We start from the raw sequence: 56,852 nt of genomic DNA, 5'->3' as shown, positions 1-56,852 counted from the left end.
GCCCTCGACCTGATAGGCGGCGGTGGCCGCACCCCACAGGAAGTCCTTCGGGAACACCACCTGGCCCGCCTTCGTGGCGGCCAGCGCGGACCGCCAGGTCGCGGCCGTCCCCCCCAGGGCGCCCACACCGGCCAGGGCGGCGGCGCCCTGCAAAAGGGTGCGACGATTCATCATGCTTTTAACACTCCGTTCCTTGGTAGCGCCTCATCCCCACGGAGGGCCCGCCGCGAACGCTCATCCCGCGGCAAGATCCGGTATCGGCTGTACGGCAAGGCCAGGGCGCGCGCCAGCAGTGTCGATCCAGCCGGACGAACCGGCCTGAAACGTCGCCAGCTTTGGTTTTAGTCATGCCCTTCCTCCCAGGACGACTTTTACCCCATCCCGGACAACGCTGTCACACGTCATGTGACCGCTACCGCGCCGGATTCTCATCCCCGCCCCCGCCTACCCGATAGGATCAAATTTCACACTTTTGTGATGGTGATTTATTGGAAGATGCATGGCACCGTTGTGAAAGACGTGCCTGCCCCGCACGGCGTGAAGGTTGTACACGCTCCGGGGCTTATGCATTAATCTCGCGTCTCGAATTTGGGGAAAGGCCGCACATGACCCGACCGGGTTCGCCTCACGTCGACTTATCCCTTTCGGGCGGGCCCTTTGTGGGTGGGAACGCCTCGTGACGGCCGCCGCGTCGACCACGGCGACCAAGCCGGCCAGGCGGGGGTGGGCCTTCCTGGCCCCGACGATCCTGCCCGGCTTTGGCACCGCCTTCGGCTTCACCCTGGCCTATCTCTGCCTGATCGTCCTGATCCCCCTGGGCCACATGGCCCTGCGGGCGGCCGATGTGGGTTGGGACCGGTTCTGGGCCATCACCCTGGCCCCCCGGGTGCTGCACGCCTTCTTTGTCAGCTTCGGCTGCGCGCTGGCGGCCGCCCTGATCAACGCCGTGTTCGGCCTGGTGGTGGCGTGGGTGCTGGTGCGGTATCGCTTTCCCGGCCGACGCCTCATCGACGCCATGGTCGACCTGCCCTTCGCCCTGCCCACCTCCGTCGCCGGCATCGCGCTGACGGCCATCTACGCCCCCAATGGCTGGATCGGGGCCCTGGCCAAGGCGGCCGGGTTCAAGATCGCCTTCACCCCCCTGGGCATCGTCATCGCCCTGGTGTTCGTGGGCATGCCCTTCATCGTGCGCACGGTGGAACCGGTGCTGCAGGATTTGGACGCCGAGGTGGAGGAGGCCGCCGCCTCGCTGGGCGCCACGCGCTGGCAGACCTTCACCAAGGTGCTGCTGCCCACCATCCTGCCGGCGCTGATCACCGGCGTGGCGTTGGCCTTCGCGCGCGGCGTGGGGGAGTATGGCTCCGTCATCTTCATCGCCGGCAACATCCCGGCGGTGTCCGAGATCGTGCCCCTGCTGATCGTCGCCCGGCTGGAGCAGTACGATTATGCCGGCGCCACCGTCATCGCCACGGCCATGATGGGAGTTTCCTTCCTCATGCTGCTGGGCATCAACTTCCTGCAGCGCTGGACCCGGTCGCGCCATGCCCGCTGAGCCGCATTCCCGCCGCCCCGCCGTGGGCGAAGGCCCGATGATGCGCCTGGCGCTCATCGGCCTCGCCATCCTGTTCCTGGCGGCCTTCCTGGCCCTGCCGCTGGTGGCGGTGTTCAGCCAGGCCCTGGCCAAGGGTGTCGGCGCCTTCCTCAAGGGTCTGGCCGATCCCGACGCCCTGTCGGCCGTCCGGCTGACCCTGACGGTGGCCGCCATCGCCGTGCCGCTGAACCTGGTGTTCGGCGTGGCCGCCAGCTGGGCCATCGCCAAATTCAATTTCCGGGGCAAGAGCCTGCTGCTGGCCCTGATCGACCTGCCCTTCTCCGTCTCGCCAGTCATTTCCGGCCTGGTCTACGTGCTGCTGTTCGGCCTGCACGGCAGCTTCGGTCCCTGGCTGCGCGACCACGGGGTGCAGATCATCTTCGCCGTGCCGGGCGTGGTCATGGCCACCGTCTTCGTCACCTTCCCCTTCGTGGCGCGCGAACTGATCCCTCTGATGCAGGAGCAGGGCGTGGAGGACGAGGAGGCCGCCATCGTGCTGGGAGCCAGCGGCTGGCAGACCTTCCGCCTGGTGACCCTGCCCAACATCCGCTGGGGCCTGCTGTACGGCGTGCTGCTGTGCAACGCCCGCGCGATGGGGGAGTTCGGGGCGGTGTCCGTCGTCTCCGGCCATATCCGGGGCAAGACCAACACCATGCCCCTGCATGTCGAGATTCTGTACAACGAATACAACTTCGTGGCCGCCTTCGCGGTGGCCTCGCTGCTGGCGCTGCTGGCGCTGGTGACCCTGGCGGCCAAGGCGGCCCTGGAATGGCGCTTCGCCGACCAGATCGCCGCCGCCAAACGGTGAGACCAGACCGGTGAGAGAAGCGGCGATAATGACGATCAAGCAAACGGGCGGCGCGCATGGCCATTGAAATCCGCAACGTGGAAAAGACCTTCGGCGCCTTCACCGCCTTGGGCGGCGTCAGCCTGGACGTGCGCTCGGGCGAGCTCTTAGCCCTGTTGGGCCCCAGCGGTTCCGGCAAGACCACCCTGCTGCGCATTATCGCCGGCCTGGACCATGCCGACGCCGGCGAGGTCAGCTTCGACGGGCAGGACACCCGCGACCGCGCGGCGCGGGACCGTAAGGTGGGCTTCGTCTTCCAGCACTACGCCCTGTTCCGGCACATGACCGTCTTCGACAACGTGGCCTTCGGCCTGCGCGTCAAGAAGAAGGCGGAGCGGCCGGCCGAGATGGACATCCGCCGCCGCGTGGACCAGCTGCTGACCATGGTGCAGCTGTCGCACCTGGCCACCCGCTACCCCAGTCAGCTGTCCGGCGGCCAGCGCCAGCGCGTGGCCCTGGCCCGGGCGCTGGCCATCGAACCCAAGGTGCTGCTGCTGGATGAGCCCTTCGGCGCACTGGACGCCAAGGTGCGCAAGGATCTGCGCAAGTGGCTGCGCCACCTGCACGACGACATGCACATCACCTCCATCTTCGTGACCCACGACCAGGAAGAGGCGCTGGAGCTGGCGGATCGCGTGGTGGTCATGAACCACGGCCAGATCATCCAGGTGGGCACCCCGGCGGAGGTGTACGACCACCCCGCCGACAGCTTCGTCTTCGACTTCCTGGGCGGGGTGAATCGCCTGAACGGCGTCATCGAGGCGGGCGTGGCGCGCCTGGACGGCAAGGCCGTGCGGGTGGATGGCGCCGTCGGCGCCGACGGCCCGGCCGTCATCTATGTCCGCCCCCACCAGGTGGAACTGGGCGTGGCCCCGGCCGAGGGCGTGCCGGAGGGCAAGTGGAGCGCCCGGGTCAGCAGCCTGCACGCCGCCGGTCCCGTGGCCCGGCTGGAACTGGATCTGGCCGGCCGCGCGCTGGAAGCACAGCTGTCCCGCGACCGGTTGAGCGATCTGGCGCTGGAGGTGGGCAGCTGGTGTACTGTGGACTTCCGTCACGCCCGGGTGTTTCCCGCTAAGAGCTAGGGGCTGGGGCGTGACGGCGTAACGGATATCAGGGCGTTGGGATCATGGACGGGCAGACGGTCGACCTTACGGCATTGATGCAGGACATCGGGCAGCGCGCGCGCGCCGCCAGCGCCCGGTTGGCCGTGACCACGCCGGAGCAGCGCGTGGCAGGCCTGCGCGCCGCTGCATTCGCCCTGCGCGCCGACGCCGCCACCATCCTGGACGCCAACGCGCGCGACATGGCGGCCGGCCAGGCCAAGGGCCTGACCCCCGCCCTGCTGGACCGCCTGCGCCTGGACGAAGGCCGGTTGGAGGCCATCGCCAAGGGCCTGGAGGACGTGGCCGACCTGCCCGACCCCCTGGGCGCCGTCATGGCCGACTGGACCCGGCCCAACGGCCTGCGCATCCAGCGGGTGCGGGTCCCCCTGGGCGTCATCGGCATCATCTATGAAAGCCGGCCCAACGTGACGGCGGATGCCGGCGGCCTGTGCGTGAAGTCCGGCAACGCCGCCATCCTGCGCGGCGGTTCGGAAAGTCTGCATTCGTCCAGCACCATCGTCACGGCCATGCGCCGGGGCCTGGTGGAAGGCGGCCTGCCCGCCGACGCCGTGCAGCTGGTGCCCACCACCGACCGCGCCGCCGTCGGCATCCTGCTGACCATGACCGATTTCGTCGACGTCATCATCCCCCGGGGCGGCAAGTCCCTGACGGCGCGGGTGGCGGCGGAATCGCGCGTGCCGGTGATCAAGCATCTGGACGGCATCTGCCACGTCTACCTGGACCGGGCGGCCGATCCGGCCAAGGGCCGCGCCATCGCCCTCAACGCCAAGATGCGCCGCACCGGCATCTGCGGCGCCATGGAGACGCTGCTGGTCCACCGCGACGTGGCGGCCGCCCAGCTGCCCGCCCTGATCGAGGATCTGGTCGGCGTCGGCTGCGAGGTGCGGGGCGATGCCACCGTGCAGGCCCTGGACGCCCGCGTGTTGCCGGCCGACGACGCCGACTGGGACACCGAATACCTGGACGCCATCCTGTCGGTGAAGGTGGTGGAAGGCGTGGATGAGGCCATCGCCCACATCGAGCGCCACGGCAGCCACCATACCGACAGCATCGTGACCGAGGATGCCGCCACGGCCGAGCGGTTCCTGGCCCGGGTCGACAGCGGCATCGTGCTGTGGAACGCCTCCACCCAGTTCGCCGATGGCGGGGAATTCGGCTTCGGCGCCGAGATCGGCATTTCCACCGGCAAGCTGCACGCCCGCGGCCCCGTGGGTGCCGAGCAGCTGACCAGCTACAAATACGTCGTGCGCGGCGACGGCCAGACGCGCCCGTAAGCGACCGGCCGGCGTTACCCCATGTCGACATCTCCCCACGGCCGCTATTGGATTCGACCGCGGCCGCTGACCGGGGCCAGTTGGGCCGGACGCCGTATCGGCATCCTGGGCGGGTCCTTCAACCCCGCCCACGCCGGCCACCGCCACGTCAGTCAATGGATGCTGCGCCGCCTGAACCTGGACCAGGTGTGGTGGCTGGTCAGCCCGCAGAACCCGCTGAAGCAGGCGCGGGGCATGGCCACGCTGGACGCGCGCCTGGACGCCGCGCGCGCCGCCGCCCGCGATCCGCGCATCCTGGTGACGGACCTGGAGACGCAGCTGGGCACCCGCTACACCGTGGACACGCTGGAGGCCCTGCGCCGCCGCTATCCACGCACCCGCTTCGTCTGGATCATGGGCGCCGACAACCTGCTGCAGATTCCGCGCTGGCGGGGATGGACGCGCATCCTGGGTCGCATGCCGGTTGCCGTGTTTCCGCGCCGCCCCTATTCCCTAAAGGCGCTTGTCGGCAAGGCCGCGCGGCGTTATCTCCGCAATCGGGTTCCTCCACGGGACGCGGGCGGGCTGCCGGCACGATCGGCACCGGCCTGGACCTTCCTGGACGGGCCGCTGCATCCCGCCTCCGCCACCGAAATCCGGCGGAAGGGGTGGTGGGCCGGCCGGTGACGGGAAAAGCGGACTGCAAGGACTAATCCCGTAGGCAAGCGCGCCCCGTGCGGCTTGCCCACGGACATCATCGGACTATCATCAGGGTGCGGGCCGGCCATGCCGGATCCTCAGCGCCCTTTTTTGCTTAGAGGTAACGATCATTTCCACCATCGCCCATTTCCCGACGCCGACCGCTGGGCGGACGGCGCCCCAGCCGCTTCCGGACATGGCGGCCCCCGACTTCCCCGAGCAGCTGCGCGACCTGATCGTCGCCAGTGTGGAGGATGACAAGGCCGAAGGCACCGTGGTGCTCGACCTCAAGGGCAAGTCCACCTTGGCCGACTACATCGTCATCACATCGGGCCGTTCCGCCCGCCAGGTGGATGCCATGGCCGGCCATCTGCTGTCCAAGCTGAAGGAAGTCGGCCTCATCGGTCTCGACGCCGAGGGCACGCCCCAGTGTGACTGGGTGCTGATCGACGCCGGCGACGTGCTGGTCCACCTGTTCCGTCCCGAGGTCCGCGCCTTCTACAACCTGGAAAAGATGTGGGGCGTGGAACTGCCGCCCGACTTCGCCGGGTTCGGCGCGCCGGCAGGCGACTTCCTGTCTGTCTGATCGTGATAGAACGGTAGCGGGATCGGGCCCATGCGCGTTTGGCTGATCGCCGTCGGCCGCAGCCGGCCGGGCCCCGCCCGCGACCTGTTCGAAGAGTATAAGGGCCGCATCACCTGGCCCTTCACCCTGCGCGAGGTCGAGTGCCGCAAGCGGGTGGAGGGGGATGAGCTGAAGCGGCTGGAGGCCCAGCTGCTGCTGGAGGCCATCCCCCCCGGCGCCACCCTGGTGGCCCTGGACGAACGCGGCAAGGCCCTGCCCAGCGAGACCTTCGCCCGCCAGGTCGGCATCTGGCGTGACGGCGGCGTGGCCGACCTGGCCTTCGTCATCGGCGGCGCCGACGGCCTGGCCGAAGAGGTGCGCCGCCGCGCCAGCCTGCTCATCGCCTTCGGCCCCATGACCTGGCCGCACATGATGGTGCGCGGCATGCTGGCCGAACAGCTCTACCGCGCCCAACAGATCCTGGCGGGGCATCCCTACCACCGGGTGTGAGGCCGGGTGTGAGGCGTGACGCGCTTGCGGTGCGTCAATGCGCGCGCCGTCCCCTTTGGCCATTCTTCCTCCAGCGTGTGCGACCGCCCGGTGAGGGCGACCGGAAATGGAGGGAACCATGGCCGTGCTGATCGCCTTTTACTCGCTGACCGGAACGACCCGCACCGTGGTGGCGGAGTTGGCCCGGCACCTGCAGGCCGACATCGAGGAAATCCGCTGCAAGCGTTACGGCGTCAGCTTCACGGGCTGGTGGCGGGCGGCGGCGGACAGCTGGCGCGGGCGGCTGCCCGGCATCGCCCCGGCGACCCATACGGCCCGCAACTATGACCTGGTGGTGCTGGCTGGGCCCATCTGGGCCTGGCATCCCTGCCCGCCCCTGCGCGCCTATGTGCGGCGCGAGCGGGCGGACCTGCCGGAAACCGCCCTGCTGCTGACCCACGGCGGGTCCGCGGGCCAGCAGTCGCTGGACGCGCTGCAGGCCTGGGTGGGAAAGCCGCCCAAGGCGCGCGTGACCATCACCGCCGCCGAGATGAAAAGCGGCACCTACGCCGAGACCGTGGCCCATTTCGCCCAGACCATCCGACCGCGGCCGCCCCTGGCCCCCGTACCGCCCGCCCATGTGCCCGAGGTCCTGCCGTGAGTGCCAAGACCCGCATAGTCGATCTGCTGGGCGAACGGGCGTTGGTGGTGCCGGCTCTGATCACCACGGCCCTGACCGCCAATGAGCAGGCGAAGTACCTGCTTTCCCTGCTGCAGATGGCGGCAGCCCAGGCGGAGAGTCCGCAAATCCCCGCCCCCACGCTGAAGGACGATCGCGAGGCCTGCGGCATCGACGAGCCCAGCCTGGACCGTACCATCGCCCTGACCGAAAACGACGGCGACGGCCATTACCATATTCCCGGGTCTGGCCGTATTCTGGCACGCCTGCAGGAAGCGCTGCGGGCCATGATCGCCCCGCTGGACAAGGCGGGGCAGCCGGCGGCGGCGGAATATGCGCACCGTCTGGACCGGCTGACGGCGACCTGGGCGAGCATCGGTAGCGACATGATGGAAGGGGCGGCCATCGCCGCCATGACCTCGGGCCGGCCGGCCACCGGGGATGGTCTGCATGTGCTGATCATGGACCTGCATCGGGACCTCAACCACCTGCAAGCAACCATCGCCTGTGAGGAGGTGGCAGGCGCCAAGGCTTACGGGCTCGGGGATGCGGACCGCGCCACCGTCGCCGCCTTCATGGCCGGACTGAACCGTACGGCGCCCCTGAAATTCGACCATCCGGGCCTGGACACGGTGGCCGTTCGCAACGGCAGCACCCTCCTGATTCAAAACGACATCGGCACCACCGAAGCCCACGTCCTGGTGGTCAAGGTGGTCGGCCGCTCGGTGACGGTCATCTATACCGACGTCCACCTGTCGCGCCTGCGCTTCCTGCAGACACTGAGCGGGGACAGCGGCCTGGCCTGGCAGGAGGTGCGGGCGCGCGAGGCAACGGCGCTGGAGAAAGAGGATCTGTTCTACACGACCCACGGCACCGCCACCTTGGAGAGCGACGAGGATCTGCACTCCGCGCTGAACCGGCTGGCATCGCACATCGTCTTCCTGATCGACTGGAACAAGGCCCGCAAGCGCCTGGGGTTGCTGGTCCCCAATGAGGTGGCGGTGGAGATCCTGACTTGGGCGGCGTCGCACGACTTCGGCCATCGCGCCTTCCTGTCTCTGGGCGGCGAGCGCCTGATCTACGACGCCCTGGAGCAGGCGGTAAAAACGCCCCTGCGCTATGGCGAACCCCTGCATGAGATGATGGGCGTCGATATCGCGCGGGGCTACCTGTGCTTCGTCCTGCAAACCACCGCCATCGGCTTGCTGCAGGGCCGATCGGACGCCCTGATCCGTGATCAGGTCCGGGCAGAGTTGTTCACCCATTTCCGCACCGCCGACCAACGGCTGCTGACCATCTGCGCCGACCACGCCGCCGCGGTATCACGCCTGGCCGAAGGCTTGAGGTCCATGCTTCGGGAGTCCCTTTCGGATAAACCCCTGACACCGGGCCAGAACGCCACCCGGGCCAAGCTCTGGGAGAGCCAGGCGGATGAATCGGTGAAAGCGCTGCGCGTCATGGCGCGCCGCCTCCCCGGGACGGAGGTGTTCTGCCGGGTGATCGAGGAGGCGGACGACGCGGCCGACCACCTGGAAGAAGCCGCCTTCCAGGCACGGCTGCTGTTCGAGGCCGTGCCGCCCGAGGCGCTTCCCAAACCCCTGCTGGATCTCGCCGACCTCATCGTGGCCTGCGCCCAGGCCTATCGCCGCGCTGTCGACCTTGCCCAGCATGTCCAGCGCGGCGCCGCCCAGGACACCGTGCAGCATTTCCTGGAGGCCTCCGACGGCATCGTGACGCTGGAACACCAGGCGGATGAACGCCACCGCGCCGTGGTCGCCCTGTTGATGGCGGTGCCGGACGACCCGCGCCGGCTGCAGCTGTTGAGCGGCCTGTCGCAGGGAATGGAGCAGGCGACCGACGCCCTGCAGCGGGCCGCGCTGATCCTGCGTGACCACATGCTGGCACACGTCACCTTCGCGTGAGCCTCCGGCGACACGCCTTTGCGGTGGATCAATGCGCCGGGTGAACGGTTGGGGCCGACTGGGCGGGTCACACCCTTTCCAGGACCGCCTTCATGGACGACCCCACCACCCTGCTCAGCCGCCTGGCGGTTTCCCTGGCGATCGGGCTGCTGGTGGGGCTGGAACGGGGGTGGCATAGCCGCAGCGGCCAGGAATACCAGCGGGCGGTGGGGCTGCGCACCTTCGCCTTGTCCGGCCTGCTGGGGGGCATCGCCGGCACGCTGACCTTGGCGCAGCAGCCCTACATCCTGGGCTTGGTGTTCCTGGGCTATGCCGCCGCCTTCACCGCCTTCCACTGGCTGGAGGCCAAGGCCGACACCGATCCCAACCCGGAGCGCGATCTCAGCATCACCTCAGTCGTGGCGGGATTGGTGACCTTCCTGCTGGGGGCGCTGGCCATCCTGGCCGACGTGCGCGTCGCCATCGCCGCCGGCGTGGCCGTGACCGGCCTGCTGGCCTTGCGCGATCCCTTGCACCGCTGGGTGGCGGCGCTGAGCGGGGACGAGGTGCGGGCCATCCTGACGCTGCTGGCCATGTCCTTCCTGCTGTTGCCCGTGTTGCCCAACCATGCCGTGGACCCCTGGGGAGCGCTGAACCCCCATTCCATCTGGCTGTTGGCGGTCATGGTCGCCGCCATCTCCTTCGGGGGTTATGTCGCCGTCCGTGGCCTGGGCGACCGGTTGGGGGTGTTGATGGCGGCGCTGGCCGGCGGCCTCGCCTCCTCCACCGCCACCACGCTGACACTGGCGCGGCTGGGGCGGATGCACCCCGCCTCTTCCCGGCTGCTGGGCGCCGGGGTGCTGCTGGCCGGGGCGGTGATGATGGCGCGGGTGAGTGTGCTGGCCATGGTGCTGAACCCGGACCTGCTGCGGCCGTTGGCACCCCCTTTGGCCGGTGCCGCACTGGTCCAGGTGGCCGGCGCCGCCGCCCTGATCGTGCGCAACCGGCATTACCATGTGCCCAAGCTGAACATCGCCAACCCGCTGGAGGTGGGCATGGCCCTGAAGATGGCCGCCTTCATTGCCGCCGTGGCGCTGGCCAGCCAGGTGCTGGCTCAGACGATAGGCGCCCCCGGGGTGCTGGTCATGGCCGCGCTGTCCGGCATGGCCGACGTGGACGCCGTCACCCTGTCCATGGCCCATCTGGGCGGGCACGGCCTGACCCTCAGGGTGGCGATGGAGGGCGTTCTGATCGTGACCGCCGTCAATACCGTGACCAAGGCAGCGATGGCGGCATGGGTGGGGGGTGGCCGCCTGGGCGTGGTCGTGGGCGGTGTCAGCGCCCTGGCCCTGGGCGCCGGGGCGTTGGCCGTGGGGTGGTAAAGAACGTGGGGTGGTAAAGAAAGGGCGGCCCCCAGCGGGGACCGTCCCTGCCTAAAGATCGCAAGCCGGCCGGCCTTACCAGGTGGTGGGCTTGGGATTGCGGTGGTTGAAGTCCTTCTGGTGCCAGTAGGGATAGATCGGGCCCTTCTGGCTGGCCTGTTCCAGGCGCGTCACCTGGTCCGGCGTCAGCGACCAGCCGACGGCGCCCAGGTTCTGCTTCAGCTGTTCCTCGTTGCGGGCACCGATGACCAGGTTGGCCACGCCAGGCCGGGCCAGCAGCCAGTTCAGCGCCACCTGCGGCACGGTCTTGCCCGTCTCCGCCGCCACGGCGTCCAGGGCATCGACCACGGTGTAGAGGTAGTCCTCATCCACTTTGGGCCCGCCGGCGGCGCCACCGCTGGCGATGCGGCCGGCCTGTGCCGGCTGGCCGCGCCGGATCTTGCCGGTCAGGCGGCCCCAGCCCAGGGGGCTCCACACCATCAGGCCCACGCCCTGGTCCAGGCCCAAGGGCATCAGCTCCCACTCGTACTCGCGGCCCACCAGGGAATAGTAGCCCTGGTAGGCGACATAACGGGCCAGGCCGTACTTCTCCGACGTCGCCAGCGCCTTCATCAAATGCCAACCGGAGAAGTTGGAGGCGCCGATATAGCCGATCTTGCCGGCGGTGATCAGGTCATCCAGGGCGCGCAGGGTCTCATCCACCGGGGCGATGGCGTCGAAGCCGTGCATGAAATAAAGGTCGATGTGATCGGTGCCCAGCCGCTTCAGGCTGGCCTCGCAGGCGCGGATCAGGTGATAGCGCGACGAGCCGACGTCATTGGGGCCATCCCCCATGGTGAAGGTGGCCTTGGTGGAGATCAGCACCTTGTCCCGCCGGCCCTTGACGGCCTGGCCCAGGATCTCCTCCGACGCGCCGCGGGAATAGACATCGGCGGTATCGAAGAAATTCACGCCCGCCTCCAGGCACAGATCCACCAGGCGCGTGGCCTCGGCCACGTCGGTGCTGCCCCAACGGTTGAAGAATTCACCCGCCCCGCCGAAGGTGCCGGTGCCGAAACTGAGGACCGGAACCTTCAGGCCCGATCGTCCAAGTTGCCGATATTCCATGGTGTTTTCCTCATGGGTCCATATGGCGCGCCGTAAACGGCCCCCTGCCTGGGACCGCCGGTGCCGGCAGTTGAGCGTATGAGGATGCGAGAGGGGAAGCGTTTTCGTAGGGGCGGGAGGTCCGCAACGACGCGGGACCGCTATCGATCCAACCGGGCCGGCCATTCACGAGCGGTATGGCGAACCGCCAGAATATCCACGCAGGTTTCCGCTATTTGGTAAGCGATGATGAAATCCGTGCCTGAAATGACCAACTCGCGCGTACCGTTGATGCGGCCCGGGCGCCCTTTTTGAGGATGAGAACCCAACCCTTGCGCCTGCGCACGGAGCGACTTGACCAGCTTGAGCGCGGCCGCCGAATTGAACTGGTTCAGGTAATCGTGGATATCCACCAGGTTTCGTGTCGCCGGCCTAGTCCACCGCACCTTCATCGATCAGCCGCCGCCTCGAATTTTTCAAACAAGGCATCCATCTCGGCATCCGTGACGAAGTCGCCAGCCGCCGCCGCCGCCAGTCCCGCTTGCACTTGGGTGGCCCACTGACGCTCTTCGGTGAGATAGCGCTCGATGGCCTCATTGACCACGAAATTGCGGGACCGGTTCTGCGCCTCGGCCAGCTTGTCCAACTCCGCCAGAATGGCGGGCTCGGTCCGAATGGAGAAGTTCTGGCTGGCCATGTCCACACCCTCAAGCCGTGACGATTACAGGTGATTACGTTGTAATCATGTGGACCTCAACGCCCTGCCGGTCAAGACCGCTCAAGCCTCCTCCTCGAACACCGGATACGTCCCGAAGTCGCGGATGGGGCGCAGCACCACGTTGCTGACGACGCGGGCGACACCCATCTCGGCATCGTCGATCCAGCTGTCGGTCAGTTCCTGGTAGGTCTCCAGATCGCGGCAGACCAGCTTGGCGATGTAGTCGTAGGGGCCGCTGACCTCGAAGCACTCGATGACCTCGGGCACCTCGCGCAGGCGGCGCTCGAAGGCGCTGGTGCGGGCACGGCCCTGTTTTTCCAGGGAGATTTGTGCCAGGACGAAGACGCAGGACTGGATGCGGCGCACGTCCACCTGGGCCTGGTAGCGGACGATGATGCCCTCGCGCTCCAGCCGGCGCACCCGTTCCAGGCAGGGACGGGCGGACAGGCCCACCCGCTCCGACAGGGCCTGGTTGGTGATGCGGCCATCGGCCTGCAGTTCCGTCAGGATCTTGATGTCGATGGCGTCGAGCTTGCGCGGCTTCAAGGCGGGGTCCGAAAAGGCCAAAGCGAGGACGCCAGCTTAAGCGCCCTCGCCTCCACCCCCAAAGGCTTTACTTGCCCAAGGGTTTTACTTTGAGGTGCGATCCAACTTCAGGATCAGGCAGAAGGCCGAACCGCCGGACAGGCCGAAGTCGCTGACCGGGGTTTCATGCACGCGGTAGCCGCGCTCCGTCAGCATGCCGCGCAGGGCGGGGCTGGCGGTGGCCAGCACGATATCACGGCCGAGGTTCACGGCGTTGACCGCCAGGGTGCAGGCGTCGGGCTCCGGCGCCACGATCAGGTTTTCCGCCCCGAAACGCTCCAGGATGCGGGCGTTGCCCTCGGCGGAGAAGGCGCCGGGGAAGTACAGCACCTCACCCCCCGTCAGCGGGCAGAGGCAGGTGTCCATGTGATAGAAGCGCGGGTCGACCAGCTCCAGCGCCTCGACCTCCATGCCGAACAGGTCGCGCACCACGGGGGCGGCCGCCTTGTCGGAACGTTGACCATAGCCCAGCCAGAAGGTCCGTCGCACGGGATCCCATACGCAGTCGCCCGCCCCCTCCAGCACCACGCCCTCCGGCATATCGTGCACCTCGGTCAGCAGGCCCCGGTCCTTCAGCGCGTCGAAGGTGCGGCGGAACACCGGCGTCTCCCCCTGCCGCTGGGGATGGCGGAAGGTGGCGACCAGCGCCTTGCCGTCCAGCACCACGGCGGCGTTGGCGGTGAACACCATGTCGGGCAGGCCGGCATGGGGCACCGCGAACTCCAACTCCACACCCAGGCCGCGCAGGGTTGCCACCAGCCGTTCCCAGCCGCTGGATGAGCGGGCGCCCAGCAAGGCCCCCTCCTGCTGCCAGCGATCGGGCCGCATCCACGGATTGATGGCGTAGCTCACCTCGAAATGCTCAGGGGCGCACATCAGGATGCGGCCGCCGGGAGGGGCGTCGGCCACGGCGGAAGCGGCAGCGGTCAGGCGGGTATCGGGCATGGATGGGATTCCCCGGGATGTTGTTGTCGGTTGATGTCAGGCCAAAATGGATGTCAGGCGAACGCCGACAGGGTCTCGGCCAGGCGATCCACCGCCCAGTCCAGATCCTCCGGCGCGATCATCAGCGGCGGCGCCAGGCGCACCACCGTGTCGTGGGTTTCCTTGGACAGGACGCCGCGGCGCATCCAGTCCTCCACCACCTGGCGGGCGGTGGCGCGGGCGGGGTCGATCTCCAGCCCTACCCACAAGCCCAGGCCGCGAATGTCGCGGATGAGCGGGCTGTTCAGGGCGCGCAGACGGTCCATCAGATGGGCGCCCAGTTCCGCGCTGCGCTGGACCAGCCCTTCCTCCTCGATCACCGCCAGGGCCTCCAGACCCACGGCGGCGGCCAGCGGGTTGCCGCCGAAGGTGGAGCCGTGGCTGCCGGGATCGAACACGTCGATGACGTCGCGGCGGGCGACGAAGGCGGAGACGGGCAGCACGCCGCCACCCAGCGCCTTGCCCAGGCACAGGCCATCCGGCTTGACGCCTTCATGCTGGTGGGCGAACCAGCGGCCAGTGCGGCCCAGGCCGGACTGGATTTCATCCAGGATCATCAGGATGCCCGCAAAGTCGCAGGCCTCGCGCACGCCCTTGAGGTAGCCGGCCGGCGGCAGGACGATACCGGCCTCCCCCTGGATGGGTTCCAGCAGCACGGCCGCCGTATTGGGCCCGATGGCCGCCGCCAGGGCGTCCAGGTCGCCGAAGGGCACGACGCGGAAGCCGGGGGTGTAGGGGCCGAAGCCCTCACGGTAGGCCTCCTCGGAGGAGAAGCTGATGATGGTGGTGGTGCGGCCGTGGAAATTGCCGCTGGCCACGATGACCTCCGCCTGGTTGGCGGGAATGCCGCGATGGCGATAGCCCCAGCGGCGGGCGGCCTTCACCGCCGTCTCCACCGCCTCCGCCCCGCTGTTCATGGGGCAGGCGCCGTCCAGGCCGGTCAGGGCGCACAGGCGCGCCAGGAAGGGTCCCAGCTTGTCGGTGTGGAAGGCGCGGGAGACCACCGCCACCTTGGACGCCTGCTCGGTCAGGGCCTTCAGGATGCGGGGGTGGCTGTGGCCGACGTTGACGGCGGAATAGGCGCTCATCATGTCCAGGTAGCGGCGGCCGGCGTCGTCATGGACCCAGGCGCCCTGGGCGCGGGTGATGACCACGGGCAGCGGCTTGTAGGTATGGGCACACCACCGGTCCTCCAGGGCGATGGCCCCCGGGGATGAGGCATTGGCGATGTCGCCGTTCAGCCGCTGGTCCATGATGTCCTCCACCTTATCCCGGTCTCGTTGCCTGGATGGTGGCATGGGCGCGGCAGCCGAAACGGTCGAAGTTCGCGAGTGGCGCGACAGAACCGGGCGGCGGGCGGTGCGCCCGGCACACCGTTTCTGTCCTGCCGCCTTTGCGCCTGTGGCATGGGAAAGGGGTGGGACGGGCGAACCGCCGGCGCCTATAACGGTTTATCAGGTCGGAAATTCGGATGCGCCGCTTGCCATCGCGCGCGGAAATCCCGATTTTCCCAATAGGTTCGCACCTCCTACCCCCACCAGGATCAGGGAACAGACAGCCATGGCCGCCACCGACAAGACCAGCAAAGCCCCTCGCCCCGTGGTGCTGTGCATCATGGACGGCTGGGGCTATCGGGAAGAGGTGGCGGACAACGCCGTCGCCCAGGGCAACACCCCCAACTACGACCGACTGTGGCAGGAGAGCCCGCACGGCCTGCTGTCCGCCAGCGAGGAGGATGTGGGCCTGCCCGCCGGCCAGATGGGCAATTCCGAGGTGGGGCACATGAACCTGGGCGCCGGCCGCGTGGTGTTCCAGGACCTGCCCATGATCGACCGCGCCATCGCCCAAGGCGAGTTCGAGACCAACGGGGCGCTGAGCGCGTTCAAGGCCGCCCTGAAGAAGTCCGGCGGCACCGCCCACATCCTGGGCCTGGCCTCCCCCGGCGGCGTGCACAGCCACCAGGACCACATGGTCGCCCTGGCCCGCACCCTGGCCCAGGCCGGCATCCCCGTGGCCCTGCACGCCTTCACCGATGGCCGCGACGTGCCGCCGCAGAGCGCCCTGGAGCAGTTGGCCGCCATCGAGGCCGGGCTGAAGGACGCCCCCGGCGCCCAAATCCCGCCTAGGATCGCCACGGTGGACGGCCGCTACTACGCCATGGACCGCGACAAGCGCTGGGACCGGGTGGAGAAGGCCTACCGCGCCCTGGTGTCGGCTGAAGGTGAGAAGGCCGCCAGCGCCGAGGCGGCGGTGAAGCAGAGCTATGACGCCGGCAAGCATGACGAGTTCATCCTGCCCACCGTCATCGGCGACTACGCGGGCATGAAGGACGGCGACGGCGTGCTGATGGCCAACTTCCGCGCCGACCGCGCCCGCGAGATCCTGTCCGCCCTGGTGGAGCCGGAGTTCAGCGGCTTCGATCGCGGCACGCCCGTGAAGTTCGCCGCCCAGCTGGGCATGGTGGAATACTCCTCCACCCTGGCGAAATACTTGCCGGCCATTTTCCCCCCCAAGGAAATCCGCCACACCCTGGGCGAGATCGTGTCACAGAAGGGCCTGAAGCAGCTGCGCATCGCCGAGACGGAGAAGTACCCGCACGTCACCTTCTTCTTCAACGGCGGCGAGGAAAAGGTCTACGAGGGGGAGGAGCGCATCCTGGTCCCCTCGCCCAAGGTAGCCACCTACGACCTGCAGCCCGAAATGTCGGCCGACGAGCTGACGGACAAGCTGGTGGCGGCGGTGGACAGCGGCGCCTTCGACCTGGTGGTGGTCAATTACGCCAATCCGGACATGGTCGGCCATTCCGGCATCCTGGCCGCAGCCGTGAAGGCGGTGGAGGCGGTGGACCGCAGCATCGGCCGGCTGGAGGCCGCGGTGAAGCGCCAGGGCGGCGCCCTTCTGATCACCGCCGACCATGGCAATTGCGAGCTGATGAAGGACCCGGAGACGGGTGGCCCGCACACCGCCCACACCCTGGATCTGGTGCCCGCCATCCTGGTGAACGCCCCGGCGGACGTGGTGCGGCTGGAGCGGGGCAAGCTGGCCGACGTGGCCCCCACCCTGCTGGAGCTGATGGGCCTGCCCCAGCCGGAGGAGATGACGGGCCATTCCCTGCTGGTCCGCGACGCGGCGCGCGCGGCGGCCGAGTAAGCCGACACCCGAGTGAGCGCAGCCCCCGGCGTGATCCCGCACAAGGCCCCGTTCCGACTGTTGCCCCTGGCGCTGGCCCTGCTGGCGCCGGGATCGGCGTGGGCTGAGCACGCCCCGCCGGTGGTGCTGACGCCCGTAGCGCAGACGACGGCCCCCCAAGGCGGCGCCGTCCCCCGGGACGCCCAGCGCCAACTGGATAAGGTGGAAAAGGACCTGAAGGCGGATCAGGCCCGCAAGGCCGCGCTGGACGCCAAGAACGACGCCCTGGAACGCGAGCTGGCCGACCTGCGCGCCAAGTCCGTGGCGGTGGCGGAGGACCAGCGCCGCCAGGATGACGCCCTGCGCGCGGTGGAGCAGTCGCTGGCCGGCCTGGCGGCCAACGAGCAGGAGCAGGTGGCCCGCATCGACGCCGACCGGGCCGCCCTGGCCGACCTGCTGGGCGCCCTGCAGCGCCTGTCCCGCCTGCCGCCGGAGGCCATGGTGGCCCGGCCGGAGGCGCCGGGCGAGATGGTGAAAAGCGCCCTGCTGCTGCGCGAGGCCATTCCCCAGCTGAAGAAACGGGCGGACGCCCTGGCCGTGCAGTTGCGCGACCTGGCCGCCCTGCGCCAGAAGCTGGCGGACAAGCGCGCCCAGGCCCTGGCGGCGAAGAAGGACCTGGAAAAGCGCGAGGGGGAGTTGCGCGACCTGGTGTCGCGCCGCGAGGCCCTGTCGCAGGCCAACGACGCCGAGCTGCAGGACGTGGCCGGCCACATGGCGGTGTTGACCGCCCAGGCCGGCGACCTGCGCGACTTGGTGGAAAAGCTGGAAGCGGAGCGCAAGGCCGCCGCCGAACGCGCCCGCCAGGCGGAGGCGCAGAAGCGCCAGCTGGCCGAGGAGGCGCGGCAGAAAAAGGCGCAGGAGCGGCTGGCCGCCATGGGCCGCACGCCCAAGGACGTGCCGGGCGGTACGGCGCTGGGTGGTATGACCCTGCCGGTGGCCGGCCCGGTGGCCCAGCGCTATGGCGAGCAGGACGCGGTGGGCACCACCAGCCGCGGTGTCCGCATCAGCGCCCGCGCCGGGTCACCGGTGGTGGCGCCGTATGAGGGGTCGGTGGTCTTCGCCGGACCCTTCAAGGGATATGGCCTTATCTTGATCGTCGAGCACCCCAATGGCTATCATAGCCTGATCGCGGGATTGGGTCGGATCGATACGCGGGTGGGACAACGTGTGTTGACCGGCGAGCCCATGGGCGCCATGGCCAGCGACGGAACCCCCACATTGTATTTCGAGTTGCGGCGGGGTGGTCAGCCGATCAATCCCCTGCGCGGCTTCGCGGGCACCGAGGGTAAAGGACAAGGGTGAGATGAAGAAACTGCTGACCTCCGTGGCCGTCGTGGCCCTGGTCTATCTGGCAAGCCCCCTGTCCCGGCCGCTGGACGCCAAGCCGCCGATCAAGGCGGAAACCTACAAGCAGCTGGAACTGTTCACCGAAGCGTTCGAGCGGGTGAAGTCCGACTATGTCGAGGAAGTGCCGGACGACCAGCTGGTCGAGGCCGCCATCAACGGCATGCTCGCCTCCCTCGACCCGCACTCGAACTTCATGAACAAGAAGAATTGGGAGGACATGCAGGTCCAGACCAAGGGCGAGTTCGGCGGCCTGGGCCTGGAGGTCACGGAAGAGAACGGCGTGGTCAAGGTGATCTCGCCCATCGATGACACCCCGGCCTCCCGCGCCGGCGTGCAGCCTGGCGACTACATCACCCACCTGAACGACGAAGCCATCGTGGGCCTGGGCCTGAACGAGGCGGTGGAGAAGATGCGCGGCGCCCCGGGCACCGACATCAAGGTGACCATCCACCGCAACAACGTGCCCCAGCCGCTGAATTTCACCCTGACCCGCGCGGTCATCAAGGTGCAGTCGGTGCGGTGGCGGGTCGAGGGCAATGTCGGCTACATCCGCCTGTCCGGCTTCACCGAGCAGACCCAGGTCGGCCTGGACAAGGCCCTGGCCGGCATCCAGAAGGAGCTGGGCGACAAGGTCGTGGGCTATGTGCTGGACCTGCGCAACAACCCCGGCGGCCTGTTGGACCAGGCCATCTCGGTCAGCGACACCTTCCTGGAGCGGGGCGAGATCGTCTCCACCCGCGGCCGCCGCCCTGACCAGGGCGAGCGCTACAACGCCAAGCCGGGCGACGCCATCCACGGCCTGCCCCTGGTGGTGCTGATCAACGGCGGTTCCGCCTCGGCCTCGGAAATCGTGGCCGGCGCACTGCAGGACCACAAGCGCGCCATCCTCATGGGCACGCAGAGCTTCGGCAAGGGCTCGGTTCAGACCCTCATGCCCATGCCGGGCGGCAACGCCATGAAGCTGACCACGGCGCGCTACTATACGCCCTCCGGCCGGTCCATCCAGCAGCTGGGCATCACCCCGGACATCGAGGTCCAGCAGGCCAAGGTGGAAGAGGTGGCCGCGCCCGCCGGCGTCATCCGCCGGCGCGAGGCCGACCTGCCGCATGCCCTGCGCAACACCGATCCGGGTGCCAAGCAGCCGGCCAAGCCGGACGACGCCAAGGACAAGACCTCGGAAAAGGCCCCGGACGCGAAAGCGCCCGACGGCAAGACCCCCGACAACAAGGGGGTTGGCGCCGACAAGGCCAAGGTCGATTCCAAGACCCAGGATCCGAAGGCAGGCACCAAGGGCCAGGACGCGCCCGGCACGCCGGTGCCGCCGGCCGCCACCGGCGATGCCACACCCCAGGATTACCAGCTGACCCGCGCCCTGGACCTGCTGCGTGGCCTGTCGCTGTTGCAGCAGTCCAAGGCCACGAACTGAGGACACCCTCGAGCGGATCGCGGAAAAGCGGAAGCGCTTTGCGGCGTGAATCCGCTCCTTGAACAAGCATTTAGGGCCGAGTGCGTTTCTGATTGAACGCACCCGGCACTAGCCAACCGACGGGGACCCCTTGGCCGCCCTACCCACCCGCCTGAAGGCCTTGGTCTCGCGCCCGAGCACGCCGCGCAAGACCAAGCCCGCCAAGGCGGCAAAGACAACAAAACGCAGGAAGGGCGGCGATGACGACGCCTTCGAGGCGCTGCTGGCCGGCGCGGACGAGGACGCGTCCGCCGACGTGCTGGCGGCGCGCCTGGGCGTGCCCAAGCGCGCCGGCCGTGCCGGGGCGGCCGCCATTGGACCGGCCGGGGACGACCCTGAAAAGCCCCGACGCCGGCTGAACCTGTTCGCCGTGGCCGTGGCCCTGACGGTGCTGGCGGTGGCGGGCACGGTCGCTTGGCTGGCCGCCACGGCGGAGGAGACGGCCGCCGCGCGGCGCAAAGCCACCATGCTGGCCGACATCCCCGTCACCCTGCCCCAGGGCGGCGCGCGGCCGGTGGAGGCCCCGCACCCGGCCGCCCCGGCGGAGGGCGCCGCCAAGCCCGCGGCCCCGCACGACCCCGACCCCATGGACGTGGCCGTCAAGCTGGCACCCAGCCGCAACGACGACCTGTTGGAAAAGACCCGCGCCGGCTATCTGCCGCGCATGCCGGCCAAGGGCCCCGCCCCCTGGCAGGCCTACAGCCGCCCCTTCCCCCAGGATGACAAGCGCCCGCGCATCGCCCTGGTGATGGCCGACCTGGGCTGGTCGCCCAGCGCCCTGGAAAAGGTGCTGGCCCGCATGCCGGCCGCCGTCACCCTGGCCTTCGCCGCTGGCGCCCCCAACCTGCAGAAGGCGGTGGACCAGGCGCGCGGTGACGGGCACGAGGTGCTGCTGCAGGTGCCGATGGAGCCGCAGGGCTTCCCCCAGAACGACCCCGGCCCCGGCACCCTGCTGACCAGCCTGCCGGATGAGAAGAACGTGGACCGGCTGGAAACGGCCATGGCCAGCGCCACCGGCTATGTCGGCCTGACCAACCTGACCGGCACCAAGTTCCTGGCCAGCCACGACAGCCTGCAGACGGTGCTGCGCCAGGTGCAGCGGCGCGGCCTGATCTATGTCGACAGCTGGCCCACCACCGCCAGCCAGGCCACCCGCATCGCCACCCAGCTGGGCCTGCCCCGGGCCGTGTCGGACGTGCAGGTGGACCGTGCGCCGTCCGACGCCGGCGTCGCCGCCCAACTGGCGGAACTGGAACGGCTGGCCAAGCTCAACGGCGTCGCCGTGGGCTATGCCCAGCCCTATCCCGTCACGCTGGAAGGCATCGCCCGCTGGGCCGTGGGACTGCGCGACCGGGGCATCGTCCTGGCGCCGGTCACGGCGGTGGTCAACCGCCAGGCGGATCGGTGAGCAGGGCAGGCAGATCCCGACGGCCATCAATGACGCGAACGATATCCACGCGTTCGACAGGCCCGTCGTTCGTGTCGGGATAAGTCTCGAAAAGAATCAGATACGCCCCTTCAACAAGCACGCGCGCGCTCGGGCGGATATCAGGGCGGCGCACCCCCATGCGAGGAAATGTCGCCAGCCGGCCGATGCGGACGCCAATGGCACGGAGAACCCGGGTTGCCGCCGCAGGATTGTCGATCGCAATCGATAACCAAATCTCTTCCAGGTCGCGTGCAACGGCAGGCGATTGGTAGATAGGGATCATTCGGCGTGGGTCTTGCCCAAACGCGCCTGAGCGGCGGCAATCGATCGCTCAATATCAAAGGGCTCCGCAGCGCCGCTGGCCTTGCCTTCATCCCAAAGCTGACGCAAACGTCGAACGTCCTGCTGCCGAAGTTCACGTTTGAATTGCCAATCGCGAACCGCTTCCCGGATGATTTCGCTGGTCGTCGCGTATTCGCCAGCTTCGACGGCCGTCCGCAGGGCGGCGACTTGTTCCACCGTGAGGGCGACGCTGACTTTCTGAACCTCGGCCATCGTGTACCTCCTACCCACAGGGCGCGGATTATCCTACTTGGTAGCAAGACTGTCTACCAAGGCTAAAGGATTCGGCTGCCATTCTCAGAGCACCTTCAAGGCGCCTTGACCTTCTGGCTAAAGATCATCCCACGCCTACCCCCTTATGGCCCATAGGCCTGCGAGATCGTGCACGGCATCCTGGTCGAACCCTCAACCGGCCCGATGGAGGAACCCGCATGCCCCCCAAACGCATCCTGATGATCGTCGGCGATTTCGCCGAGGACTATGAGACCATGGTGCCCTTCCAGGCCCTGTCCATGGTGGGCTACCAGGTCGACGCCGTGGCACCGGGCAAGCGGCCGGGCGACAAGATCGCCACCGCCATCCATGATTTCGAGGGCCACCAGACCTATACCGAGAAGCGCGGCCACGACTTCACGTTGAACGCCGATTTCGAGAGCGTGAAGGCCGACGATTACGTGGCCCTGGTCATCCCTGGCGGGCGCGCGCCGGAGTTCCTGCGCCTGGACAGCCGCGTGCTGGCCCTGGTGAAGACCTTCGCCGCCCAGGACAAGGCCATCGCCGCCGTCTGCCACGGCCCGCAGATCCTGGCCGCCGCCGGCGTGCTGTCCGGCCGCAAGGTCTCCGCCTATCCCGCCTGTCGGCCGGAGGTGACCCTGGCCGGCGGCGAGTACGCCGACATCCCGGTGGATGGCGCCGTCACCGACGGCAAGCTGGTGACCGCCCCCGCCTGGCCCGCCCACGCCGCCTGGCTGGCCCAATTGCTGAAGGTGCTGGGCGCCGAAATCAGGGTGTAGGAAAAGCAAAGCCCCCGCGCCGGGCTCACCGGGGCGGGGGCTTGACCTTCAGGACGGTGCTGGAACCGGCTTACAGCTTCACCAGCGCCTTGCCCAGGTTCTTGCCCTGCAGCAGGCCCAGGAAGGCCGGAACGGCGTTTTCCAGGCCCTCGGTCACGTCCTCGCGATAGCGCAGCTGGCCACTCTTCACCAGGGCGCCGACCTCTTCCAGGAAGGCGTCGTTGCGGTGCCAATGGTCGGAAACGATGAAGCCCTGCACATGCAGCCGGCGGGTCAGGATGGCCGACAGCAGGGCCGGCGTCCGGTCCGGGCCGGCCGGCAGGGCGGTGTCGTTCAGGTTGCCGATACGGCCGCACAGCGGCACGCGGGCGAAGGTGTTCAGCAGGTCGAACACGGCGTCGGCCACCCGGCCGCCGACATTGTCGAAATAGACGTCGACACCGTTGGGGCAGGCGGCGGCCAGCGCTTCCTTGAAATTCTCCGCCTTGTAATCGACGCAGGCGTCGAAGCCCAGCTCCTCCACCACGAAGGCGCACTTCTCCGGACCGCCGGCGATGCCGACGGCGCGGGCCCCCTTCAGCTTGGCCAGCTGGCCGACCACGGATCCCACGGCGCCGGCGGCGGCGGAGACCACCACTGTCTCACCCGCCTTGGGCTGGCCGATATCGTAGAGGCCGACATAGGCGGTCAGGCCCGGCATGCCCAGCACGCCCAGGGCCGTCGTCACCGGCAAGCCATCGGTGTCCAGCTTGTGCACCGACTTCGGCCCCGCGACGGCGTACTCCTGCCAGCCGGAATTGGACAGCACCAGATCACCCGCCTGGAAGCCGGGGACGTTGCTCTCCACCACCTCGGCGATGGTGCCACCCACCATCAGGCCACCCACCTCGATGGGCGGGGTGTAGGACTTGGCGGCGCTCATGCGGGCGCGCATGTAGGGGTCGAGGGAGAGCCACCGCGTCTTCAGCAGCATCTGGCCGGGGCCCGCCACGGGGATGGACGCTTGCTCCATCCCGAAGTTCTGTTCCGTCGGGAGCCCTTCGGGGCGCGAGGCCAGAACAATCCTGCGGTTCAGCGGCATGTCTTTCCTCTTTTTCCTTCAGAAGGGGCGTCACCCTCTGCCGGGTGGTCCCCGTTTATTCGCTTGGAACCGGGCCTGTCGTCCGGGGCGCAAACCTTAGCCCAGGGTCCGGCACCCCGTGAAATGCCGTTGGCGCAACCCCCAGCCCCACCACCGGGGCGGGGGGGTGCGCCACCTGCGGCTGTCTTTCCATGGGCGAATGCTGAAACCGGCTTTATCGCAGGCGCACAAAAAATCCCGGCCGCGACGGGGCGGACCGGGACTTTCTTTGGCATACGCCTGGGCTTTGAGTCGCCTCAAGCCGGATCAGGATCAGTCCGGCTTGCGGGTCAGGCCGGTGAGGGAAACCAACTGCTGCTGCAGCTCGTCCAGCCGCTTCTGCAGTTCGTCGAACTGGCCGCCGCCGCTGGCGGGCTGGGCCTTGGGCGCCTCGGCCGCTTCCGGCTTGCCGCCTTCAGCCCCGGCCAGGGGAGAGAACATGCGCATGGCCCGTTCGAACATGGCCATGTTCTGCTTGCCCACTTCCTCGAACGAGCCGAAGGGGAACATGCCGCCCAGCGTGCCCTGGAAGTAATCCCGCATCTTTTCGTGATTACGGGTGAAGGACTGCATGCTGTATTCCAGGTACTTCGGCACCATCCACTGCATGTTGTCGCCATAGAGGCTGATCAACTGCCGCAGGAAGCCGATGGGCAACAGGTTCTGCCCGCCCTTGGATTCCTCTTCCACGATGATCTGGGTCAGCACCGAGCGCGTGATGTCGTCACCCGTCTTGGCGTCGTAGACGACGAAGTCGGTGCCGTCCTTCACCATCTGGCACAGATGGTCCAGGGTCACGTAGGAGCTGGTAGCCGTATTGTAGAGACGCCGGTTGGCGTACTTCTTGATGGTGATCGGCGCGGGCTTGGGATCTTCTTTGTCGACCATAGGCGGCGTTTCCCGGCGATGTTTATCACCCGCACAACGGGTGCACTGCACATAGCTAATCCATGCAGTGCGGAACGTGCAAGCATCCTGCCAAGAACCAATGCGCGTATGTCGTTCCGCCACCGCTTTGCCAGGCGGCGGCAGGGGGTGTAGATTGAGGCCCATGCCCCGCGAAACCGACGCCCCACCGCCGCCGTCCGGCGCCCCGGAAGACGAGGCCGCCCCCACCCCCGGCGAGCCGCCGAGCGTGGAGTCGCTGGCCCGCCGCTACCTGGACTTGTGGCAGGACCAGTGGGCCGCCATGGCCGCCGACCCCGACATGACCGGCGCCTTCGCCCGCCTGGTGCGCGCGCTGGGCCAAGCCACCGCCTGGACGGCGGGAGGGGGCCAAACCGCCTGGCCGGGCGGCAATCCTTTCGCCGCCAGCGGCGCGAATCCTGGGGCCGGCGCCTGGATGGGCGCGCCCTTCTTCACCCCCGCCGCCTTCCCCTGGGGGCCCCATGCCAGCACACCAAGCACCACCGACCGGACCGGCCACGACACCCCCGCCGAAGCCCCGCCAGGGCCCCCGGCCGTTGGCGACGCATCTGACGGCGGCGATGGCCGTCTTGCTGAACTCGCAGGCCGGATTGCCACTCTTGAACGGCAGCTCGCCGATCTGGCGCAAGGAGCTGGAACCAAGGTGCCGCCAACTGCGCGCCGATCTCGCCGGCGCCGACCCGGAAGCGGTGAAAGCGGCGGTTGAGCGTGAGACCCGGCGCCGACTCGACACACTGCTGACCGGGCTGGAACGCTACCGCCGCAACCCCTACCAGCGCGACGTCACCGACCCGCCCCCGGTGTGGACGGAGGGCAACAGCCGCCTGCTGGATTACAGCCTGCCCGGTGCCAGGGGCCCCGTGCTGCTGTTCGTGCCCTCGCTGGTCAACCGTGGCTATGTGCTGGACCTGTCGGCGCGCAAAAGCCTGGTGCGCTGGCTGGCCGCCCAGGACTTTCGCCCCCTGCTGCTGGACTGGGGCACGCTGGGCGCGGTGGAGCGGGGGTTCGACCTCACCGACTATGTCGCCGGCCGCTTGGCCCGCGCCGTGGATGCCACGCGCGACCTGATGGGCCAGGCACCGGCCCTGGTGGGCTATTGCATGGGCGGCACGCTGGCCGCCGCCGCCGCCGTACTGCGGCCCGAGGCGATCTCATCCCTGGTGCTGCTGGCCGCCCCCTGGGACTTCCACGCCGACGACCCGGCCGCCGCCCTGCGCACGGCCGCCGTCCTGCCCCTGGTGGAGCCGGCGCTGACCTGGCTGGGCGAACTGCCGGTGGACATGATCCAGTTCCTGTTCGCCGGGCTGGATCCGCTGCTGGCCCTGCGCAAGTTCAGCCGCTACGCCACCCTGGACCCGGAAAGCCAGGAGGCCCAGGACTTCGTGGCGCTGGAGGATTGGCTGAATGATGGCGTGCCGCTGGCGGCGGCCGTGGCCCGGGAATGCCTGGGCGGCTGGTACGGCCGCAACGACCCGGCGGAGGGCACCTGGCGGGTGGGCGGCCAAGCCGTCGACGCCCGCGCCATCCGCCTGCCCACCCTGGCCATCATCCCCGCCCGCGACCGCATCGTGCCGCCGGGCGCCGCCCGCGCCCTGATCGACGCCATCCCTGGCGGCGACCGGCTGGAACCCCGCCTGGGACACATCGGCATGGTGGTCAGCGCCGGCGCGCCGGACCAAGTGTGGGCGCCCCTGGCCGACTGGCTGAGGGCGCGCCTGTAGGACGCGACCGCGTCCGCCGCAGCTTTCTGCGGAGCGTCAGCGGACTGGAAAGCGAGGAAGGCAAGGGCCCGGATGGGCCCGCCCGCCGCTTGAGGGCATGCTTAAGTCACCCCCGGTCATAGCGGTAGGGCCCGCCCTTCTTCACGGCCGCACGATAGGCGGGGCGCGTCTGGATGCGGGTCACGAAGGCGGCCAGGTGGGCGAAGTGCTGGCCGGTACCGGGCATCATCATGGCCGCCTCGATGGGGAAGCTCATCTGGATGTCGGCGGCGGTGAACTGGTCGCCCATGAACCAGGGCCCCTGAGCCAGCTCGGCGTTCATATAGCCCAGGTGGTTGGCGGTTTCGCTGGCGATGCGGGGCTGCAGGGGCGCGGCCGCCTCGCCCAGGCGGCTGGTGTAGAGATGCAGCAGCAGGGGCAGCATGGCCGACCCCTCGGCGAAGTGCATCCAGTGCAGGTAGCGCGCCTGGGCGGCCCGGTCGCCCGGTGCCGGGGCCAGGCGCCCCTCGCCATAGGTGCGCACCAGATACTCGATGATGGCGCCCGATTCCGCCAGCACCAGGCCGTCATCCTCGATCACCGGCGACTTGCCCAGCGGATGGACGGTCTTCAGCGCCGGCGGCGCCAGCTGGGTGGCGGGGTCGCGCTCATAGCGTACCACCTGGTAGGGCAGCCCCAGTTCCTCCAGCGCCCACAGCACGCGCTGGGAGCGGGAGTTGTTCAGGTGATGGACGATGATCATGGAAGCGCCCTCCGGCTTTCTGGTTATGAAGTACCCTTTACGGCCCGCTTACAGGCCCAGATCAACCGCCAGCCGCCGGGCCAGCGCCTCGGCCTCGCCGGCGGCGTAGGCCCGCTCATGGCCCGAGCCCCAGATGGGCCCCGGCCACGCGGCATCCTCGCGCTTGCGGGCCACCACGTGGACATGCAGTTGCGGCACCATGTTGCCGATGGCGGCGACGTTCAGCTTGTCGGGCGCGAACGCCGCCTCCATGACCTGCGAGGCCTGGGTGATCTCGGCCATCAGCTGGATCTGGTCAGCCGTGGCCAGCCTATGGATCTCGACGGCGCCGACACGGCGCGGCACCAGGATCAGCCAGGGCCAGCAGGCGTTGCGAGACAGCAGCGCGCGGCAGAGGGCCAGGTCGCCCACCGCCACAGTGTCGGCGGCCAGCCGGGGGGGCAGCGTGAAGTCGTCGGCGCTTGTCATTTCAGGGAAATCCACTCCTGGACCAGTGGCTGGGGCTCGGCGTCGCGATGCGGACGACGGTGTCCGCAATACCGCTGGACGCCGCCGCCGGGATGGCTATGTACTACTGCCCGACGCCGCCCGTCCAAAGGGTTCGGCTGTGGGGTGGATGACGGGGCCTGACCTGGTGGCCTGGCTGATGGCCTGGTTTAGGGGGCCGGATTGACGCCGGACTGCCGGACGGCGGTCTTTCGTCCACAAAATTGCCCCATAGTCGTGCCCCCATAGTCGTGCCATTGGAAGGGGCGGGTCGCGCGCGGGGGGTGCCCTAGGGCGGGGAACCGCCCTGTTTATTCATATGTTTCCGGTCCGCCGTTTTGCTATTCCGTCGCCATCATCCCGTTCATCGTTCTCCCGTTCCTGGGGCAGGGGTCGTTCACAATGCGTAAGATTTTGAGGATGCAGAAATCCGCCTGGGCGGTCCTGCTTCTTCTGGTGCTGGGCAACATCGGCGCATGGGCGATCGTCAATCGCCCGGCCGTGGAGCGCCCGTGGGCCGGCACCATCGCCGGCGTGGCCTTCGTGCCCTTCCAGGCCAACCAGACCCCGCAGAACGGCGACAGCCCCACCGCCGATGACATCAAGCGCGACCTGGACGTGGTGGCGCCGCATGTGCAGTCCATCCGCACCTACCAGGTGGGCAACGGCATCGACCAGGTGGCGCCCATCGCCCTGGAGCGCTATCCCAACCTGACCATCACCCAGGGCGCCTGGCTGTCCAAGGACCCGGCCGCCAATGAGGCGGAACTGGCGGGCCTGGTGCGCGTGGCGCGCGCCAACGCCAACGTGAAGCGGGTCATGGTCGGCAACGAGGTGCTGTTCCGCGACGATTTCAGCGTCGCCCAGCTGATCGACTACATCCAGCGCGTGAAGCGCCAGGTGAACGTGCCGGTGTCGACGGCCGAGCCGTCCTACGTCTGGCTGGACCATCCGGAACTGGCGGATGCCTGCGACTTCATCACCATCCACCTGCTGCCCTATTGGAACAAGGTGTCGGTGGACCGCGCGGTGGAGGACGCCATGGCGGCCTACCGCCAGGTGCAGGAGCGCTTCCCCAACAAGCACATCCTGATCGGCGAGACCGGTTGGCCGTCCGACGGCGCCTATCGCGGGGCGGCCGAGGCCGGGCTGGTGAACGAGGCCAAGTACATCCGCAGCTTCCTGAACATCGCCGGCCAGCAGCGCCTGGACTTCTACATCATGGAGGCCTTCGACCAGCCGTGGAAGCGCACACTGGGCGGCACGGCGGAGACGGCCTGGGGCATCTGGGACGCGCACCGCCACCAGAAGTTCCCCATGGTGGGCGGCATCCTGGAGGTGCCGTCGTGGCGGGTGCTGTGCGCCATCGCCACCGCCCTGGCCTTCTTCCCCATGTTCTTCTTCGTGCTGGCCCGCGACGATCTGAAATGGCGCGGCCAGCTGTTCTACGGCTTCCTGATCCAGACGGTGGCCTCGGTCCTGGTATGGACGGGCACCCAGGCCCTGACCGTGGGCATGGGCACCCTGTCCTTCACCGCCTTCATGGTGCTGATCCTCGCCCAGCTGATCCTGTTCGCCGTCATGCTGATCGACGGCCTGGAATTGACGGAGGTGGTGTGGACCCAGCGATGGAAGCGGCGCTACACGCCCGTGCGTGAGCCGCTGGGCGACTACACGCCCAAGGTTTCCATCCATGTCCCCTGCTATAACGAACCGGCGCACATGGTGATCGAGACCCTGGACGCGCTGGCGGCCATGGACTACCCCAACTTCGAAGTTCTGGTGATTGACAACAACACCAAGGACGAGGCGGTGTGGCGCCCGCTGGAGGAATACTGCGCCAAGCTGGGGCCGCGCTTCCGCTTCTTCCACCTGCCGCGCTGGCCGGGCTTCAAGGGCGGCGCCCTGAACTTCGGTCTGTCCGTCACCGCCCCGGACGTTGAGGTGGTGGGCGTCATCGACAGCGACTACCAGGTCACGCCCGACTGGCTGTCGGCCACCATCCCCTATTTCAAGCGGCCGGAGGTGGGCTTCGTCCAGTCGCCGCAGGACTACCGCGACTGGTCCGACGACGCCTTCAAGTCGATGATCAATTGGGAATACCAGGGCTTTTTCCACATCGGCATGATCCAGCGCAACGAGCGCAACGCCATCATCCAGCACGGCACCATGACCCTGGTGCGCAAGAGCGCCCTGGATGGCGTGGGCCGCTGGGCCGAGTGGTGCATCTGCGAGGATTCGGAACTGGGCCTGCGCCTGTTCGAGGAGAAGCTGGAGGCTGTCTACATGCCCGACAGCTTCGGCCAGGGCTTGGTCCCCGACAGCTTCGCCGGCTACAAGACCCAGCGCTTCCGCTGGGCCTATGGCGCCGTGCAGATCCTGAAGCGCCACTGGCGCGAGATGATGCCGGGCGGCACCAAGCTGACCGCCGGGCAAAAGTACCACTTCATCACCGGCTGGCTGCCCTGGTTCGCCGACGCCGCCCACATGGGCTTCGTCATCGGCGGCATCGTCTGGTCGCTGGGCCTGCTGCTGCTGCCGCAGTGGATTGAGTTCCCGCCCACCGTCTTCATCCTGCCCACCCTCAGCGTCTTCTTCTTCAAGGTGCTGTGCGGCCTTTGGCTGTATGGGGAGCGGGTGAAGTGCCGCTTCATCGATAAGCTGGGCGCGGCCATCGCCGGCATGGCGCTGACCCATACCGTGGGCCGCGCCGTGTGGGTGGGTCTGTTCACCAGCGGCCGCCCCTTCGTACGCACGCCCAAGTGCGAGGACCAGCCGGCCCTGATCCAGGGCTTCCTGCACGCGCGGGAGGAGGTGGGGCTGATGCTCGGCCTGTGGCTGGCCGCCGCCGCCATCGCCCTGCTGAAGGGCAGCGACAACCGCGACGCCTACGTCTGGGCCACCATGCTGGTCGTCCAGTCCTTCCCCTACATCGCGGCCCTGTTCCTCAGCACCCTGAACGCCCTGCCCAAGAGCGGTGGCGCCGAGGCCACCGCCCCGGCGGAATGAGGCACCCGCCAAGCACTGGTATCCAAGCGCTGGTACAAGGCCGGGGCGGCGGGGCAACCTGCCGCCCCTTCCTTTTCGGGCACAATTCCGTGACCAAGGAGCCCGAGTCGGGGACACGCGGCGCGCGGCCACGCTAAGCTGACGGTGGATCGGCGCTGAGAGAGCCGGCCGGAATGCCGCCAACAGGGGACGCAATGGTGAAGACCCAAGCGCTTTCATCCCAGGCACCGGAAACCGAAACGGCGGAGGGTGACACCCATCAACACGAACACGGCGACACGGACGTGCAGGATGTGCTGGCCGCCAACCGCCGCTTCTACCAGGCCTTCGCCGACCGCGACGTGGCCGGCATGGAGGCCTTGTGGGCGCAGGACCGCGACGTGCGCTGCGTCCATCCGGGCTGGCCGGTACTGTCGGGTCGCGAACCCGTGATGCGCAGCTGGCGCGAGTTGCTGGGCAATCCCCGGTCGCCGGGTGTGCGTCACCAAAGCGAACAGGCCACGGTGTGCGGCGATGTCGGCTGGGTGGTGTGCGAGGAGTTCGTGGCCAACACAGCGCTGGTGGTCACCAACCTGTTCGCCCGTTCAGGCGGCGGCTGGCAGATGATTCATCACCAAGCCACGCCCATCTCCTCCATCGCCGCGTTCGAGGACGCCAGCGGCTATGAGGATCTGAACGGTCGGCCGCCGACGCTGCATTAGTACGACTAATCCGATCTGCGTCCTTGCGGCCGCCCCGCTTTTCCGTACTGTTATCGCTAACAATATGGAAGAGGGAGAGGACCCCATGCGGCGTTGGCTGCGCATCGCTAGCTTGTTACCGACCTTATTGGCCGCCGGCACGGCGTTGGCCGCACCGCCCCCATCCAAGGCGCCCGCCCCCACGCCCCCCATGGGGTGGAACAGCTGGGACGCCTACGGCTTCACCATCGACGAGGCCGACTTCAAGGCCAACGCGGGCGTCCTGGCGACGCTGAAGCCCTATGGCTGGACCTACGCCGTGGTGGATGAAGGCTGGTACATGGCCGACCCCTTCGGCAAGTCGCTGGCGGAGCGGCAATACCTGCTGGACGGCAACGGCCTGCTGGTCCCGGTACCCGCCCGCTTCCCCTCCGCCGCCGGCGGCCAGGGCTTCAAGCCGCTGGCCGACTGGCTGCATGCCCAGGGCCTGAAGTTCGGTCTGCACATCGTGCGCGGCATTCCCAAGCAGGCCGTGGAGCGGAACACGCCGGTGGCGGGGTCGTCCTTCCACGCCGCCGACGCGGCGGACACCGCCGATACCTGCCCCTGGGACGATGGCAACTATGGGGTGCGCGATAGCGCCGCCGGCCAGGCCTACTATGATTCGATGATGGCCCAGTACGCGCGGTGGGGGCTGGATTTCCTGAAGGTCGACTGCATCGCCGACCATCCCTACAAGGTCAGTGAAATCCGGCAGATCAGCAGCGCCATCGCCAAGACGGGCCGGCCCATCGTGCTGAGCCTGTCCCCCGGCCCCACCAACCTGTCCCACGCGGATGAGATCAGCCGCTATGGCCAGATGTGGCGCATCACCAACGACGTCTGGGACGGCTGGACCTTCCCGCATGACAAGCCCACGGACGGCTTCCCCTATGGCCTGCGCGACCTGTTCGACGTCCTGCCGGGCTGGGCGCCCCATGCCAAGCATGGCCGCTGGCCCGACGCCGACATGCTGCCCATCGGCGCGCTGGAACCCCACCCCGGCTGGGGTGACCCGCGCACGTCGCGATTGACGGCGGATGAGCAGCGCACCCAGGTGACCCTGTGGGCCATCGCCCGGTCGCCCCTGATCCTGGGCGCCAACCTCACCAAGCTGGACGAGGCCACGCGCGCCCTGATCACCAATCGCGCCGTCATCCAGGTGGACCAGACGGCCACGGAAAGCCACCCCGTGACGGACCTGCCGGCCGGCTTCGAGAACGCGCGCGTCTGGCTGGCCACGGGCGCCAAGGGCCAGCACTACCTGGCCCTGTTCAACCTGGACGACAAGCCGTCGACGCTGGCGACGTCCTGGGGAAAGCTGGGCCTGGCCGGCGGCAACCTCACCGCCCACGACCTGTGGACGGGCAAGGCCCTGCCGGCGGCGGACAGCCTGAGCGTCACGTTGCCCGCGCATGGCAGCGCGCTTTATGAAGTGAAGTGAGCCGGGAAAAAGGCTGGGGCTGGCGCCGGGGTCACTCCCGGCGCAGCACCTTGTCCGCCAGCACGCTGGCCCACCAGCGCGTCATGAACGTCTTCTTGAACTCGGGCGGGTCATAGACGTCGTCCACCCAGATGTAGAAGGCGTCGACGTTGGGCTCGATCCCCTGGGCCTGGGCGTAGGCCAGGAAAGTTTCGAAGAAGTGGTCGAGGATGCCGGTCTTGGCATGGCGCAGGTGGCCGTATTTGGGGCTGAGCTGACCCAGCGCCGTTTTCAGCGGCACCCCCTCATGCACGAACTGGTACAGCACGCTCATGAAGCCGACGCGGTCGGACCCGGCCTTGCAGTGCATCAGCACGGGGTATTGGGCGTCGCGCCAAATCTGCCGCGCCTGGTGCAGGATGTGCTTCTTGGGCGCGTCGCGGGAATTGACGGCGAAGTTCACCAGGGTCAGGCCGTGGCGGGTGCAAGCCTCATCCTCCAGCACCCAGGACCCGCAATTGTCGCGGCGGCCGCGCAGGTTGATGACGGTGCGCACACCCAGGCGGGCAGCCTGGGCGATGTGGCGCGGCGTCGGCTGGCTGGACCGGTACAGCCGCGGTGAAATCTTGAACATGTTCTTGTAAATCATGCGGATGAACGCGTGATCCTTGAAGAAGCTGTTCAGATAGCGCTTGAAACCGCGAATCCGGTTCGGCGGCACGGCGGCGTGGGAGGGGGTGGGCTGCCCCCCGGGCGCGGGGTGGGAGGGCGGCGCCCCGGGGCCGGCCGCCGGCATCTTGTCCACCGTCGCGGCCTGCAGCCGATAGTCCGTCATCGCGTGCACTTATCCTAAAGCAAAGGCAGGAAACCACCGGCCCGCCATCCCAGGGGATCCGTCAGGCATACGGCCCCTATATAGGGTGTTTGCCCGCCGGGGGCGAGGGGCCTCGCGCGCATGGGCGCATCGACCGCAGGCCCGCGCGGGCGGATATAACGGATCAAGCGCGCCGGATACGGCCAGTTAGCGCGCCCCGGTCAGCGCATCCCGGATCAGCGCCCCATGGGACGGACATGGCTAGCGTCCAGCCGATCCAGCCGCTCAAAGAAGGGAGCCACCACCGATCGGTCCTGCTTGGTTTCCTGTTCCAGGGCGGCACGGTCATGCTCCGTCCAGCGGACCAGGGTGGTCATCTCCTGCCGCTCGAAGGCGCTGAGATTGGAAGCGGACGCCAGCTTCTGCGCCGTCGCCCCCTTTTCCACCGGCTCCTCCGCCGCGCGGGCCGCCTGCCGGGCGGCCAGGACGCGCTGGGTCACCTGGCGCCAGCGCCGCTCATCAAAGCCATACTTGGCCAGCAGGGATTTCGCCTCCGGCCCCGGGTGGGCCAGCAGTACGAAAGCAGGCTGTCCATCGTCCGGCGCGGACGCGACCAGGGCCTCCGCCGCGGTGACGTAGCGGCCGACCTCGGCGGCGTCCAGACGCTCATGCGCCAACATCGGCGCGGATACCATCATAACCACTAACGCGGCTGCGAAACGCATCGTTTGCCCCCAAACGTTCGCGCGCCAAATGTGATCGTTTCTTATATCGGGCACGCAACGACATTTCCAGCGGAAAGCCTGTAAGTGGAGAGTAGAATTGAAGAATTATGGCGGGGGTATGGCCGCCGCGGCACCCGGCGCGAACTCTTCCGGAGAGCGCGCAAGGACAGGCCTGCGGCGCGATCGCGCATGCCCCTTGAATGATGCCATGACGTGCCCTAGGGTCCCGTCGCACCCATGGGTTTCATTTAGGATAAGACGTAGCCCCGTGTCCCGCTTCACCGCCCGTCTTCTTGCCGCCGGCACCGCTCTGGTCCTGGCCGGTTCCGCCCTTGCCCAGACCACGCCTCAGCCGGATCAAGCCCCAGGGGGCCAAGCCTCGGGGGGCCAAGCGCCGGCCGGCGGTGGCGACAGCGGCGGCCTGATCCTGCCGGGCGCCATCTCCTCCGGTTCCAGCGTGGCCGCCCCGCAGCAGGCCCCCATGCCGTCCGGCCCGGCCGCCGGCCCCGCAGCGGGCCCCACGGCGGGCCCGGCACTGGGCCCCAGCGCCGGCCCGCGCCAAGCCCCGGCCGCCCAGGCTCCGATCGCCGGCCCCGCCACCGGCCCGGCGGCGCCCTCCGGCGCGCCGGCCGCCTCCAAGGTTGGCACCGTCACCGGCAACTGGCAGGTGGGTCCCCAGGTCTACACCGACGGCAGCTTCAAACTATGCGAGGCGCAGGCCAGCTTCGACAATGGCCTGGCACTGGTCTTCCTGGCCCTGCCCGTGCCGCAGGCCGAGCAGCAGGCGAAGAAGCTGCCGCCCAAGATCATCAACCTGGTGATCGGCGTGCCCGGCGCCAACATGCCGCCGGGCCAGGGCCCGGCCATCAAACTGAAGCTCGACGGCAAGCTGGAGCAGACGCGCGGCTCGCAGGTCATCCAGCCGAACGCCATCATGACCGGCTTCGACCCGATGGACGCCAACTTCATGAAGGCGTTGCCGGCGGCCAACAAGCTGGAGATCACCAGCCCCAACGACACCGCCACCTTCGTGCTGAAGGGCGGCACCAAGGCGTTCAAGGACCTGAACGCCTGCTTCGACCAGGCGATGGCCGGCAAGCTGCAGCTGCCCACCCCGCCGCCCGCCATCCCGCCGGCCTTCGCCGCCCTGCTGATGGATGCCGGCCTGAAGGACGCCCACCCCTTGCCCGTCGACAAGATGTCGCCGCAGGAGCGGCCGGGTGACTTCGCCTGGGCCATTCAGAAGGACGTCATCGGTTCCTTGCGGTCCGTCGGACTGAAGCCCGAGGCCGGCGATCTGGAAAAGATCATGCAGAACTACCTGGACAGCCTGTCCAAGGGCTGCCAGGGCACCTACACCCCGACCAAGGGCAAGCTGGAGAAGCTGCTGCAGATCGACATGCAGACCGGTTCCGCCAGCTGCAAGACGGACAAGGGTGAGTTCTACGCCAACCTGATCCTGTACCTGACCAAGGATCGGCAACTGTTCATCATCTCGCATGAGGCGCCGGTGGCGTCCAAAGCCGTGGCCGACAACGCCGGCAACGCCATCGCCGGCGTGCTGCGCAAGAAGGCCAATGAGCCGCCGCCCGCTCAAGGCGCGCAGCAGCAGCCGGCCCAGGGCCCCCGCCCGGCCGCCGGCCCGCGCAAGCAGCAGTGATCCTCGGCCATCCGGCTGAAATAAGAACGGGAGGGGGCCCACACCCCTCCCGTTTTCTTTTGGGCCCCGGCCCTTCGCCTGGGCGGCCGCCCAAAAAACTACACCACTTCCCGCACCAGCTTGGACAGGAAGGCGTCGGCGAAGGCGTGGCGGTTGGCGGCGGTGATGACGAAGGCGTCCTCCCCCGCCACCACGTTCTCGCGGTAGTAGGGTTCCAGCCAGTCGTATTCGTCCAGGATGACCAGGCCGTTCACGCCCACGCCGGCGGCCTGGGCGTGCGCCCGGGCGGAGCGGGGATCGATGCCGCCGTTGTTGAAACCGTTGCTGACCAGGTCGATGGTCCGCCGGTCGGCGCTATAGGGACAGACGTCCAGCTGGCGCACGGCCTGGACGATGCAATCCCCCAGCGCCGTGTTGCCGCCCATGGCGACACCGGGCGCCTCATCAATGCGGTCGGCCAGGGCCAACGCGTCCTGGGGCCCGGCCAGCAGGGTCCAGGGCACCAGCGTTGTCAGGGTGCCGGGGCCGGAGAACAGGGCCAGTTGCACCGCCACCTTGCCCTTCGGTCCGCCGGCCAGGGCCTGGTGCACGGCCTTGTCGCGGAAGGCGGCGGCGTGGCCGCGCAGCTGGAAGTCCAGCATCACCTTGGAAATGCTGGCGGAGCTGTCGACCGCCATCACCAGGGCCAGGTCCACCGGCGTGCCGCCGGCGCGCGCCCAGGCGCGGCCTGTCATAACGGGGGCCGCCAGAGCCGCCCCCATGCCGGCCAGCAGCGCGCGCCGCGTCGGCTTGGCCATTCCTTGACCACCCTCACTCACGTCTCGTCCCATCTACCCGTAGTCCTATGGAGAAACGCGGCGGCGCCTGGGCGGGATCAATCCTTGCCCCCGCCCCGCGCCCAGGCGACGACCTTGCGCATGACGGTGGGCAGGGCCTGGTCATGGAAATCGGCGGGGGCGCACCACACGCCTTCCACCGCCGTCCCATCGTCGTCCAGGTGGCCGCGAACGACGGTAAGTTCCAGGTGAAAGTGGGTGAATGTATGGCGGACGATGCCCGGTAGGCGCTGCCAGTTCACCGCCGTCGGCGCCCAGCCCAGGGCGCGGGCGTAGGCAAGGTCGGCGCCCGGTTCCCAGGCGCTGGACGGCACCTCCATCATCCCGCCCAGCAGGCCCGATTCGGGGCGGCGGCGCAGCAGCACCTGCCCCCGGGCGTTGGTCAACCAGAAGGCCACCCCCCGGCGGGTGGGCTTGGCGGCCTTCTCCGCCTTCAGCGGCAGCAGTTCCGCCAGGCCGTCGCGCCGGCCCCGGCAGGCCGCCATCCACGGGCACAGCACGCAGCGGGGGCTGCGGGGGCTGCACAGGGTGGCGCCCAGGTCGAACAGGGCCTGGGTGTAGTCGCCCGGCCGCTTTTCCGGCACCAGGGCGGCGGCCAGCGCCTTCAGCTTGGGCTTGGAGCCTGGCAGCGGGTCGGTCACGGCATAGATACGGGACATCACCCGTTCCACATTGCCGTCCATGGCCGTGGCGGGCCGGTCGAAGGCGATGGCGGCGATGGCCGCGGCGGTGTAGGCGCCAATGCCGGGCAGGTCCAGCAACGCCGCCTCGTCCGCCGGGAAGCGGCCGCCGTGCCGCGACACCACCGCCTTGGCGCAGGCGTGCAGGTTGCGGGCCCGGGCGTAATAGCCAAGGCCGGCCCACTCCTTCAGCACCTCATCCAGGTCCACCGCCGCCAGGTCCGCGACCGTGGGCCAACGGGCCAGAAAGCGCTGGAAATAGGGGCCGACCGTCGCCACCGTCGTCTGCTGCAGCATGATCTCCGACAGCCAGACATGGTAGGGGTCGGCCTTGGCACCGGGGGCGGTACGCCAAGGCAGCACCCGGCGGTGGGCGTCGTACCAGGCCAGCAGGTCGGCGGGCCGGGGGGCGGGCAGGTCGGCCCCGGACGCTGAACTGGAAGGGGGGCCGAGGGGGGAGGAGTCGCCTGCGACGATCATTGTGTGGTCAAAGCCCCTTGCGCCATGGTTCAACTGCCCCCAAACACTGTCCCAGACATGGGAGCCGGCGTTAGCGGATACGCCGCCCCCGCAACCGTTTCAAGGTCCACCATCCCCCATGCCCGGCCCCCGCCCCATCGGCCGCCACCTGAACGCCATCGCCGGCAAGGCGCTGGGCCCCCATGGCCCGGCCTTCGCCACCCTGCTGGCCGAGTGGGATGCCATCGTGGGCCCCCGGCTGGCCAGCGTGGCCCTGCCGCTGAAACTGCAGTTTCCCAAGGGCCGGCAGGACGACGCCGTGCTGCACCTGGGCGTGGCCGGACCCGCCGCTTTGTTCATCCAGCACGAGGAGCCGCAGATCCTGCAACGGTTGAACGGCTTCTTCGGTTTCCGCGCCGTGGCGCGGCTGAAGTTGCTGCAGGCGCCCCCGGCCACCAACCGGCGGCGCGACCGGCCGGCACCGATTCCCCGCCGCCTGTCGGCGGGCGAGGCGGCGGCGCTGGAAACCCAGACGGCGGCCGTGGAAGACGGGGATTTGCGGGAGGCGCTGACCAGCCTGGGCCGCGCCATCCTGGCCACGGAAAAGCCGGCCGGGTCCCCGAAGCGATAGTCCCTCGGACGCGGCTTGCCGGCCCCCGGCGCCGCCCCCTATAGTCACTACAGTTGGTATCGGAGGAACTAAGGTGAACCTACATCTGCGTAATTCGCTGGCTGCCGCCCTGGTGGCCGCCGGTGCCCTGGCTGGTGTCCTGGCGGCCGGCGCGGCCCACGCCCAGGCGGCGGACGCCCCGGTCACCATCGACGTCGCCAGCGCCACCAGCCCGCGCGTGCTGGGCGATGTCAAGGCGCCCGTCGTGCTGGAGGAATACGCCTCGTTCACCTGCCCGCACTGCGCCCATTTCGAGGAAGCGTTCCTGCCGCAGTTGAAGGCCGACTTCATCGATACCGGCCAGGTGCAGCTGGTGTTTCACGACTTCCCGCTGGACCAGCTGGCCTTCGCCGCCGAAATGGCCGCCCGCTGCCTGCCGCCCGACCGCTACACCGCCGCCAAGGGCCTGATCTTCAAGACGCAAGCGCAGTGGGAACACGCCGACGACCCGCTGAAGGCCCTGCAGCAGACCCTGCGCCTGGGCGGCATGTCCGACGCCACCTTCACTGCCTGCCTGAGCAACAAGCCGTTGCAGGACTTCATCACGCAGAGCCGACTGGACGCGTCGGAAAAGCTGGGCGTGGACGGCACCCCGACCTTCTTCGTCAAGAAGGGCGACGCCATGGTGGAGAAGATCGACAACCTGCGGGAATACAGCCAGCTGTCGGAAGCGCTGGTGAAGGCGGGCGCCAAGGCTCCGGCCAATCCGGCCCCGGCGCCGGCCACCACTGGCGCGCCCGCCGACCAGGCGGCCACCCCGGCCAGCACGACCCCGGCCAGCACCCCGGCCACCAGCACTCCGGCGGCCCCCGCCGCCGCCTCGGCCGCGGCCGGCGGCCCCAGCACCGGCCTGATCGTCGGCGGCATCGTCGCCGCCCTGGTCGTGCTGGGCGGCATCTTCATGCTGACCCGCCGCAAGAAGTGAGACCGGCGGCGTCCTGGGGACGGGGATCCCAAGGGCGCCGTCTTCGTGCCCGTGGCGTTTGAACCAGTCGCGTTTTGGAAGTCGGGATGGAGGGGGATATGGCAGGACGTTGGATGCGCGATCGGGCCGGCATGGTCCGGGGCCTGGTCATGGCGATGGCGGCGATTGCCGTCCCGCTGGCCCTGCCCGCGCCTGCTGTGGCCCAGACAGCGACTGCCTCCACTCCCGCCACGGGGGGCGGCATCGACATCGCCGCCGCCACCAGCACCCGCGCCTTGGGCAGCGGCAACGCCCCGGTGGTGATCGAGGAATATGCCTCCCTCTCCTGCCCGCACTGTGCCCATTTCGAGGAGACGATGCTGCCCCGCCTGAAGGCGGACTTCATCAATCCCGGGCAGGTGCGCTTCATCTTCCACGACACGCCCACCAACCGCGTGGGTTATCTGGCCCACATGGCCACGCGCTGCCTGCCCGTCGGCAGCTATAATGACGCCCGGAGCCTGCTGTTCAGCACCCAGGGCCAATGGCTGGGCGCCAAGGACCCGGAGGCGGGCCTCAAGGAGATGATGGGCATGGCCGGCCTGCCGGCGCCGGCCTATGACGCCTGCGTCGCCAGCAAGCCCATCCAGGACTATATCGCTGCCAGCAGCCAGGAGGCCACCGAGGCGAAGGTCGAACAGACACCGACGCTGATCATCCGCAAGGGCGGCAAGGAAGTGGATCGCATCGCCGGCCCCAACGACTATGACAAGCTGGCCGCCGCCCTGATCAAGGCGGGCGCCAAGGCACCGAAGAAGTAAGTCCCCGTGCAATTCACCAAGCTTCGCATCTCCGGCTTCAAGTCCTTCGTGGACCACACCGAGCTCCTGATCGAGCCCGGGATGACCGGCATCGTCGGCCCCAACGGTTGTGGCAAGTCCAACTTGGTGGAGGCGTTGCGCTGGGCCATGGGCGAGACCTCGGCCAAGAAGATGCGCGGCGAGGACATGGACGACGTCATTTTTGGCGGCACAGCCACCCGGCCGGCCCGCAATTTATGCGAAGTCGTCCTGCACCTGGACAGCCCCAACCTGACCGCCGGCACGCCGGGCGTCAAAGCGGACGCCGTCCAGACGGAAATGGAGATCAGCCGCAAGCTGGAACGCGGCGCCGGGTCCGACTACCGCATCAACGGCCGGCCCGCGCGCGCCCGCGACGTGCAATTGCTGCTGGCAGACAACGCCTCGGGCGCCCATTCCCCGGCGCTGGTCAGCCAGGGGCGCGTCGGCGCCCTGATCAACGCCAAGCCGGGTGACCGCCGCCAGCTGCTGGAGGAGGCGGCGGGCATCACCGGCCTGCATTCCCGCCGGCACGAGGCGGAACTGAAGCTGAAGGCAGCGGAAACCAACCTGACGCGCCTGGACGACGTGGTCGTCACCATGGACGCGCAGTTGCAGAACCTGCGCAAGCAGGCCCGCCAGGCCGCCCGCTACCGCAACATCTCCGACCACATCCGCCGGGCGGAGGCGCTGCTGCTGCACCTGCGGTGGACCACCGCCACCGCCCAGGTCATGCAGGCCCGCGCCGGCTTCGACAAGGCGGAGGAGGCGGTGCGCGGCCTGATGCTGGCCGTGACGCAGGCCACCACCAAGCGCACGGATCTCGCCGCCAGCCTGCCGCCCAAGCGCCAGGCGGAAGCCGAGGCCGCCGCCGCCCTGCAGCGCCTGCTGGTGGCGCGGGAGCAGCTGGACGCCGAAGAGCGGCGCGCGACCGAGGCCCTGGCCACCCTGCAGCGCCGCCTGGCCCAGATCGAGGGCGACCTGGCGCGTGAAAAGGACCTGGCAGCCGACGCCAACCGGGCGCTGTCCCGCCTGGCGGAGGAACGCCAAGCCATCGCCGACGCGCAAGGGGACGAGGCGGAAAGCCAGGAGCTGGCCAAGGCCCGACTGGAGGAAATCCGCGACACGGTGGCGACCCTGGATGCCGAGCTGGCGGCCGCCACCGAGCGGCTGGCCGCGGACGAGGCCAAGCGCGCCCAGATCCAGCGCCAGGCGCAGGATCTGGAGCAGCGCGTCGCCACCCTGCGCCGCCGTGTCGAGGAAACGCAGGCACAGAAGGCGGAGCTGGAGCGCCAGCAGGCCGCCCGCGACGACGTGGCCGAGGCGGAGGAGGCCATCCACCTAGCCGAGGAACGGCTGGAACTGGCCAAGGGCACGGCGGAGGAGGCGGAAACCGCCAAGGCCGGGGCCGAGCAGGCTGCCAACGCCGCCCGCGCCCTGGGCACCCAGGAACAGGCCGCCGCCCGCGACGCCCTGCAGCGGGCCGAGGGTGACCGCGCCCGCCTGACGGCGGAAGCCGACGCCATCACCCGCCTGCTGAAGGCCGGCGCCGGAGACCTGTTCCCGCCCCTGGTGGACGCGCTGAGCGTGGCCAAGGGCTATGAGCAGGCCCTGGCCGCCGCCCTGGGCGACGCCCTGACGGCCCCGCTGGATGAGGCGGCGCCGGTGCACTGGCGCGCCTTCCCGGCGCTGAGCCAGGTAACGCCCCTGCCCACAGGCGCGGAACCGCTGGCCACCAGAGTCAAGGCGCCGGGCGCGCTGGACCGTTGCTTGGCCCACATCGGCATCGTCGCCGATACCGCCACCGGCACGCGCCTGGCGGCCGGTTTGGCGGCCGGCCAGATCCTGGTGACTCGCGACGGCGCCGCCTGGCGCTGGGACGGGCACTGCATCGCCGCTGGCGCGCCCACCGCCGCCGCCGAGCGCCTGCGCCAGCGCAACCGCCTGACCGAGCTGACGCAGGAGATCGCGGAGGCCGACGCCGTGGTGGCCGAGGCCCGCGCCGCCTATGAGACGGTGAAGGACGCGGCGGAGGAGCGCGTGGCCCTAGCGTTGCGAGCGGTGGACCAGGCCTCCGCCAAGGACCGCGCGGCCCGCGACGCCGTCAGCGCCGCCTTCCGCGCCGTGGCCGACGCGCGCGGCACCCACGCCCGCGTGGCCCAGGCCGCCGCCGCCCTGGCCAGCCGCCTGGCCGCCCTGTCCGAGACCCTGGACCAGATGACGGCGGACGAGGAGGACCTGCGGGAACGCTGGGCCGAGGCCCGCGCCACGCTGGAGGAGCTGCCGCCCCCGGGCGAGGGCCGCGAGCAGATCGCAGAGGCCCGCCTGCGCCTGACCGAGGCGCGCGGCACCCAGGCGGAGGCGCAGAACGCCCTGGACCGCCTGTTGCGCGAGGCGGAGGACCGCCACCGCCGGCTGGACGCCATCGCCACCGAGGAAACGTCGTGGCGCCAGCGCCGTGACGGCACCGGCGGCCGCCTGGCCGAGCTGACCGAACGTGCCGAAGAGACGCGGGAGGAGCAGGAGCGCCTGGCCGAACGCCCGGCCCAGATCGAGGAAGAGCGCCTGACCCTGGCCGACCTGATCCATGAGGCGGAGCGGGTGCGCAGCCGTGCCGGCGACGACCTGGCGGAAGCCGAGGGCACGCTCACGACGGCCGAGCGCACCTTGAAGGAGGCGGAGAATGGCCTGGCCGACGCGCGCGAGGCCCGCGCCCATGCTGAGGCCGCGGTGGGCTCCGCCCATCAGCACCTGGACACGGTGAAGGAACGCATCGCCGAACGGCTGGATTGCCCGCCGGAACAGGTGCTGGCCCTGGCCGGCCTGGACGAGGGCGAGCCCCTGCCCGAGGCCCATGCCGTGGAGCAGCGCCTGGGCCGGTTGGAGGCCGAGCGCGACAACATGGGCCCCGTCAACCTGCGCGCCGAGCAGGAGGTGCAGGAGCTGGACGAACAGATCGGCGTCATGAAGACGGAGCGGGAGGACCTGGTATCCGCCATCGCCCGCCTGCGCCAGGGTATCTCCGGCCTGAACAAGGAGGCGCGCGAGCGGCTGCTGGCCGCCTTCCATAAGGTGGACGCCCATTTCCAGGAGATGTTCACCCAGCTGTTCGGCGGCGGTCGCGCCCAGCTGAAGCTGACCGACACCGAGGATCCGCTGGACGCCGGCCTGGAGATTTACGCCAGCCCCCCGGGCAAGAAGCTGCAGATCCTGTCGCTGCTGTCGGGCGGTGAGCAGGCCTTGACCGCCATTGCCCTGCTGTTTGCCGTCTTCCTGTGCAACCCGGCGCCCATCTGCGTGCTGGACGAGGTGGACGCGCCGCTGGACGAGGCCAACGTGGGCCGCTTCTGCGACCTGGTGGAGGAGATGGCGCGGGCGGGCCATACCCGCTTCCTCATCATCAGCCACCACCGCCTGACCATGTCGCGCATGGACCGCCTGTTCGGCGTCACCATGGCGGAAAGGGGCGTGTCGCAGTTGGTATCCGTCGACTTGGCTACCGCCGAGGAGCTTCAGGCCGCCGAATAGGCACAAGACGGAGTTGTGGTAGGGCGTTAACCCTGTTACCCGCGACAACTGGCGCGACGGTCCGCAACAGGCCGGCCCTGGCGGGAAAGCGCGCGCTGCACTATCTTAACCAACAAGGGCCCTGGGGCAGGGCTCGGGCGGTTGGGGCTTGTTCATCCGGCGGCAGCGGCCGAACCGGAAGTGTGAGGGAGACTTAAATGCGTTACCGTTCCTTGGCACTCGCGGCGGTGGGTCTGTTGGCCGTTGCCGGTTGCGCCACCAGCCCCGACGCCGACCAGGCGGCGTTAGCCCAGCGTGTGCTGGTCGGCATGCCCAAGCAGACCCTGCTGTCCTGCGCCGGCGTGCCCACCCGCCAGACCTCGGTCGACAATGTGGAATACTTCACCTACTCCAGCGACAGCCTGCAGACCCGCATGGGCCCGTCCTACTGGGGTGGTTTCGGCGGCGGCCCGTGGCATCGCGGCTACTGGGGTGGTGCCGATTGGGGCTCGACGGAAGTGTCCGCCCGCAACTGCAACGCCACCTTCACCTTGAAAAACGGCGTCGTGCAGCAGCTGGTCTACGGCAGCTCCACCGACAGCCCGGCCGGCCGCCTGTCCCAGTGCTACGCCATCGTGCAGAACTGCCTGCCGCTGGTGCCGCAGCAGCCCGGCCCGGCGGCCTCCGCCGCTGGTGGCGTCGGCAGCCGCGCCCGTTAAGAGACCAAACATTGCCCCGCCGAAACAACCCCCGGGTCGCCAGAGGTTGTTAGCGCGGCGCAGTGCACCGGATCCCCATAACCCCCGACCTATGCTTAAGGCCCGGCCCTCGGCCGGGCCTGTCGCCGTTTGGCCCATTGCGGATGCGGCGCAACATGACGTTTCATAGTCCCCTGGAAGGAGGGGCCGCCGGTTGCGGCCCGCTTCCGGAGGGGGCCGTTACCGGTCGACAGAAACCGGCGCTGGTTTCCTTGGCATGAATCCACTGGGCACGCGGAAGACCGGCCCTTGGGAAGGCCGGACCACCGGGCGCGAGACCGCCCCCGCCCGCGTTCCCCGTGATGAACGGGAGAAGCGCCTATGCATGTTTCCGGTATCCTGAAGCATAAGGACAGCAGCAGCATCATCAGCGCCAAGCCGGGCGACACCATAGAAACGGTGGCGGCCCTGCTGGCGGCCCATCGCATCGGCGCCGTGCTGGTGCTGGACCCCGGCGGCGGCGTGGCCGGCATCATTTCGGAACGCGACATCGTACGGGGCCTGGCGACCCATGGCCCCGCCGTGCTGAACCAGAGCGTGTCGGAACTGATGACCCGCAAGGTCGTGGCCTGCGCCCCGGGCGACAGCGTCTCCTCCATCATGACCCGCATGACGGAAGGACGCTTCCGCCACATGCCGGTGATGGACGGCGGCCGGCTGGTGGGCTTCATCAGCATCGGCGACGTGGTGAAGCACCGCCTTGCCGAGGCCACCAGCGAGGTGGAGAGCATGCGCGTCTACGTGGCCGGCGGTTTCTGAGCGGCGCGTCCTCCGCCCCGCGCCACCCCGGTGCCACGCGCCGGGGAACGAAGCCGGCTGTGCCGGTTGAAAATATCATCCGCAAGGGGATGGGCGGGCCGCTGTGACGACCATCGCAGCGACCCGCCATCCGTTTCGGGACGCTGCCGTCCCTGCCCCCCCTCAGCGAAAGCCGCCCCCATGGTGACCGATCCCCAAGCCATCGCGCTGTACGCCTGGCCCACGCCCAACGGCTACAAGATTTCCATCGCCCTGGAGGAAATGGGCCTGCCCTATACCGTGCACCCGGTGGACATCGGTGCCGGCGACCAGTTCAAGCCGGACTTCCTGGCCATCTCACCGAACAACCGCATGCCGGCCGTTGTCGATCCCGACGGCCCCAACGGCCAACCGCTGTCGCTGTTCGAGTCCGGCGCCATCCTGATCTACCTGGCGGAGAAGACGGGCCAGTTCCGCCCCACGGACGCCGCGGTGTGGTATGGCCACGTGCAATGGCTGATGTGGCAGATGGGCGGCGTCGGCCCCATGTTCGGCCAGGCCGGCCATTTCCGTAATTATGCGCCCGAGCGCATCCAATACGGCATCGACCGCTACACCAATGAGGCGCGGCGCCTGATCCGTGTCGCCAACACCCAGTTGGCCAAGACGGAATTCCTGGCCGGCGACTACGGCATCGCCGACATGGCGACCTTCCCCTGGCTGCGCCTGCATGAACGCTACGAGATCGACCTGGCCGACTTCCCCCATGTGAAACGCTGGATCGACACCGTGGCCGCCCGCCCCGCCGTGCAGCGCGGGCTGGAGCTGCTGAAGGACAAGAGCCGCCCGGCCGGCCAGGCCTTGGATGAGAAGACGCGGGAGAACCTGTTCGGCACCCGGCAGCGCTGAACCCCAGCGCCGGCGGCCCCTTCTTCCGGCCCCTTCTTCCGGATAGAGGCGCCTTGACCACGCCGGCACCGCCGCCATCTACCCCCGCGCCACCGCCTGTGCGGCGCGGCGTGGGGATGGTCCCCGGCGTAGGTATGGTCAAGGATGGGCATGGTGGGGTGGTTTTCGGGGGTGCGGCGTCAGCGCCGAGTCGCGGCGTGGGCCGCCGCGTTCCTGCTGGCCGCCGGGGTGCGCGTCGCCCCGCCGGCCGCCGGCGCCACCGTCAGCCGGCCGGAGGACATGACCGTCAGCGGCAAGCTGACCGCCACCGGCGGCGTCACCCAGGTGGAGGGTGCTGCCGGTGGCGGCCTGACGCCCTGGGCCGTCATCGGCGGCGGCGGGACGCGGGAGGAGGTGGGTGCCACCGCGTTCTTCACCGCCGTGCGCACCCATGATTACGGCATGAACGCCTATGGCGCCCTGATCGGCCTGTGGGACCGGGTGGAGCTATCGGTGGCCCAGGACCGGTTCGATACCCAGGCCCTCGGCGGCGCCCTGGGACTGGGCGACGGCTACGCCTTCACCAACACCATCGCCGGTGTCAAGGTGCGGGTGGCGGGCAATGCCGTCTATGACCAGGATAGCTGGATGCCCCAACTGGCGTTAGGCGCGCAGTACAAGTCGAACGACCGCAGCAGCCTGGTGAAGGCCCTGGGTGCGCGCAGCGGCGACGGCGTCGACCTCTACGCCAGCGCCACCAAGGTGCTGCTGGCGCAAAGCCTGCTGCTGAGCGGCACGGTGCGCCTGACCAAGGCCAACCAGACCGGCCTGCTGGGTTTCGGCGGGGCCGACGACGACTATCATGCGGAACTGGAGGGCAGCGCCGCCCTGCTGCTGGACCGCACCTTGGTGGCGGGCGTGGAATACCGGACGAAGCCTAACACCCTGGCGCGCGCCAATCCTGGGCTGGCGCCGGAGGACGACTGGTACGACGCCTTCGTCGCCTGGCTGCCCGGCAAGAACCTGGCCTTCACCCTGGCCTATGTGAATTTGGGCCGGGTGGTGACGCCCACGCGGCAGAACGCCGTCTACCTGTCCCTGCAAGCGGGGTTCTGACCCATGCCCGCCCTTCCCCGCCGTGCCGCCCTGTCGCTGGCAATCGTCCTGCTCGGCCCCCTGGCAGGCCCCCTGGTGGGCTGCGCCTCCGGCCCCTCGGCCGACCTTTACCAGACCTTCGGCGGCCAGCCGGGCCTGGTAGCCCTGGTGGACGACTTCATGGACGGCATGATGCGCGACCCCGACCTGCGCCCATATTTCGTCAACGCCAACCGTCCCCACATCAAGGCGGAACTGGTGGCGCAGTTCTGCGCCATCCTCGGCGGCCCCTGTGAGTACAAGGGCATGGACATGAAGATGGCGCACGCCCGTTATGGCATCGGCGACCATGAGTTCAACGCCCTGGTTCAGGATCTGCAGGACGCCATGGACCTGCATCACATTCCGTACCGCGCGCAGAACCGCTTCCTGGCCATGCTGGCGCCCTACCGCGACGACGTCGTCCACCCGGACCCGCCGCCCCGCGTCCGGCCACCCCTGACCATCGCACCCGACGCCGTGGTCGTGCCGGAGACGGTGCCGACGGGCGGGCCGCAAAACAAGCCGCCGCCCCGCTGACGCTGCCCTTTTTGGGGCAGATGCCCAAGCCGCAGGCAGCCGCCGTCCTTTGGACAGCATGGCCCGAAATCCTCCGCCTTATGGACAGAGGGACTAGCGCTAGGCCCGGATCGTGGTTTAGCATCTACCTATAGCCGGCTACCCACCCCCGCCATGGGATGGTAGGGGTCTCCCAGGCCGGCCAGGACCCTGCCGAGCGGTCCCCGCAGATGGGCCGCAGCGGCCAAAAAACATGTATCCCGGGGCACATCGTTAACATTTTGGTGAGGCCTTGGAGCTCACCCTGCCCATAGGGAATACGCATGAAATGCCGCCGGCGCGGTGGTCGCGGGAAGAGCCCGGGCCTAGGCCATTTGGCGGAGGGATGCGTGGCACACGGGGCGCCGCTGCACGGGCCCGATTATAAACGGACAAGGTTGCCCGGATCGCCGATTGGCGCCCGGGGGATAGGCCGCGGGATAGGTGGAATGGATGAGGCCAGCGCCGGGTGGATCGGCACAACGTTTGGTTTTCGCTGAAAAATTCCCCGATCTGCCTCTACTCCGTCGCAATCATCCACCAATATCTAAATCAAGACCCAAGGCATCCGGGTACAGGGAGAACGAAGGACGGCAGGTGAGTGTTTAACAAGTGGAGTCCGGGGTTCGATCCACGGGGATGGACCATCTGGTACGGAACTTGCCTCTCCTGAAACGTCAGTCACGAGGTTGGTACCCCGTTGGAACGGGGGAGAGTGGAGTCGTCGCGGTCTCGCGTGTTGGGACCGCCCGTCGAGTTGCCTGATAGGCGTGATCCTTCTGAAAGGGTGAACCCATGCCGAAGTCGACCGATTTATTCACAACCTTCGCCCAAAGCTATGAGGCGCGCCGCGAAGTGGCGATGTCGTTGCAGGAATACCTGGAAGGGTGCCGCGACGACCCGATGATGTACGCCAGCGCGCCGGAGCGTCTGCTGGCCGCCATCGGCGAGCCGGAGGTGGTGGACACCGCCAAGGACAGCCGCCTGTCCCGCGTTTTCATGAACCGTACCATCAAGATCTATCCCGCCTTCGCCGAATTCTACGGCATGGAGGAGACGATAGAGCGCATCGTGGGCTTCTTCCGCCATGCCGCCCAGGGCCTGGAGGAGCGCAAGCAAATCCTCTACCTGCTGGGCCCGGTGGGCGGCGGCAAATCCTCGCTGGCCGAGCGTCTGAAGGCGCTCATGGAAGAGCAGCCCATCTACGTCCTGAAGGCCGGCGACCAGCTGAGCCCGGTGTTCGAGAGCCCGCTGGGCCTGTTCGACCCCGGTACCATGGGCGAGGCGCTGGAGGAACGCTACGGCATTCCCCGCCGCCGCCTGACCGGCCTGGTCAGCCCCTGGGCCATCAAGCGCCTGGACGAGTTCGGCGGCGACATCACCCGGTTCCGGGTGGTGAAGCTGCGCCCGTCGCGCCTGCGCCAGATCGCCGTGTCCAAGACCGAGCCGGGCGATGAGAACAACCAGGACATCTCCTCCCTGGTGGGCAAGGTCGACATCCGCAAGCTGGAGATGTTCCAGCAGAATGATCCCGACGCCTACAGCTATTCCGGCGGCCTGAACCGGGCGAACCAGGGCCTGCTGGAATTCGTCGAGATGTTCAAGGCGCCCATCAAGATGCTGCACCCCCTGCTGACCGCCACGCAGGAAGGCAACTACATCGGCACGGAGAACATCGGCGCCCTGCCCTTCACCGGCGTCATCATGGCACACTCCAACGAGGCGGAGTGGCAAAGCTTCAAGAACAACAAGAACAATGAGGCCTTCATCGACCGCATCTGCGTGGTCAAGGTCCCGTACAGCCTGCGCGTCACCGAGGAACAGCGCATCTATGAGAAGCTGATCGGCGGGTCGGAGCTGGCCAAATCCCCCTGCGCCCCCGGCACCATGGAGATGCTGGCCCGGTTCACCGTGCTGTCCCGCCTGCGGGAGCACGAGAACTCCAACCTCTTCTCCAAGATGCGCGTCTATGATGGCGAAAGCCTGAAGGAGACGGACCCCAAGGCCCGCACCCTGCAGGAATACAAGGACGCCGCCGGCATGGACGAGGGCATGAACGGCATCTCCACCCGTTTCGCCTTCAAGGTGTTGGCCAGCACCTTCAACTACGACACGGTGGAGGTGGCGGCCGACCCGGTGCACCTGATGTATGTGCTGGAGCAGGCCATCCGCCGCGAGCAGTTCCCCGACGAGACGGAGAAGCGCTACCTGGAATTCATCAAGGCCGAACTGGCGCCGCGCTACGCGGAATTCATCGGCTATGAAATCCAAAAGGCCTACCTCGAGTCCTACCACGATTACGGCCAGAACCTGTTCGACCGGTATGTCGACTACGCCGACGCCTGGATCGAGGATCAGGACTTCAAGGATCCCGACACCGGCCAGCTGATGAACCGGGACCTGCTGAACCAGGAGCTGACCAAGATCGAGAAGCCGGCGGGCATCGCCAACCCGAAGGACTTCCGCAACGAGGTGGTGAAGTTCGTGCTGCGGACGCGGGCGGCCAACGCCGGTCGCAACCCCAGCTGGACCTCTTATGAGAAGCTGCGGTTGGTCATCGAACGGCGTATGTTCAGCCAGGTGGAAGAATTGCTGCCGGTCATCAGCTTCGGCAGCAAGAAGGATGGCGAGACGGAGAAGAAGCACCACGAGTTCGTCGAGCGCATGGTGGATCGCGGCTATACCGAGCGCCAGGTGCGCCGGCTGGTCGAGTGGTACATGCGGGTGAAGCAGGCGGGCTGAGCGGGACCTTCCCATAGGAAAGGGCCCGGCTGAACCGGCTGGGCCCCATCCCGCGATCCCCTGCGCTCACACGCGAAACGGACACCACCCCCACCCGGCTGACCCCCGGTGGCGCTCCCCCGCCCGGCCCCTTCAAAGGTGCCGGGGCGCCGGCGCCGCCGGTACGGTTCCCGGGACCGGGGTACCGGGGAGTAATGCCTTGTCGTCGATGATCATTGTCGATCGCCGCAGCAATCCCAAGGGCAAGAGCCTGGCCAACCGCCAGCGCTTCATCCGGCGTGCCAAGGAACAGATCCTGCGCGCTGTGAACGGTGCCTCAAGCAACCGCCGCATCAAGGACGTGGAGAGCGGCGCCGACATCTCCATCCCCACCGGCGGCATTTCCGAACCCACCTTCCACCGCTCCGGCCAAGGCGGCATCCGCGACCACGTGGTGCCCGGCAACAAGGAGTTCATGGAGGGGGACACCATCGCCAAGCCGCCCAGCGGCCAGAGCGGCGGCCGTGGCACGGATGGCAGCCCCGACGGCGGGGGCGAGGATGAGTTCCGCTTCGTCCTGACGCGGGAGGAGTTCATGGACCTCTTCATGGAGGATCTGGAACTGCCCGACCTCGCCAAGCGCAAGCTGAAGGCGGCCGACGCCGTGCTGTGGCAGCGCGCGGGCTATTCCTCCTCCGGTTCGCCCACCAACCTCAACCTGGTGCGCACCATGCGCAACAGCCTGTCGCGCCGCATCGCCCTGAAGCGCCCCAAGTCGGACGAGATGCTGGCGCTGGAGGCGGAGATCGCGGAACTGGAGGCCCAGCCGGGCAAGGACCCCGACCGGCTGATGGAACTGCGGGGCCTGCTGGAACGCCAGGTGATGCGGGCCAAGCGCATCCCCTACATCGACCCCATCGATGTCCGCTACAACCGCTTCACGCCCATTCCCAAGCCGGCGGCCCAGGCGGTGATGTTCTGCCTGATGGACGTCTCGGGCTCCATGACCGAGCATATGAAGGATCTGGCCAAGCGCTTCTTCATGCTGCTCTACCTCTTCCTCACCCGCCGGTACAAGCAGGTGGAGGTGGTCTTCATCCGCCACACCCATGAGGCGGAGGAGGTGGACGAGGACACCTTCTTCCACTCCACCGAGACCGGCGGCACCATGGTCTCGACGGCGCTGGAGGAGATGAAGCGCATCATCAAGGAGCGCTATCCCGTCGCCGACTGGAACATCTACGGCGCCCAGGCCTCGGACGGCGACAACACCACCAGCGACGGCGGCCGCACGGCAGCCCTGCTGGAGCATGACCTGCTGCCCGCCTGCCAGTACTACGCCTATGTCGAGGTCGGGTCCGACCCCGACGCCATGCCCGCGGGCTTCGCCACCCACGCCCGCGAAACCGACCTGTGGCGCACCTACAAGCAAGTCACCGGCACCGAGACGCCCTTCGTCATGAAGAAGGTCCGCCATCGGCGGGAAATCTACCCGGTATTCCGTGAACTGTTCGCCCGCGATGGCGCGAAACAGTCGGAGGAGGCGACACCTTGACCTTAGCCCCCGTTGAACGCCTGAAGCCTGTCAAGAGATCGGAACCGGGGGAGAAGGCGCCGCCGCCGGACGATGCCAACCTGCTCTACACCGGTGCCGACTGGGACTACGACACCATCAAGCGCTGCCACGACGCCATCCAGGAGATTGCGCTGGGCGAGCTGGGGCTGGACGTCTACCCCAACCAGATCGAGGTCATCACGTCCGAGCAGATGCTGGACGCCTATGCCTCCATCGGCATGCCCCTGCTGTACCGCCACTGGTCCTTCGGCAAGCATTTCGCCCGGGACGAGGCCATGTACCGCCGTGGCATGCGCGGCCTGGCCTATGAGATCGTCATCAACTCCAGCCCCTGCATCAGCTACATCATGGAGGAGAACTCCATCACCATGCAGGCGCTGGTCATCGCCCACGCGGCGTTCGGCCACAACCACTTCTTCAAGAACAACTACCTGTTCCAGCAGTGGACGGATGCCGAGGGTATCCTGGGCTATCTGGACTTCGCCAAGGCCTATATCGCCCGCTGCGAGGAGCGCTATGGCCAACAGCTGGTGGAACGCACCCTGGATGCCGCCCACGCCCTGATGAACCAGGGCATCCACCGCTACCCCCGCCGCCGCCTGGACCTGCAGTCCGAAGCGCGGCGGGAGCAGGAGCGGCAGGAGATGCAGCGCCAGCTGTACAACGACCTGTGGCGCACGGTGCCCACCAAGAAGGGCCAGAAGGCGCCGTCGGACGAGGAACGGCGCCGGGCCCTGCTGGACCTGCCGGAGGAGAACATCCTCTATTTCCTGGAGAAGAAGGCGCCGCGCCTGGCCAACTGGCAGCGCGAGGTGCTGCGCATCGTCCGCCATGTGGCGCAGTATTTCTCCCCCCAGCGGCAGACCAAGGTGATGAACGAGGGGTGCGCCACCTACACGCACTACCGCATCATGACCCGCCTGCACGAAACGGGGCGCATCAGCGACGGCGCCTATATGGAGTTCCTGCACTCCCACACCGCCGTGGTGTTCCAGCCGGCCTTCGACGATCCGCGCTATTCCGGCATCAACCCCTATGCCCTGGGGTTTGCCATGATGCAGGACATCGAGCGCATCGCCACCAACCCCACGGAGGAGGACCGCGCCTGGTTCCCCGGCTATGCCGGCAGCGGCGACGCCATGGCGGCACTCCGCGACGCCTGGGCCAACTATCGCGACGAGAGTTTCATCCTGCAGTATCTGAGCCCGCACCTGATGCGCAAGATGCGGATGTTCCACCTGCACGACAACAGTGATGAGAACGTCTACCGCGTCGCCGCCATCCATGACGAGCGCGGCTATCGCCGGGTGCGCCAGCAGCTGGCGGCGCAGTATGACTTCTCCTCCCTGGACCCGGACATCCAGATCACCGACGTGGACCTGGCCGGCGACCGCCGGCTGATCCTGGAGCACAAGGTGCAGAACGGCGTGCTGCTGGCGGAGGAGGACGCCAAGTCCGTGCTGCAGCACGTCGCCAACCTCTGGGGCTACGACGTGCTGCTGTTCGAGAATGACGATGCGGGCAACACGCTGCGCAAGCTGACCGTGCCCGCCCGCACGATCCTGCTGGCGGAGTGAGTAGGCCCCCAAGGGGGCCCGCGTCAGAGGCAGCCTTCGATATAGTCCACGGCCGGGGGCAGGCCCGCGCGGAAGCGGGTGACCCGGCCGTCGGCTGTCTCGAACAGCAGGACCCGCCCCCGCTCCTCAATCCGGAGATAGTGCCCCTCCTCATAGGCGTGGGGCTGCACCACCACCGTGGGGCCATAGGCCTTCAGCACCGCCGCCTCCGTGGCGCCCACACCGATACCTTGGGCCGTCCGGACGGTCGCCTCCCCGCCCGGCGGGGCGAAAACGTCGATGCGGGTGATTCGGCCTTTTTCCACCATGTAGCTGATCTGCTTGTCCTTGCCGTCGCCGCGGCCGGTCAGCCAGCAGTCCGCCGACTGGCTCCGGTCCATTGGACGAAAGGCAACGTCCAGCGCCGACTCCGCCTGGACGACCGTCATGCCCAGGCGGACGGGCTCCAAACCGTCGAAGGTTAAGGGCGGTGGTGACGGCTGGCAGGCGGCGGGAAGAGCGGCCATCAAGGCCAGGAGGGGGTAGACCCAGGACCTCATCGGAACCTTCTCCCGCGCGGCGGCTTGTTCCTGCGCGCCGGCCACCGATTTGTCATGCCGCAGATGCGAAATCGCCCTAGTTAAGCCATGTTGCATCGCGATATTATGAGCGTACCCCAAGCGGGTACCCAACCGCCAACCTCCTAGAGAGCAATTCCGATGTCCACCCTGGAACTGGATCCCGCCTTCGTCGCCGCGTGCGAAGCGCACGGGCTGGACCCGCAGAAGACCAACATGTTCCTGCTGGAATGCGCCGTGCAAGGCCGCGAGCCGTCCAAGGTCTCCATGTTCGAGCTGGACCGCCAGCCGTCCGACCTGTGGGCCAAGGTGCGCAAGCTGAACCGCGCCGCGTGATCCCAGGCCCTGCTGGCCAAGCCTTGCTGAATTGGCCTTGCTGAATTGAACGAAGCCGCCGGGCCGTTGAGGCCCGGGCGGCTTTTTTCATGCCCGTGGGTTCCATTTGTCCAGGGATGCCGCCACCCTGGCCAGCACGCCATACCAGTCGCCGGGCATCTCCTGCCGGAACTGGCGCAGGGTGGGATACCAGGGACTGTCGTCACGGTCGCGCAACCAGCGCCAGTCGGAATCGAAGCGGTTCAGCAGCCACACCGGCCGGCCCAGGGCCCCCGCCAGATGGACGACGGAGGTATCGACGCTGATCACCAGGTCCATCGCCTGGACCAGCGCCGCGGTGTCGGCGAAGTCGGCAACGTCCCCCATGCGATCGACGACACCGTCGGGCAGACCACCCGCCGCGTCCGGATCCTTCTGCAGGCTGTGGAATTCCACTTCCGGGCAGGCGGCCACCAGGGACTCGACCTGGGCCCGTGTCAGGGAGCGGCGGCGGTCCACCTTGTAGGTGGGGTTGCCGGACCAGGCGATGCCGACACAGGGACGATCCCTGGCCGCGATCGGGGCGGCCACCGCCGCCGTCAGGTAGGGCGTGGCTGCCGGCGCCGTCTCCAGCCGCGTGTCCAGCGCCAGCGGCAGGCTCATCAGCGGGCAGTGCAGATCAAAATCAGGCAGGGGCATGCCCCGGGCAATGAAGCGCACATCCCCGACCGCCACCAGGGCGGGGGAGGTCCGCAGCAGGCGCAGCAGGGGCGGCGGCACCTCCACCACCACCCGGCGGCAGCGGGCAGCCACCAGGGGGATGTAGCGGCAGAACTGCAGGGTATCGCCATAGCCCTGCTCGGCATGCAGCAGCAGCGTCCCCCCGGCCATGTCCTCCCCCCGCCAGGTCTTCTGAGCGAAGGGGCGGCGGTGGGGGCGGAAATCGGGACTGGCCCACCGCCATTCATACGCCGCCCAGCCCCGGGGGTAGTCGCCCAGGCCCAGCCAGGCAAGGCCCAGGTTGTAGCGGGCCTCGGCATAGCGGGGGTCGATTGCCAGGGCCGCCTGGTAGCAGGCGATGGCGCCGTCCATGTCAGCCAGCGCCTTCAACGCGCTGCCCAGGTTGTTGTGTGCCTCTACTAGGCGCGGGTTGAAGGCCAGGGCGGCGCGGTAGCACGCGATTGCCTCCTCGGTCCGGCCCCGTTCCAACAGCACGTTGCCCAGGTTGTAGTGGCCCTCGGGATAGGCGGGGCGCAGGGCCAGGGCCTGGCGATAGGCGGCCTCCGCCCCATCCAGGTCCTCGCGCTGACGCAAGGCGTTGCCCAGATTGCTGTGCGCCTCGGCGAAGGTCGGCCTCAAGGACAGCGCCTGCCGGTACTCGGCTTCCGCCTCATCCCAGCGGCCATGGTGGCGCAGGACGTTGCCCAGGTTGCTGTGGGCGTCGGCATTGTCGGGCCGCAGGGCGATCGCCCGCCGGTAGGCGCCCTCGGCAGCGTCCAGCCGGCCCAGCTTGGCGAGCGCGATACCGAGGTTGCCGTGCATGGCGCTGTCGTCCGGCCTCAACGCCACGGCCTCGCCGATCAGTTCTGCGGCGATGGCGGACTGGCCACGCGCCTGGGCCACCAGCCCCAGCACGTGCAGGAAGGCCGGCTGGCGCGGGTTTTGGGCCAGGACGTGCCGGCAGGCGCTTTCCACCCCGGCCAGATCACCGGCATGGAAGCGGGCGACCACCTGGTTGTAATCGGCCTGGTTGGGGCCGGCCGGAGCGTGAGCGGTCGCGGTGATTTTGAAGGCCCTCCTTCCCACTGTCCCTCAGCTTTACACGGGGGGGCGGGGGAAAACGGGCGGCCAAAAGGGCGGGGCCTTTAGGGTTCGCCCCAATAATCGCCGAAGATCCAGACGTGGCCCTCCAGGTCGCGGGCCACGTACTCGCGGGTGCCGTGGCCGGTGTCGTGCGGGTCGGTCAGGATGTCGGCGCCGGCGGCGCGCGCCCGGGCATGGTGTGCATCGACACCACCCAGTGCCACCCACACCCCCTGGTTCAGCCCGTTCAGCACACGGGGGCTGTGCATGCCGTAACGATCGACCGGGTTGTCAGGCC

At 68.5% G+C, this 56,852-nt stretch carries 54 protein-coding genes (2 of these 54 cut by a window edge); 34 read left to right on the top strand and 20 right to left on the bottom strand.

Annotated features, from left to right (window positions below; all coding sequences use genetic code 11):
• Window positions 1–174, bottom strand: the 5' end (the start) of a protein-coding gene (locus Y958_RS03130) for a GH1 family beta-glucosidase (RefSeq protein ID WP_244909349.1). 1,287 nt of this gene lie to the left of the window's left edge; only the first 174 of its 1,461 coding nucleotides appear in the window; it begins with the start codon at window positions 172–174; its stop codon lies beyond the left edge, outside the window.
• 559 nt (window positions 175–733) lie between these two features.
• Here Y958_RS03130 and cysT point away from each other — a divergent pair.
• From cysT to Y958_RS03080, 10 genes are all read left to right on the top strand, one after another.
• On the top strand, window positions 734–1,552 hold the full coding sequence (cysT, locus tag Y958_RS03125; RefSeq protein ID WP_244411191.1) for a sulfate ABC transporter permease subunit CysT: 819 nt from the start codon (window positions 734–736) through the stop codon (window positions 1,550–1,552).
• Window positions 1,542–2,399 carry a sulfate ABC transporter permease subunit CysW gene (gene cysW / locus Y958_RS03120; protein WP_040850152.1) on the top strand — a complete coding sequence of 286 codons (858 nt, stop codon included), beginning with the start codon at window positions 1,542–1,544 and terminating at the stop codon, window positions 2,397–2,399. The genes cysT and cysW overlap by 11 nt, the downstream gene beginning before the upstream one ends.
• A 56-nt stretch (window positions 2,400–2,455) precedes the next feature.
• A complete protein-coding gene (locus tag Y958_RS03115) occupies window positions 2,456–3,520 on the top strand; it encodes a sulfate/molybdate ABC transporter ATP-binding protein (RefSeq protein WP_088870871.1) in 1,065 nt (354 codons plus the stop codon).
• A 44-nt stretch (window positions 3,521–3,564) separates the two neighbouring features.
• The gene (locus Y958_RS03110) at window positions 3,565–4,836 is read left to right on the top strand and encodes a glutamate-5-semialdehyde dehydrogenase (protein ID WP_088870870.1); all 1,272 of its coding nucleotides are present in this window, start codon (window positions 3,565–3,567) and stop codon (window positions 4,834–4,836) included.
• A gap of 21 nt (window positions 4,837–4,857) precedes the next feature.
• A complete protein-coding gene (locus Y958_RS03105; protein ID WP_040845919.1) occupies window positions 4,858–5,502 on the top strand; it encodes a nicotinate-nucleotide adenylyltransferase in 645 nt (214 codons plus the stop codon).
• 208 nt (window positions 5,503–5,710) lie between these two features.
• Window positions 5,711–6,100, top strand: coding sequence for a ribosome silencing factor (rsfS, locus tag Y958_RS03100; RefSeq protein WP_081486582.1), 390 nt, complete (start codon window positions 5,711–5,713; stop codon window positions 6,098–6,100).
• Window positions 6,101–6,130: 30 nt separating this feature from the next.
• Window positions 6,131–6,589 (top strand): 23S rRNA (pseudouridine(1915)-N(3))-methyltransferase RlmH, encoded by a 459-nt coding sequence (gene rlmH / locus Y958_RS03095; RefSeq protein ID WP_088870869.1) that lies wholly within the window; start codon window positions 6,131–6,133, stop codon window positions 6,587–6,589.
• Between the two features lie 118 nt (window positions 6,590–6,707).
• Window positions 6,708–7,229, top strand: coding sequence for a flavodoxin family protein (locus Y958_RS03090; RefSeq protein WP_088870868.1), 522 nt, complete (start codon window positions 6,708–6,710; stop codon window positions 7,227–7,229).
• The gene (locus Y958_RS03085) at window positions 7,226–9,169 is read left to right on the top strand and encodes a DUF47 family protein (protein WP_088870867.1); all 1,944 of its coding nucleotides are present in this window, start codon (window positions 7,226–7,228) and stop codon (window positions 9,167–9,169) included. The genes Y958_RS03090 and Y958_RS03085 overlap by 4 nt, the downstream gene beginning before the upstream one ends.
• Window positions 9,170–9,261: 92 nt before the next feature.
• Window positions 9,262–10,530 carry an MgtC/SapB family protein gene (locus Y958_RS03080; RefSeq protein WP_088870866.1) on the top strand — a complete coding sequence of 423 codons (1,269 nt, stop codon included), beginning with the start codon at window positions 9,262–9,264 and terminating at the stop codon, window positions 10,528–10,530.
• A gap of 75 nt (window positions 10,531–10,605) precedes the next feature.
• Here the strand turns inward: Y958_RS03080 and Y958_RS03075 are convergent, their stop codons facing one another.
• From Y958_RS03075 to rocD, 6 genes are all read right to left on the bottom strand, one after another.
• A complete protein-coding gene (locus tag Y958_RS03075) occupies window positions 10,606–11,637 on the bottom strand; it encodes an aldo/keto reductase (protein ID WP_088870865.1) in 1,032 nt (343 codons plus the stop codon).
• A 140-nt stretch (window positions 11,638–11,777) separates the two neighbouring features.
• Window positions 11,778–12,029: a type II toxin-antitoxin system RelE/ParE family toxin gene (locus Y958_RS03070; RefSeq protein ID WP_186291239.1), complete on the bottom strand. Its 252-nt coding sequence runs from the start codon at window positions 12,027–12,029 to the stop codon at window positions 11,778–11,780.
• Between the two features lie 35 nt (window positions 12,030–12,064).
• Window positions 12,065–12,313 (bottom strand): CopG family ribbon-helix-helix protein, encoded by a 249-nt coding sequence (locus Y958_RS03065; RefSeq protein ID WP_088870863.1) that lies wholly within the window; start codon window positions 12,311–12,313, stop codon window positions 12,065–12,067.
• A gap of 81 nt (window positions 12,314–12,394) precedes the next feature.
• On the bottom strand, window positions 12,395–12,880 hold the full coding sequence (locus tag Y958_RS03060) for an Lrp/AsnC family transcriptional regulator (protein ID WP_088872444.1): 486 nt from the start codon (window positions 12,878–12,880) through the stop codon (window positions 12,395–12,397).
• Between the two features lie 84 nt (window positions 12,881–12,964).
• Window positions 12,965–13,864, bottom strand: a complete 900-nt coding sequence (locus Y958_RS03055; protein WP_211098517.1) for a dimethylarginine dimethylaminohydrolase family protein — start codon at window positions 13,862–13,864, stop codon at window positions 12,965–12,967.
• Window positions 13,865–13,917: 53 nt separating this feature from the next.
• Window positions 13,918–15,156 carry an ornithine--oxo-acid transaminase gene (gene rocD / locus Y958_RS03050; RefSeq protein WP_088872442.1) on the bottom strand — a complete coding sequence of 413 codons (1,239 nt, stop codon included), beginning with the start codon at window positions 15,154–15,156 and terminating at the stop codon, window positions 13,918–13,920.
• Between the two features lie 307 nt (window positions 15,157–15,463).
• Between rocD and gpmI the strand changes: the two genes are divergently transcribed.
• The 4 genes from gpmI (at window position 15,464) to Y958_RS03030 (ending at window position 21,312) form a co-directional block, all read left to right on the top strand.
• Window positions 15,464–17,053: a 2,3-bisphosphoglycerate-independent phosphoglycerate mutase gene (gene gpmI / locus Y958_RS03045; RefSeq protein WP_088870862.1), complete on the top strand. Its 1,590-nt coding sequence runs from the start codon at window positions 15,464–15,466 to the stop codon at window positions 17,051–17,053.
• A 12-nt stretch (window positions 17,054–17,065) separates the two neighbouring features.
• Window positions 17,066–18,394, top strand: coding sequence for a murein hydrolase activator EnvC family protein (locus Y958_RS03040; RefSeq protein WP_244909348.1), 1,329 nt, complete (start codon window positions 17,066–17,068; stop codon window positions 18,392–18,394).
• Between the two features lies 1 nt (window position 18,395).
• Complete coding sequence (locus tag Y958_RS03035) at window positions 18,396–19,865, top strand: S41 family peptidase (protein ID WP_088870861.1); 1,470 nt, start codon at window positions 18,396–18,398, stop codon at window positions 19,863–19,865.
• Between the two features lie 130 nt (window positions 19,866–19,995).
• A complete protein-coding gene (locus Y958_RS03030) occupies window positions 19,996–21,312 on the top strand; it encodes a divergent polysaccharide deacetylase family protein (protein WP_088870860.1) in 1,317 nt (438 codons plus the stop codon).
• On the opposite strand, the gene Y958_RS03025 is transcribed toward Y958_RS03030, so the two are convergent.
• A complete protein-coding gene (locus Y958_RS03025) occupies window positions 21,290–21,616 on the bottom strand; it encodes a type II toxin-antitoxin system RelE/ParE family toxin (protein WP_088870859.1) in 327 nt (108 codons plus the stop codon). The genes Y958_RS03030 and Y958_RS03025 overlap by 23 nt on opposite strands.
• Window positions 21,613–21,888, bottom strand: coding sequence for a ribbon-helix-helix domain-containing protein (locus tag Y958_RS03020; protein ID WP_088870858.1), 276 nt, complete (start codon window positions 21,886–21,888; stop codon window positions 21,613–21,615). Before Y958_RS03020 ends, Y958_RS03025 begins: the two co-directional genes overlap by 4 nt.
• Window positions 21,889–22,106: 218 nt before the next feature.
• Here Y958_RS03020 and Y958_RS03015 point away from each other — a divergent pair, with 218 nt between their 5' ends.
• The gene (locus Y958_RS03015) at window positions 22,107–22,688 is read left to right on the top strand and encodes a DJ-1/PfpI family protein (protein WP_088870857.1); all 582 of its coding nucleotides are present in this window, start codon (window positions 22,107–22,109) and stop codon (window positions 22,686–22,688) included.
• 70 nt (window positions 22,689–22,758) lie between these two features.
• On the opposite strand, the gene Y958_RS03010 is transcribed toward Y958_RS03015, so the two are convergent.
• Window positions 22,759–23,700, bottom strand: a complete 942-nt coding sequence (locus tag Y958_RS03010) for an NADP-dependent oxidoreductase (RefSeq protein ID WP_338039172.1) — start codon at window positions 23,698–23,700, stop codon at window positions 22,759–22,761.
• 381 nt (window positions 23,701–24,081) lie between these two features.
• Entirely contained in the window at window positions 24,082–24,696 is a 615-nt protein-coding gene (phaR, locus tag Y958_RS03005) for a polyhydroxyalkanoate synthesis repressor PhaR (RefSeq protein ID WP_088870855.1), read from the bottom strand.
• A gap of 163 nt (window positions 24,697–24,859) precedes the next feature.
• On the opposite strand from phaR, the gene Y958_RS32230 reads away from it, so the two are divergent.
• Together Y958_RS32230 and Y958_RS03000 are read left to right on the top strand one after the other, a co-directional pair.
• The gene (locus tag Y958_RS32230; RefSeq protein WP_244909347.1) at window positions 24,860–25,441 is read left to right on the top strand and encodes a hypothetical protein; all 582 of its coding nucleotides are present in this window, start codon (window positions 24,860–24,862) and stop codon (window positions 25,439–25,441) included.
• On the top strand, window positions 25,335–26,456 hold the full coding sequence (locus Y958_RS03000; protein WP_244909346.1) for an alpha/beta fold hydrolase: 1,122 nt from the start codon (window positions 25,335–25,337) through the stop codon (window positions 26,454–26,456). The genes Y958_RS32230 and Y958_RS03000 overlap by 107 nt, the downstream gene beginning before the upstream one ends.
• A gap of 106 nt (window positions 26,457–26,562) precedes the next feature.
• On the opposite strand, the gene Y958_RS02995 is transcribed toward Y958_RS03000, so the two are convergent.
• Window positions 26,563–27,198 carry a glutathione S-transferase family protein gene (locus tag Y958_RS02995; RefSeq protein WP_088870853.1) on the bottom strand — a complete coding sequence of 212 codons (636 nt, stop codon included), beginning with the start codon at window positions 27,196–27,198 and terminating at the stop codon, window positions 26,563–26,565.
• A gap of 48 nt (window positions 27,199–27,246) precedes the next feature.
• Window positions 27,247–27,666: an HIT domain-containing protein gene (locus tag Y958_RS02990; RefSeq protein ID WP_088870852.1), complete on the bottom strand. Its 420-nt coding sequence runs from the start codon at window positions 27,664–27,666 to the stop codon at window positions 27,247–27,249.
• 438 nt (window positions 27,667–28,104) lie between these two features.
• On the opposite strand from Y958_RS02990, the gene Y958_RS02985 reads away from it, so the two are divergent.
• The 3 genes from Y958_RS02985 to Y958_RS02975 all read left to right on the top strand — a co-directional run bounded on the left by Y958_RS02985 (window position 28,105) and on the right by Y958_RS02975 (window position 32,856).
• A complete protein-coding gene (locus tag Y958_RS02985; protein WP_040846204.1) occupies window positions 28,105–30,693 on the top strand; it encodes a glycosyltransferase in 2,589 nt (862 codons plus the stop codon).
• A 194-nt stretch (window positions 30,694–30,887) separates the two neighbouring features.
• A complete protein-coding gene (locus tag Y958_RS02980) occupies window positions 30,888–31,394 on the top strand; it encodes a nuclear transport factor 2 family protein (RefSeq protein WP_186291237.1) in 507 nt (168 codons plus the stop codon).
• An 85-nt stretch (window positions 31,395–31,479) separates the two neighbouring features.
• Entirely contained in the window at window positions 31,480–32,856 is a 1,377-nt protein-coding gene (locus Y958_RS02975; RefSeq protein WP_244909345.1) for a glycoside hydrolase family 27 protein, read from the top strand.
• A 31-nt stretch (window positions 32,857–32,887) separates the two neighbouring features.
• Here the strand turns inward: Y958_RS02975 and Y958_RS02970 are convergent, their stop codons facing one another.
• Together Y958_RS02970 and Y958_RS02965 are read right to left on the bottom strand one after the other, a co-directional pair.
• Window positions 32,888–33,670, bottom strand: coding sequence for a protein tyrosine phosphatase family protein (locus Y958_RS02970; RefSeq protein WP_244909344.1), 783 nt, complete (start codon window positions 33,668–33,670; stop codon window positions 32,888–32,890).
• 215 nt (window positions 33,671–33,885) lie between these two features.
• A complete protein-coding gene (locus Y958_RS02965; RefSeq protein ID WP_088870850.1) occupies window positions 33,886–34,329 on the bottom strand; it encodes a hypothetical protein in 444 nt (147 codons plus the stop codon).
• A 313-nt stretch (window positions 34,330–34,642) separates the two neighbouring features.
• Between Y958_RS02965 and Y958_RS02960 the strand changes: the two genes are divergently transcribed.
• Window positions 34,643–36,034, top strand: a complete 1,392-nt coding sequence (locus Y958_RS02960) for a hypothetical protein (RefSeq protein ID WP_088870849.1) — start codon at window positions 34,643–34,645, stop codon at window positions 36,032–36,034.
• Between the two features lie 98 nt (window positions 36,035–36,132).
• On the opposite strand, the gene Y958_RS02955 is transcribed toward Y958_RS02960, so the two are convergent.
• Window positions 36,133–36,831: a DUF1194 domain-containing protein gene (locus tag Y958_RS02955; RefSeq protein WP_186291236.1), complete on the bottom strand. Its 699-nt coding sequence runs from the start codon at window positions 36,829–36,831 to the stop codon at window positions 36,133–36,135.
• A 77-nt stretch (window positions 36,832–36,908) separates the two neighbouring features.
• Complete coding sequence (mutY, locus tag Y958_RS02950; protein WP_088870847.1) at window positions 36,909–38,030, bottom strand: A/G-specific adenine glycosylase; 1,122 nt, start codon at window positions 38,028–38,030, stop codon at window positions 36,909–36,911.
• A gap of 118 nt (window positions 38,031–38,148) precedes the next feature.
• On the opposite strand from mutY, the gene Y958_RS02945 reads away from it, so the two are divergent.
• The 12 genes from Y958_RS02945 (at window position 38,149) to Y958_RS02890 (ending at window position 53,879) form a co-directional block, all read left to right on the top strand.
• A complete protein-coding gene (locus Y958_RS02945; protein ID WP_088870846.1) occupies window positions 38,149–38,640 on the top strand; it encodes a DUF721 domain-containing protein in 492 nt (163 codons plus the stop codon).
• A 73-nt stretch (window positions 38,641–38,713) separates the two neighbouring features.
• A complete protein-coding gene (locus Y958_RS02940) occupies window positions 38,714–39,604 on the top strand; it encodes a thioredoxin domain-containing protein (RefSeq protein ID WP_088870845.1) in 891 nt (296 codons plus the stop codon).
• Window positions 39,605–39,717: 113 nt separating this feature from the next.
• Window positions 39,718–40,404, top strand: a complete 687-nt coding sequence (locus Y958_RS02935; RefSeq protein WP_186291235.1) for a thioredoxin domain-containing protein — start codon at window positions 39,718–39,720, stop codon at window positions 40,402–40,404.
• 6 nt (window positions 40,405–40,410) lie between these two features.
• Window positions 40,411–43,950, top strand: coding sequence for a chromosome segregation protein SMC (smc, locus tag Y958_RS02930; RefSeq protein ID WP_088870843.1), 3,540 nt, complete (start codon window positions 40,411–40,413; stop codon window positions 43,948–43,950).
• Window positions 43,951–44,147: 197 nt separating this feature from the next.
• Window positions 44,148–44,648 (top strand): hypothetical protein, encoded by a 501-nt coding sequence (locus tag Y958_RS02925; protein WP_088870842.1) that lies wholly within the window; start codon window positions 44,148–44,150, stop codon window positions 44,646–44,648.
• A 360-nt stretch (window positions 44,649–45,008) separates the two neighbouring features.
• Window positions 45,009–45,446 (top strand): CBS domain-containing protein, encoded by a 438-nt coding sequence (locus Y958_RS02920; protein ID WP_088870841.1) that lies wholly within the window; start codon window positions 45,009–45,011, stop codon window positions 45,444–45,446.
• Between the two features lie 180 nt (window positions 45,447–45,626).
• Complete coding sequence (locus Y958_RS02915; protein ID WP_088870840.1) at window positions 45,627–46,334, top strand: glutathione S-transferase N-terminal domain-containing protein; 708 nt, start codon at window positions 45,627–45,629, stop codon at window positions 46,332–46,334.
• Window positions 46,335–46,484: 150 nt separating this feature from the next.
• Entirely contained in the window at window positions 46,485–47,429 is a 945-nt protein-coding gene (locus Y958_RS02910; protein ID WP_211098516.1) for a DUF3034 family protein, read from the top strand.
• Between the two features lie 3 nt (window positions 47,430–47,432).
• The gene (locus tag Y958_RS02905) at window positions 47,433–47,987 is read left to right on the top strand and encodes a group I truncated hemoglobin (protein ID WP_088870838.1); all 555 of its coding nucleotides are present in this window, start codon (window positions 47,433–47,435) and stop codon (window positions 47,985–47,987) included.
• Window positions 47,988–48,800: 813 nt separating this feature from the next.
• Window positions 48,801–50,747: a PrkA family serine protein kinase gene (locus Y958_RS02900; protein WP_088870837.1), complete on the top strand. Its 1,947-nt coding sequence runs from the start codon at window positions 48,801–48,803 to the stop codon at window positions 50,745–50,747.
• A gap of 208 nt (window positions 50,748–50,955) precedes the next feature.
• Window positions 50,956–52,281, top strand: a complete 1,326-nt coding sequence (locus tag Y958_RS02895; RefSeq protein WP_088870836.1) for a YeaH/YhbH family protein — start codon at window positions 50,956–50,958, stop codon at window positions 52,279–52,281.
• An 80-nt stretch (window positions 52,282–52,361) separates the two neighbouring features.
• Window positions 52,362–53,879, top strand: a complete 1,518-nt coding sequence (locus Y958_RS02890) for a SpoVR family protein (protein ID WP_088872438.1) — start codon at window positions 52,362–52,364, stop codon at window positions 53,877–53,879.
• A gap of 23 nt (window positions 53,880–53,902) precedes the next feature.
• Here the strand turns inward: Y958_RS02890 and Y958_RS02885 are convergent, their stop codons facing one another.
• Entirely contained in the window at window positions 53,903–54,418 is a 516-nt protein-coding gene (locus Y958_RS02885; protein ID WP_145727763.1) for a hypothetical protein, read from the bottom strand.
• Between the two features lie 159 nt (window positions 54,419–54,577).
• Between Y958_RS02885 and Y958_RS02880 the strand changes: the two genes are divergently transcribed.
• Window positions 54,578–54,772 carry a hypothetical protein gene (locus tag Y958_RS02880; RefSeq protein ID WP_040842430.1) on the top strand — a complete coding sequence of 65 codons (195 nt, stop codon included), beginning with the start codon at window positions 54,578–54,580 and terminating at the stop codon, window positions 54,770–54,772.
• An 87-nt stretch (window positions 54,773–54,859) separates the two neighbouring features.
• Here Y958_RS02880 and Y958_RS02875 read toward each other — a convergent pair whose 3' ends face one another.
• Window positions 54,860–56,557 (bottom strand): tetratricopeptide repeat protein, encoded by a 1,698-nt coding sequence (locus Y958_RS02875; RefSeq protein ID WP_088870834.1) that lies wholly within the window; start codon window positions 56,555–56,557, stop codon window positions 54,860–54,862.
• A 59-nt stretch (window positions 56,558–56,616) separates the two neighbouring features.
• Window positions 56,617–56,852, bottom strand: partial view of a VOC family protein gene (locus tag Y958_RS02870; protein ID WP_088872437.1) — the 3' portion only. Its footprint extends 202 nt past the window's final position; the window shows 236 of its 438 coding nt (coding positions 203–438); its start codon lies beyond the right edge, outside the window; its stop codon occupies window positions 56,617–56,619.

It is taken from the genome of Nitrospirillum viridazoti CBAmc (assembly GCF_000730165.1).
Taxonomy (GTDB): domain Bacteria; phylum Pseudomonadota; class Alphaproteobacteria; order Azospirillales; family Azospirillaceae; genus Nitrospirillum; species Nitrospirillum viridazoti.
Note: the sequence above shows the minus strand (reverse complement) of the source record. Positions and strands in the feature narration are given on the sequence as shown.

Bases quoted from the DNA above. Each gene is read 5' to 3' on its own strand.
- rsfS (WP_081486582.1), top strand. From the start codon at position 5,711: ATGGCGGCCCCCGACTTCCCCGAGCAGCTGCGCGACCTGATCGTCGCC.
- Y958_RS02970 (WP_244909344.1), bottom strand. From the start codon at position 33,670: ATGACGGACTATCGGCTGCAGGCCGCGACGGTGGACAAGATGCCGGCG.
- Y958_RS02910 (WP_211098516.1), top strand. From the start codon at position 46,485: ATGGTGGGGTGGTTTTCGGGGGTGCGGCGTCAGCGCCGAGTCGCGGCG.
- Y958_RS02955 (WP_186291236.1), bottom strand. From the start codon at position 36,831: ATGGCCAAGCCGACGCGGCGCGCGCTGCTGGCCGGCATGGGGGCGGCT.
- Y958_RS02925 (WP_088870842.1), top strand. From the start codon at position 44,148: ATGCGTTACCGTTCCTTGGCACTCGCGGCGGTGGGTCTGTTGGCCGTT.
- rocD (WP_088872442.1), bottom strand. From the start codon at position 15,156: ATGGACCAGCGGCTGAACGGCGACATCGCCAATGCCTCATCCCCGGGG.
- Y958_RS03105 (WP_040845919.1), top strand. From the start codon at position 4,858: ATGTCGACATCTCCCCACGGCCGCTATTGGATTCGACCGCGGCCGCTG.
- Y958_RS02895 (WP_088870836.1), top strand. From the start codon at position 50,956: ATGATCATTGTCGATCGCCGCAGCAATCCCAAGGGCAAGAGCCTGGCC.
- Y958_RS03075 (WP_088870865.1), bottom strand. From the start codon at position 11,637: ATGGAATATCGGCAACTTGGACGATCGGGCCTGAAGGTTCCGGTCCTC.
- Y958_RS03080 (WP_088870866.1), top strand. From the start codon at position 9,262: ATGGACGACCCCACCACCCTGCTCAGCCGCCTGGCGGTTTCCCTGGCG.
- Y958_RS03055 (WP_211098517.1), bottom strand. From the start codon at position 13,864: ATGCCCGATACCCGCCTGACCGCTGCCGCTTCCGCCGTGGCCGACGCC.
- Y958_RS02945 (WP_088870846.1), top strand. From the start codon at position 38,149: ATGCCCGGCCCCCGCCCCATCGGCCGCCACCTGAACGCCATCGCCGGC.
- Y958_RS02980 (WP_186291237.1), top strand. From the start codon at position 30,888: ATGGTGAAGACCCAAGCGCTTTCATCCCAGGCACCGGAAACCGAAACG.
- cysW (WP_040850152.1), top strand. From the start codon at position 1,542: ATGCCCGCTGAGCCGCATTCCCGCCGCCCCGCCGTGGGCGAAGGCCCG.
- Y958_RS02985 (WP_040846204.1), top strand. From the start codon at position 28,105: ATGCAGAAATCCGCCTGGGCGGTCCTGCTTCTTCTGGTGCTGGGCAAC.
- Y958_RS03035 (WP_088870861.1), top strand. From the start codon at position 18,396: ATGAAGAAACTGCTGACCTCCGTGGCCGTCGTGGCCCTGGTCTATCTG.
- Y958_RS02965 (WP_088870850.1), bottom strand. From the start codon at position 34,329: ATGTTGGCGCATGAGCGTCTGGACGCCGCCGAGGTCGGCCGCTACGTC.
- Y958_RS02900 (WP_088870837.1), top strand. From the start codon at position 48,801: ATGCCGAAGTCGACCGATTTATTCACAACCTTCGCCCAAAGCTATGAG.
- Y958_RS02885 (WP_145727763.1), bottom strand. From the start codon at position 54,418: ATGAGGTCCTGGGTCTACCCCCTCCTGGCCTTGATGGCCGCTCTTCCC.
- Y958_RS03065 (WP_088870863.1), bottom strand. From the start codon at position 12,313: ATGGCCAGCCAGAACTTCTCCATTCGGACCGAGCCCGCCATTCTGGCG.
- Y958_RS02935 (WP_186291235.1), top strand. From the start codon at position 39,718: ATGCGCGATCGGGCCGGCATGGTCCGGGGCCTGGTCATGGCGATGGCG.
- phaR (WP_088870855.1), bottom strand. From the start codon at position 24,696: ATGGTCGACAAAGAAGATCCCAAGCCCGCGCCGATCACCATCAAGAAG.
- Y958_RS02975 (WP_244909345.1), top strand. From the start codon at position 31,480: ATGCGGCGTTGGCTGCGCATCGCTAGCTTGTTACCGACCTTATTGGCC.
- Y958_RS03115 (WP_088870871.1), top strand. From the start codon at position 2,456: ATGGCCATTGAAATCCGCAACGTGGAAAAGACCTTCGGCGCCTTCACC.
- Y958_RS03090 (WP_088870868.1), top strand. From the start codon at position 6,708: ATGGCCGTGCTGATCGCCTTTTACTCGCTGACCGGAACGACCCGCACC.
- gpmI (WP_088870862.1), top strand. From the start codon at position 15,464: ATGGCCGCCACCGACAAGACCAGCAAAGCCCCTCGCCCCGTGGTGCTG.
- Y958_RS02995 (WP_088870853.1), bottom strand. From the start codon at position 27,198: ATGATCATCGTCCATCACCTGAACAACTCCCGCTCCCAGCGCGTGCTG.
- mutY (WP_088870847.1), bottom strand. From the start codon at position 38,030: ATGATCGTCGCAGGCGACTCCTCCCCCCTCGGCCCCCCTTCCAGTTCA.
- Y958_RS02990 (WP_088870852.1), bottom strand. From the start codon at position 27,666: ATGACAAGCGCCGACGACTTCACGCTGCCCCCCCGGCTGGCCGCCGAC.
- Y958_RS02915 (WP_088870840.1), top strand. From the start codon at position 45,627: ATGGTGACCGATCCCCAAGCCATCGCGCTGTACGCCTGGCCCACGCCC.
- Y958_RS32230 (WP_244909347.1), top strand. From the start codon at position 24,860: ATGCCCCGCGAAACCGACGCCCCACCGCCGCCGTCCGGCGCCCCGGAA.
- Y958_RS03020 (WP_088870858.1), bottom strand. From the start codon at position 21,888: ATGGCCGAGGTTCAGAAAGTCAGCGTCGCCCTCACGGTGGAACAAGTC.
- Y958_RS03110 (WP_088870870.1), top strand. From the start codon at position 3,565: ATGGACGGGCAGACGGTCGACCTTACGGCATTGATGCAGGACATCGGG.
- rlmH (WP_088870869.1), top strand. From the start codon at position 6,131: ATGCGCGTTTGGCTGATCGCCGTCGGCCGCAGCCGGCCGGGCCCCGCC.
- Y958_RS03010 (WP_338039172.1), bottom strand. From the start codon at position 23,700: ATGGAGCAAGCGTCCATCCCCGTGGCGGGCCCCGGCCAGATGCTGCTG.
- Y958_RS02920 (WP_088870841.1), top strand. From the start codon at position 45,009: ATGCATGTTTCCGGTATCCTGAAGCATAAGGACAGCAGCAGCATCATC.
- Y958_RS03015 (WP_088870857.1), top strand. From the start codon at position 22,107: ATGCCCCCCAAACGCATCCTGATGATCGTCGGCGATTTCGCCGAGGAC.
- Y958_RS03025 (WP_088870859.1), bottom strand. From the start codon at position 21,616: ATGATCCCTATCTACCAATCGCCTGCCGTTGCACGCGACCTGGAAGAG.
- Y958_RS02880 (WP_040842430.1), top strand. From the start codon at position 54,578: ATGTCCACCCTGGAACTGGATCCCGCCTTCGTCGCCGCGTGCGAAGCG.
- Y958_RS02905 (WP_088870838.1), top strand. From the start codon at position 47,433: ATGCCCGCCCTTCCCCGCCGTGCCGCCCTGTCGCTGGCAATCGTCCTG.